The sequence below is a fragment of the Sinorhizobium terangae genome (assembly GCF_029714365.1).
GTDB lineage: Bacteria > Pseudomonadota > Alphaproteobacteria > Rhizobiales > Rhizobiaceae > Sinorhizobium > Sinorhizobium terangae.
Genome location: NZ_CP121659.1, coordinates 2217822 through 2274597, shown reverse-complemented (window position 1 = coordinate 2274597; position 56776 = coordinate 2217822). Strand labels below are relative to the sequence as shown.

The 56776-nt window shown below is 62.7% G+C and carries 55 protein-coding genes and 1 other RNA gene (2 of these 56 only partly in view); 38 read left to right on the top strand and 18 right to left on the bottom strand.

From position 1 onward, the window contains the following. A protein-coding gene (locus QA637_RS10915) for an MFS transporter (RefSeq protein WP_283061437.1) crosses the window boundary here: on the bottom strand, positions 1-998 show its 5' portion. It extends 313 nt beyond the left edge of the window; the window shows 998 of its 1311 coding nt (coding positions 1-998); its start codon is at positions 996-998; the stop codon falls past the left edge of the window. 581 nt (positions 999-1579) lie between these two features. Between QA637_RS10915 and QA637_RS10910 the strand changes: the two genes are divergently transcribed. The 8 genes from QA637_RS10910 (at position 1580) to ligA (ending at position 13100) form a co-directional block, all read left to right on the top strand. Beyond that, entirely contained in the window at positions 1580-2506 is a 927-nt protein-coding gene (locus QA637_RS10910; protein ID WP_153437354.1) for a D-alanine--D-alanine ligase, read from the top strand. Beyond that, a complete protein-coding gene (gene ftsQ / locus QA637_RS10905) occupies positions 2494-3423 on the top strand; it encodes a cell division protein FtsQ (RefSeq protein ID WP_184108543.1) in 930 nt (309 codons plus the stop codon). Before QA637_RS10910 ends, ftsQ begins: the two co-directional genes overlap by 13 nt. Further along, on the top strand, positions 3420-4751 hold the full coding sequence (ftsA, locus tag QA637_RS10900; protein WP_153437353.1) for a cell division protein FtsA: 1332 nt from the start codon (positions 3420-3422) through the stop codon (positions 4749-4751). The genes ftsQ and ftsA overlap by 4 nt, the downstream gene beginning before the upstream one ends. A gap of 102 nt (positions 4752-4853) precedes the next feature. Beyond that, positions 4854-6626 carry a cell division protein FtsZ gene (gene ftsZ, locus QA637_RS10895; protein WP_283061434.1) on the top strand — a complete coding sequence of 591 codons (1773 nt, stop codon included), beginning with the start codon at positions 4854-4856 and terminating at the stop codon, positions 6624-6626. A 355-nt stretch (positions 6627-6981) separates the two neighbouring features. Beyond that, entirely contained in the window at positions 6982-7935 is a 954-nt protein-coding gene (gene lpxC, locus QA637_RS10890) for a UDP-3-O-acyl-N-acetylglucosamine deacetylase (RefSeq protein WP_153437351.1), read from the top strand. A 267-nt stretch (positions 7936-8202) separates the two neighbouring features. Continuing rightward, on the top strand, positions 8203-9069 hold the full coding sequence (locus QA637_RS10885) for an outer membrane protein assembly factor BamD (RefSeq protein ID WP_153437350.1): 867 nt from the start codon (positions 8203-8205) through the stop codon (positions 9067-9069). A gap of 36 nt (positions 9070-9105) precedes the next feature. Further along, positions 9106-10779 carry a DNA repair protein RecN gene (recN, locus tag QA637_RS10880; RefSeq protein WP_153437349.1) on the top strand — a complete coding sequence of 558 codons (1674 nt, stop codon included), beginning with the start codon at positions 9106-9108 and terminating at the stop codon, positions 10777-10779. A 167-nt stretch (positions 10780-10946) separates the two neighbouring features. Continuing rightward, complete coding sequence (ligA, locus tag QA637_RS10875; protein WP_153437348.1) at positions 10947-13100, top strand: NAD-dependent DNA ligase LigA; 2154 nt, start codon at positions 10947-10949, stop codon at positions 13098-13100. A 127-nt stretch (positions 13101-13227) separates the two neighbouring features. On the opposite strand, the gene QA637_RS10870 is transcribed toward ligA, so the two are convergent. After that, positions 13228-13632, bottom strand: a complete 405-nt coding sequence (locus QA637_RS10870; protein ID WP_153437347.1) for a VOC family protein — start codon at positions 13630-13632, stop codon at positions 13228-13230. Between the two features lie 12 nt (positions 13633-13644). Between QA637_RS10870 and QA637_RS10865 the strand changes: the two genes are divergently transcribed. The 7 genes from QA637_RS10865 (at position 13645) to QA637_RS10835 (ending at position 18414) form a co-directional block, all read left to right on the top strand. Continuing rightward, positions 13645-14019: an SDR family NAD(P)-dependent oxidoreductase gene (locus tag QA637_RS10865; protein WP_283061430.1), complete on the top strand. Its 375-nt coding sequence runs from the start codon at positions 13645-13647 to the stop codon at positions 14017-14019. 206 nt (positions 14020-14225) lie between these two features. Further along, positions 14226-14825: an NADPH-dependent F420 reductase gene (locus QA637_RS10860; protein WP_153437346.1), complete on the top strand. Its 600-nt coding sequence runs from the start codon at positions 14226-14228 to the stop codon at positions 14823-14825. A 205-nt stretch (positions 14826-15030) separates the two neighbouring features. After that, entirely contained in the window at positions 15031-15906 is an 876-nt protein-coding gene (panC, locus tag QA637_RS10855; RefSeq protein WP_153437345.1) for a pantoate--beta-alanine ligase, read from the top strand. A gap of 2 nt (positions 15907-15908) precedes the next feature. After that, on the top strand, positions 15909-16730 hold the full coding sequence (panB, locus tag QA637_RS10850; RefSeq protein WP_153437344.1) for a 3-methyl-2-oxobutanoate hydroxymethyltransferase: 822 nt from the start codon (positions 15909-15911) through the stop codon (positions 16728-16730). A gap of 284 nt (positions 16731-17014) precedes the next feature. Further along, positions 17015-17734, top strand: a complete 720-nt coding sequence (locus QA637_RS10845) for an AzlC family ABC transporter permease (protein ID WP_153437343.1) — start codon at positions 17015-17017, stop codon at positions 17732-17734. Between the two features lie 3 nt (positions 17735-17737). Further along, positions 17738-18046 carry an AzlD family protein gene (locus QA637_RS10840; RefSeq protein WP_184108544.1) on the top strand — a complete coding sequence of 103 codons (309 nt, stop codon included), beginning with the start codon at positions 17738-17740 and terminating at the stop codon, positions 18044-18046. Between the two features lie 128 nt (positions 18047-18174). Next, positions 18175-18414: a hypothetical protein gene (locus QA637_RS10835; RefSeq protein WP_153437342.1), complete on the top strand. Its 240-nt coding sequence runs from the start codon at positions 18175-18177 to the stop codon at positions 18412-18414. 448 nt (positions 18415-18862) lie between these two features. Here QA637_RS10835 and QA637_RS10830 read toward each other — a convergent pair whose 3' ends face one another. From QA637_RS10830 to QA637_RS10815, 4 genes are all read right to left on the bottom strand, one after another. Then, the gene (locus QA637_RS10830) at positions 18863-20695 is read right to left on the bottom strand and encodes an aminopeptidase P family protein (RefSeq protein ID WP_153437341.1); all 1833 of its coding nucleotides are present in this window, start codon (positions 20693-20695) and stop codon (positions 18863-18865) included. 695 nt (positions 20696-21390) lie between these two features. Then, positions 21391-22266 carry a 50S ribosomal protein L11 methyltransferase gene (locus QA637_RS10825; RefSeq protein WP_153437340.1) on the bottom strand — a complete coding sequence of 292 codons (876 nt, stop codon included), beginning with the start codon at positions 22264-22266 and terminating at the stop codon, positions 21391-21393. 113 nt (positions 22267-22379) lie between these two features. Next, on the bottom strand, positions 22380-22979 hold the full coding sequence (locus QA637_RS10820) for an SCO family protein (RefSeq protein WP_153437339.1): 600 nt from the start codon (positions 22977-22979) through the stop codon (positions 22380-22382). 124 nt (positions 22980-23103) lie between these two features. Beyond that, positions 23104-23262 carry a hypothetical protein gene (locus QA637_RS10815; protein ID WP_153437338.1) on the bottom strand — a complete coding sequence of 53 codons (159 nt, stop codon included), beginning with the start codon at positions 23260-23262 and terminating at the stop codon, positions 23104-23106. A gap of 243 nt (positions 23263-23505) precedes the next feature. Between QA637_RS10815 and QA637_RS10810 the strand changes: the two genes are divergently transcribed. The 4 genes from QA637_RS10810 to QA637_RS10795 all read left to right on the top strand — a co-directional run bounded on the left by QA637_RS10810 (position 23506) and on the right by QA637_RS10795 (position 27296). Beyond that, positions 23506-25581 (top strand): methyl-accepting chemotaxis protein, encoded by a 2076-nt coding sequence (locus QA637_RS10810; RefSeq protein WP_153437337.1) that lies wholly within the window; start codon positions 23506-23508, stop codon positions 25579-25581. A gap of 2 nt (positions 25582-25583) precedes the next feature. Beyond that, positions 25584-26048 (top strand): chemotaxis protein CheW, encoded by a 465-nt coding sequence (locus QA637_RS10805; protein ID WP_153437336.1) that lies wholly within the window; start codon positions 25584-25586, stop codon positions 26046-26048. 244 nt (positions 26049-26292) lie between these two features. Next, positions 26293-26628 carry a hypothetical protein gene (locus QA637_RS10800; RefSeq protein ID WP_283061422.1) on the top strand — a complete coding sequence of 112 codons (336 nt, stop codon included), beginning with the start codon at positions 26293-26295 and terminating at the stop codon, positions 26626-26628. A gap of 359 nt (positions 26629-26987) precedes the next feature. Beyond that, positions 26988-27296 (top strand): hypothetical protein, encoded by a 309-nt coding sequence (locus QA637_RS10795; RefSeq protein WP_153437334.1) that lies wholly within the window; start codon positions 26988-26990, stop codon positions 27294-27296. A 63-nt stretch (positions 27297-27359) separates the two neighbouring features. On the opposite strand, the gene QA637_RS10790 is transcribed toward QA637_RS10795, so the two are convergent. Together QA637_RS10790 and QA637_RS10785 are read right to left on the bottom strand one after the other, a co-directional pair. Beyond that, positions 27360-27854 carry a CreA family protein gene (locus QA637_RS10790; RefSeq protein WP_153437333.1) on the bottom strand — a complete coding sequence of 165 codons (495 nt, stop codon included), beginning with the start codon at positions 27852-27854 and terminating at the stop codon, positions 27360-27362. A gap of 114 nt (positions 27855-27968) precedes the next feature. Further along, complete coding sequence (locus QA637_RS10785; RefSeq protein ID WP_153437332.1) at positions 27969-29213, bottom strand: GGDEF domain-containing protein; 1245 nt, start codon at positions 29211-29213, stop codon at positions 27969-27971. Between the two features lie 180 nt (positions 29214-29393). Here QA637_RS10785 and QA637_RS10780 point away from each other — a divergent pair, with 180 nt between their 5' ends. Next, positions 29394-30053 (top strand): phosphoribosyltransferase, encoded by a 660-nt coding sequence (locus QA637_RS10780; RefSeq protein WP_153437331.1) that lies wholly within the window; start codon positions 29394-29396, stop codon positions 30051-30053. A 176-nt stretch (positions 30054-30229) separates the two neighbouring features. After that, the gene (locus QA637_RS10775; protein ID WP_153437388.1) at positions 30230-30691 is read left to right on the top strand and encodes a GNAT family N-acetyltransferase; all 462 of its coding nucleotides are present in this window, start codon (positions 30230-30232) and stop codon (positions 30689-30691) included. 37 nt (positions 30692-30728) lie between these two features. Here the strand turns inward: QA637_RS10775 and QA637_RS10770 are convergent, their stop codons facing one another. Both QA637_RS10770 and QA637_RS10765 read right to left on the bottom strand, forming a co-directional pair. Further along, on the bottom strand, positions 30729-33383 hold the full coding sequence (locus QA637_RS10770) for an ATP-dependent helicase (RefSeq protein WP_283061418.1): 2655 nt from the start codon (positions 33381-33383) through the stop codon (positions 30729-30731). Between the two features lie 113 nt (positions 33384-33496). Then, complete coding sequence (locus QA637_RS10765) at positions 33497-33907, bottom strand: carboxymuconolactone decarboxylase family protein (protein ID WP_153437329.1); 411 nt, start codon at positions 33905-33907, stop codon at positions 33497-33499. Positions 33908-34293: 386 nt separating this feature from the next. Here QA637_RS10765 and QA637_RS10760 point away from each other — a divergent pair, with 386 nt between their 5' ends. Both QA637_RS10760 and QA637_RS10755 read left to right on the top strand, forming a co-directional pair. Continuing rightward, entirely contained in the window at positions 34294-35478 is a 1185-nt protein-coding gene (locus QA637_RS10760; RefSeq protein WP_153437328.1) for an efflux RND transporter periplasmic adaptor subunit, read from the top strand. Further along, positions 35475-38618: an efflux RND transporter permease subunit gene (locus QA637_RS10755; protein WP_153437327.1), complete on the top strand. Its 3144-nt coding sequence runs from the start codon at positions 35475-35477 to the stop codon at positions 38616-38618. The genes QA637_RS10760 and QA637_RS10755 overlap by 4 nt, the downstream gene beginning before the upstream one ends. A 138-nt stretch (positions 38619-38756) precedes the next feature. Here the strand turns inward: QA637_RS10755 and QA637_RS10750 are convergent, their stop codons facing one another. Both QA637_RS10750 and QA637_RS10740 read right to left on the bottom strand, forming a co-directional pair. Beyond that, positions 38757-39269 carry an arsenate reductase ArsC gene (locus tag QA637_RS10750; RefSeq protein ID WP_184108545.1) on the bottom strand — a complete coding sequence of 171 codons (513 nt, stop codon included), beginning with the start codon at positions 39267-39269 and terminating at the stop codon, positions 38757-38759. 300 nt (positions 39270-39569) lie between these two features. Beyond that, positions 39570-40004 carry an anthrone oxygenase family protein gene (locus QA637_RS10740; protein WP_153437326.1) on the bottom strand — a complete coding sequence of 145 codons (435 nt, stop codon included), beginning with the start codon at positions 40002-40004 and terminating at the stop codon, positions 39570-39572. Between the two features lie 446 nt (positions 40005-40450). Between QA637_RS10740 and QA637_RS10735 the strand changes: the two genes are divergently transcribed. The 3 genes from QA637_RS10735 to QA637_RS10725 all read left to right on the top strand — a co-directional run bounded on the left by QA637_RS10735 (position 40451) and on the right by QA637_RS10725 (position 46725). After that, complete coding sequence (locus QA637_RS10735) at positions 40451-41857, top strand: FAD-binding oxidoreductase (protein WP_184108562.1); 1407 nt, start codon at positions 40451-40453, stop codon at positions 41855-41857. A gap of 67 nt (positions 41858-41924) precedes the next feature. Then, the gene (locus QA637_RS10730; protein WP_283061387.1) at positions 41925-45659 is read left to right on the top strand and encodes an AsmA family protein; all 3735 of its coding nucleotides are present in this window, start codon (positions 41925-41927) and stop codon (positions 45657-45659) included. Positions 45660-45855: 196 nt separating this feature from the next. Then, on the top strand, positions 45856-46725 hold the full coding sequence (locus QA637_RS10725) for a GGDEF domain-containing protein (protein ID WP_153436443.1): 870 nt from the start codon (positions 45856-45858) through the stop codon (positions 46723-46725). Positions 46726-46828: 103 nt separating this feature from the next. Here QA637_RS10725 and QA637_RS10720 read toward each other — a convergent pair whose 3' ends face one another. The 4 genes from QA637_RS10720 to ssrA form a co-directional block, all read right to left on the bottom strand. Next, entirely contained in the window at positions 46829-47062 is a 234-nt protein-coding gene (locus tag QA637_RS10720; protein ID WP_283061386.1) for a ribbon-helix-helix domain-containing protein, read from the bottom strand. A 100-nt stretch (positions 47063-47162) separates the two neighbouring features. Further along, the gene (locus QA637_RS10715) at positions 47163-47384 is read right to left on the bottom strand and encodes a DUF4169 family protein (RefSeq protein ID WP_153436445.1); all 222 of its coding nucleotides are present in this window, start codon (positions 47382-47384) and stop codon (positions 47163-47165) included. A gap of 16 nt (positions 47385-47400) precedes the next feature. Continuing rightward, positions 47401-47913 carry an SspB family protein gene (locus QA637_RS10710; protein WP_153436506.1) on the bottom strand — a complete coding sequence of 171 codons (513 nt, stop codon included), beginning with the start codon at positions 47911-47913 and terminating at the stop codon, positions 47401-47403. Between the two features lie 163 nt (positions 47914-48076). Continuing rightward, positions 48077-48439: a transfer-messenger RNA gene (gene ssrA / locus QA637_RS10705) on the bottom strand. Positions 48440-48589: 150 nt separating this feature from the next. On the opposite strand from ssrA, the gene QA637_RS10700 reads away from it, so the two are divergent. Next, positions 48590-48898 carry a DUF2853 family protein gene (locus tag QA637_RS10700; RefSeq protein WP_153436446.1) on the top strand — a complete coding sequence of 103 codons (309 nt, stop codon included), beginning with the start codon at positions 48590-48592 and terminating at the stop codon, positions 48896-48898. A 242-nt stretch (positions 48899-49140) separates the two neighbouring features. On the opposite strand, the gene QA637_RS10695 is transcribed toward QA637_RS10700, so the two are convergent. Continuing rightward, on the bottom strand, positions 49141-49593 hold the full coding sequence (locus tag QA637_RS10695) for a DUF2267 domain-containing protein (RefSeq protein WP_153436447.1): 453 nt from the start codon (positions 49591-49593) through the stop codon (positions 49141-49143). A gap of 221 nt (positions 49594-49814) precedes the next feature. Between QA637_RS10695 and QA637_RS10690 the strand changes: the two genes are divergently transcribed. The 3 genes from QA637_RS10690 to QA637_RS10680 are packed head-to-tail and all read left to right on the top strand — an operon-like array spanning position 49815 to position 50580. Further along, the gene (locus tag QA637_RS10690; RefSeq protein WP_153436448.1) at positions 49815-50021 is read left to right on the top strand and encodes a hypothetical protein; all 207 of its coding nucleotides are present in this window, start codon (positions 49815-49817) and stop codon (positions 50019-50021) included. Positions 50022-50032: 11 nt separating this feature from the next. Further along, complete coding sequence (locus QA637_RS10685) at positions 50033-50275, top strand: hypothetical protein (RefSeq protein ID WP_153436449.1); 243 nt, start codon at positions 50033-50035, stop codon at positions 50273-50275. A gap of 47 nt (positions 50276-50322) precedes the next feature. Next, positions 50323-50580, top strand: coding sequence for a hypothetical protein (locus QA637_RS10680; protein WP_153436450.1), 258 nt, complete (start codon positions 50323-50325; stop codon positions 50578-50580). 2 nt (positions 50581-50582) lie between these two features. Here the strand turns inward: QA637_RS10680 and QA637_RS10675 are convergent, their stop codons facing one another. Then, positions 50583-50999, bottom strand: a complete 417-nt coding sequence (locus QA637_RS10675; RefSeq protein WP_153436451.1) for a gamma-glutamylcyclotransferase family protein — start codon at positions 50997-50999, stop codon at positions 50583-50585. A 192-nt stretch (positions 51000-51191) separates the two neighbouring features. On the opposite strand from QA637_RS10675, the gene QA637_RS10670 reads away from it, so the two are divergent. The 8 genes from QA637_RS10670 to QA637_RS10635 all read left to right on the top strand — a co-directional run. Continuing rightward, entirely contained in the window at positions 51192-51986 is a 795-nt protein-coding gene (locus tag QA637_RS10670; RefSeq protein WP_153436452.1) for a thymidylate synthase, read from the top strand. Positions 51987-52066: 80 nt separating this feature from the next. Further along, entirely contained in the window at positions 52067-52672 is a 606-nt protein-coding gene (locus tag QA637_RS10665; RefSeq protein WP_153436453.1) for a glutathione S-transferase, read from the top strand. Continuing rightward, positions 52665-53213, top strand: a complete 549-nt coding sequence (locus tag QA637_RS10660; RefSeq protein WP_153436454.1) for a dihydrofolate reductase — start codon at positions 52665-52667, stop codon at positions 53211-53213. The genes QA637_RS10665 and QA637_RS10660 overlap by 8 nt, the downstream gene beginning before the upstream one ends. A 246-nt stretch (positions 53214-53459) precedes the next feature. Beyond that, positions 53460-54545: an FtsH protease activity modulator HflK gene (hflK, locus tag QA637_RS10655; RefSeq protein WP_153436455.1), complete on the top strand. Its 1086-nt coding sequence runs from the start codon at positions 53460-53462 to the stop codon at positions 54543-54545. Further along, positions 54542-55474 (top strand): protease modulator HflC, encoded by a 933-nt coding sequence (gene hflC / locus QA637_RS10650; protein WP_153436456.1) that lies wholly within the window; start codon positions 54542-54544, stop codon positions 55472-55474. The genes hflK and hflC overlap by 4 nt, the downstream gene beginning before the upstream one ends. 7 nt (positions 55475-55481) lie before the next feature. Next, positions 55482-55667 (top strand): DUF2065 domain-containing protein, encoded by a 186-nt coding sequence (locus QA637_RS10645; RefSeq protein ID WP_153436457.1) that lies wholly within the window; start codon positions 55482-55484, stop codon positions 55665-55667. Between the two features lie 6 nt (positions 55668-55673). Beyond that, complete coding sequence (locus tag QA637_RS10640) at positions 55674-56060, top strand: ACT domain-containing protein (protein ID WP_153436458.1); 387 nt, start codon at positions 55674-55676, stop codon at positions 56058-56060. Positions 56061-56295: 235 nt separating this feature from the next. After that, positions 56296-56776: the 5' end (the start) of a Do family serine endopeptidase gene (locus QA637_RS10635; RefSeq protein WP_153436459.1), read on the top strand. 1022 nt of this gene lie beyond the right edge of the window; 481 of the gene's 1503 nt are visible here — the first part of the coding sequence; the start codon lies at positions 56296-56298; its stop codon lies beyond the right edge, outside the window.

The window sequence follows — 56776 nt, the reverse complement described above, 5'->3', positions numbered from 1 at the left end:
GCGAGACCGAAGATGCCGATGCCGATCGTCGTCAGCACCAGAACCAGCCGTCGGCCAAAGCGATCCGAAAGAATGCCGGAGACCGGAATCATCAGGCCGAAGAAGACGACGCCGACCATCTGGACGATCAGGAACTGCTCGCGCGAAAAACCGAGCTTCGCCGTGCCCCAGGAGAGCGAGAAGACGGTCATCAGATAGAACAGGACGAAGGTCGCGAGGGCCACGAAAGTGCCAAGCACAAGGCTGCGCTTGTGCGAGCGGAAGATGGCTGCGACCGGAACCTGAACGCGCTCATGCTTGTCGATCGCCTTCTGGAATTCCGGTGTCTCGGTGATCTTCAGCCGGACATAGAGGCCGACGATGACGAGCAGGACGCTGGCGATAAAGGGAACCCGCCAGCCCCAGGCGAGGAAGGCTTCTTCGCTCATCACTTCGCCGAGCACGAGGAAGATGCCGGCGGAAAGGATGAAGCCGATTGGCGCACCGAGTTGCGGGAACATCGCATACCAGCTCCGCTTGCCTTCCGGCGCATTCTCGGTCGCCAGCAGCACGGCGCCGCCCCATTCACCGCCAAGCCCCAGGCCCTGGCCGAAGCGGCACAGCGCAAGCAAGAGGGGCGCGGCGATGCCGATCGTGGTATGGGTCGGCAGGAGACCGATCACGACGGTCGAAACGCCCATAGTCATCAGCGCCGCGACCAGCGTTGCCTTGCGGCCGACCTTGTCGCCGAAATGGCCGAAGACCACCGCGCCGAAGGGGCGGGCGAAAAAGGCGATCGAGAAGGTGGCGAAGGATTGCAGCATCGCCGAGGTCGGATCGGCCGAAGGAAAGAAGAGATGCGGGAAGATGATTACCGCCGCGGTCGCATAAACATAGAAGTCGAAGAATTCGATGGTCGTGCCGACGAGGCTCGCAAACAGCACCCGGGCGGGGGAATTCGCTGCCGGCCGAACGAACGCACTATCCTTCGGCGACAGCGAGGTTGTCGCGTCTGTCATTGTGTTATCCTGGTATGAATTGTCGTGCCGTCTTGGGAGGCGGTCGGCGGGTTCTTAGCGCAAGTTGCGATCGGGAGAAAGTCGGAATTCGTAAGAAATGCGAACTAAATTCGCGGCGCGCGCAGCATTATTCCGCTGCTGCATGGCTCACGAGATCTATGCGGTCGGATGCCTCAATTTTCGGCAGCGGGCAGGTCGCGGTGGCATCCCTATCACGGTCTTAATCGTTCTCTGATAAATCGTCTGCGAATGGGAGTGTCCCGCTTAATGGCTGGCGTGGCTATACTCGCGGAGGGCGCCTCGTCGTTCCAGGATTTCCGGCGCAATCATTTTTTCGGCTTCTGCACTCCTTTCTCAACGTGGTCGCGCAAGCCACTGAAGTTGCCCCTAATTACCTCTTTTCGTCAGGCGTTTTTGGGCGGCGAACCTGATGCTTTTCATGAGAAGAGTTAACCAAAGTAAACGGTTCATTAACCATAATGCCGTTCTAGTGGCCCTGTTCGGGCGCCGGTGACTCGGCAACCGGAATCAGCCAGACGCAAGCAAGCATTGTAATAGTGGCGTATTGTTTGGGGGTTTTGATGAGCGGCAGGCATGTTGCTGTCCTGATGGGCGGATTTTCCTCGGAGAGGCCGGTGAGCCTGTCTTCCGGGGCTGCCTGCGCCGATGCTCTCGAAGCCGAAGGCTATCGCGTCACTCGCGTGGACGTCGGTCGCGACGTGGCCGCGGTTCTCGCCGATCTCCGCCCGGATGTCGCTTTCAATGCCCTGCATGGCCCATTCGGCGAAGACGGCACGATCCAGGGAATCCTGGAATATCTGGAGATCCCCTATACTCATTCCGGCGTGCTTGCCTCGGCTCTCGCCATGGACAAGGCGCAGGCCAAGCATGTTGCCAAGGCCTCCGGCATTCCGGTCGCCGAGGCGCTGATCATGGACCGGCGCACATTCGGCAACGAACACCCTATGAAGCCGCCCTATGTGGTCAAGCCGGTGCGCGAAGGCTCGAGCTTCGGCGTCGTGATCGTCAAGGAAGACCAGTCGCATCCGCCGCAGGTGATCACGTCGAGCGAATGGCGCTACGGCGACCGCGTCATGGTCGAGCGCTACATCGCCGGCCGCGAGTTGACCTGCGGTGTCATGGGCGATGTCGCGCTTGGCGTTACCGAGATCATTCCGCAGGGGCACGCCTTCTACGATTATGATTCAAAATACGTAAAAGGTGGTTCAAGCCACGTCATTCCGGCACAGATTTCACCAAATATTTACCAAAAAATACAAACACTCGCTTTGAAGGCGCATCAGGCAATCGGTTGCCGCGGCGTCAGCCGATCCGACTTCCGCTTCGATGATCGCGGTCCCGGCGAAGGCGAGTTGATCTGGCTGGAAATCAACACCCAGCCCGGCATGACCCCGACCTCCCTGGTGCCCGAGATGGCGCAGCATGCGGGCCTTCAGTTTGGTGAGTTTCTCAGGTGGATGGTGGAGGACGCATCGTGTTTGCGTTGAGGGGCAGAAGGGGCAGAAGGGTGCGTCACCCGCTCGGCGTCGCCGCTGAGGCGGATGAGACGTTCGTTCTGCCGCGTCCATTGCGCAAGGTGGTCCGTTTCCTGGTCAGCCTCGGTACCGGGCGCATCCGCTTTCCGGCGCATACCGGCACACTTTCGGCTGCTGCCTTCTTGGCGGCGACGGGCTTCTACGGCATGTCGCTCGGCGGCCACACGCAGAATTTCGCGCAGGCCTCGACAACCGCCGCCGGCTTTGCCATCGAGGACGTGCGGGTTTCCGGCAACGAGCAGACGTCCGAGATCGATATTCTGCAGCAGCTTGGGCTGGATGGCACGACCTCGCTAGTGGCCCTCGACATCGCCGAGGCCCGCAGGCTGATCAGCGAGTTGCCCTGGGTGCAGAACGTCACCGTGCGCAAGGTCTATCCGGGCACGATCGAGGTGAACCTCGAGGAGCGCAAAGCCTTCGGCATCTGGCAGCACGGCTCCGACCTGTCGCTGATCGAGCGTAGCGGTAGCGTCATCGCGCCGCTTCGCGACAACAAGTTCGCGGCCTTGCCGCTGTTCGTCGGCCGCGATGCCGAGACGGCGGCCGCCGGCTTCTATGACGAATTCTCCCGCTGGCCGGAGTTCCGCTCGCGCGTGAAGGCTTTTGTGCGCGTTTCCAGCAGGCGGTGGGACCTGCGCCTCGACAACGGCATTATCGTCAAGCTTCCGGAGGACGACGTCGCGCGGGCGATGAAGGTTCTCTCCGACATGGAGGAGAAGCATCAGCTTCTGGAGCGCGACATCGCCGCCGTCGATCTGAGGCTTGAAGACCGCACCACGGTACAATTGACGCCGGAAGCCGTTGCCCGGCGGGAAGTCGCGTTGAAGGCGAGGGAGAAGATGCTGAAAGCCCAGGAGAAGCGGATATGAGTTTGTTCGGTTCTTCCAATTTGGGTCTTCCGCGCCTGAAGCCGCTGTCTTCCAAGCGGTCTCATGTCGTCTCGGTGCTAGACATCGGCTCGACCAAGATCGTCTGCATGATTGGCCGGCTGACGCCGCGCGCCGAAAGCCAGATCCTGCCCGGTCGCACCCACAATATCGAAATCATCGGCATCGGCCATCAAAAGTCGCGCGGCGTGAAGAACGGCGTCATCGCCGATCTCGACGCGGCGGAAGGTGTCGTTCGTCTTGCGGTCGACGCCGCGGAGCGGATGGCGGGGCTGACGATCGACAGCCTGATCGTCAATGTTTCCGCAGGCCGTCTCCAGAGCGACGTCTACACTGCGACGATCGATCTCGGCGGGCAGGAAGTCGATGCGAGCGATCTCAAGAAGGTTCTCGCCGCTGCCGGCCAGCAGTCGCAGCGCTCCGACCGCGCGATCCTGCATTCGCTGCCGACCGGCTTCTCGCTCGATGGCGAGCGTGGCATCCGCGATCCGCTGGCGATGTTCGGCGACGTCCTCGGCGTGGATATGCACGTGCTGACGGTCGAGCGGGCTGCTCTCAAGAACCTCGAGCTCTGCGTCAACCGCGCCCATCTCTCGGTCGAGGGTATTGTTGCGACGCCTTATGCCAGCGGTCTTGCCGCACTCGTCGACGACGAGGTGGAGCTTGGCTGCGCGGCGATCGACATGGGCGGCGGCACGACGACGATTTCCGTCTTCGCAGAAGGCAAGCTGGTTCACGCCGACGCCGTCAGCCTCGGTGGCCACCATGTCACCACCGATCTTGCGCGCGGGCTTTCGACGCGCATCGAGGATGCCGAGCGGCTGAAGGTCGTGCACGGTTCAGCGCTGCCCAACAGCGCCGACGAGCGCGATATCGTATCTGTCCCGCCGATCGGAGAGGACGATCGCGACCAGCCGACCCATGTGCCGCGCGCACTGGTGTCGCGCATCGTTCGCGCCCGCATTGAGGAGACGCTGGAGCTCATCCGTGATCGCATCCAGCGCTCCGGTTTCAGCCCGATCGTCGGCAAACGCATTGTGCTGACGGGCGGCGCCAGCCAGTTGACCGGCCTGCCGGAAGCCGCGCGGCGCATTCTCGCCCGCAATGTCCGCATCGGCCGCCCGCTCGGCGTGTCCGGCCTGCCGACCGCGGCCAAGGGCCCGGCGTTTTCGACGGCCGTCGGACTGATGATCTATCCCCAGGTAGCCGATCTCGAGACCCATGCTGCCCATGGCGGCATGTTCTCCACCTTCGGCGGCGGCAACAGCCGCATCGCCCGCATGGGGCAGTGGTTGAAAGAGAGTTTCTGAGCTTCGCCGATGCCGCAGGGGCGTCGGACGTAACAGGTGTTTGAGTTTTGAAGGATTTGGCCGGCTCGGCAAGGCGGCCAGAAAACGAGAAGGAACAGTGATATGACCATCAACTTGCAAAAGCCGGATATTACCGAGCTGAAGCCCCGCATCACGGTCTTCGGCGTCGGTGGCGGCGGCGGCAACGCCGTCAATAACATGATCACCGCGGGCCTGCAGGGCGTCGACTTCGTCGTCGCCAACACGGACGCGCAGGCGCTTACCATGACCAAGGCTGAACGGATCATCCAGATGGGTGTTGCGGTTACCGAAGGTCTCGGCGCCGGCTCGCAGCCCGAAGTCGGCCGCGCGGCCGCCGAGGAGTGCATCGACGAGATCATCGATCACCTGAATGGCACGCACATGTGCTTCGTTACCGCCGGCATGGGCGGCGGCACCGGCACGGGTGCGGCTCCGATCGTCGCCCAGGCGGCCCGCAACAAGGGCATCCTGACCGTCGGCGTCGTCACCAAGCCGTTCCACTTCGAAGGCCAGCGCCGCATGCGGCTTGCCGATCAGGGCATTGCCGAACTGCAGAAGTCGGTCGACACGCTGATCGTCATCCCGAACCAGAACCTCTTCCGCATCGCCAATGACAAGACGACCTTCGCGGACGCCTTCGCCATGGCCGACCAGGTCCTCTATTCGGGTGTTGCCTGCATCACCGACCTCATGGTCAAGGAAGGCCTGATCAACCTCGACTTCGCCGACGTCCGCTCGGTGATGCGCGAAATGGGCCGCGCCATGATGGGCACCGGCGAAGCATCGGGCGAAGGCCGCGCAATGGCCGCCGCCGAGGCTGCAATCGCCAACCCGCTGCTCGACGAAACCTCGATGAAGGGTGCGCAGGGCCTGCTCATTTCCATCACCGGCGGTCGCGACCTCACGCTCTTCGAGGTCGACGAGGCTGCAACACGCATCCGCGAGGAAGTGGATCCGGACGCCAACATCATCCTTGGCGCCACCTTCGATGAAGAACTCGAAGGCCTGATCCGCGTTTCCGTTGTTGCAACCGGTATCGATCGCACGGCTGCGGAGGTGGCCGGTCGCACTGCTGACTTTCGTCCGGTAGCGCCGAAGCCGATCGTACGCCCGTCCGCCGCAATCCCGGCCCAGCCGCAGCCGGCCGCCCAGCACCAGCCGCCGGCACCGCAGCCGCAGCCGGTCGCTCAGCCCGTGCCGCAGCAAAACACCGTCGACCAGATCGCGCTTGCAATCCGCGAGGCCGAGATGGAGCGCGAGCTCGATATCGCCACCCGTGCCCAGGTCGCCGCGCCGGTACAGCACGTGCAGGAAGAAGCCTTTCGGCCCCAAAGCAAACTTTTCGCCGGCGCCGCGCCGGTGGAGGCCGCTCCCGTAGTGCGTCAGGCCCCGCCGGTGCAGCGTCCGGTCGAAATGCCGGTGCAGGCACAGGTCCAGCCGCAGGTGCAGCCGCAGCCGGTTCGCCACGAGCCTGCTCCGGTCATGCGCCAGCATGCCGAACCGGTGCGCATGCCGAAGGTCGAGGATTTTCCTCCGGTCGTGAAGGCTGAGATTGATCACCGCGCGCATGCCGCCCCTGCTCACCAGGAAGAGCGCGGGCCGATGGGGCTCCTGAAGCGAATCACCAATTCGCTTTCCCGCCGCGACGATGACGACCACGGTGTGTCGGCCGACATGACGGCGGCAGCGCCGAGCCCTGCGTCCCAGCAGCGCCGCCCGCTTTCGCCGGAAGCGAGCCTTTACGCACCGCGTCGCGGTCAACTTGACGATCACGGCCGCGTCTCGCCGCAGGCGCGCTCGCACGAAGATGATCAGCTCGAAATCCCGGCATTCCTTCGCCGCCAGTCGAACTGATTTTGAAGGACTGTTCCTTCACCTTGCCGAATGCCCGGGCAACCGCCCGGGCATTTTTCGATTTTATTCGTTATTTCAATGGCTTGCAAATTATGTTGCGCGCATGACAATTGCGTAACAATGCGAAACGAACAGTGATTTGGAATGGTGCCTCCAAAATCATATTTTCAGCATCGGAATTGGGGACGCATACGATTCGATCGGGCGCTGTTAGTTCGGAGATTCGAGGTTTCGGCCAATCGGGGCCGTTCCTCGGAACGTCCGACTTGCGCCTTGAGCATCGCTGCTTCCCTCGTGCGTTTGGCCGATGGCTTATCGAGTGCCAGGGCCGCATAGAGTGAAAGTGAAGACGAGAATGGGAATTGAGCTCCTCGGGTTTCAGACGACGATTGCGAACCCGGTAACGCTGAAGGGAATTGGCGTCCATTCCGGCGCGGAAGTGTCGATCACCTTCCATCCGGCGGAGGCCGACGCCGGCATCGTGTTTCAGCGCGTTCTCGCCGGCGGCCGCGTTGCCGAGTTCAGAGCCGTCTCGTCGCAGGTCGGCAACACCGACCTCTGCACGGTTCTCGGCTTCTCGTCGGCAACGTCGATCGCCACGGTCGAACATGTAATGGCAGCGATCTATGCGCTCGGTCTCGATAACCTGCTCGTCGAGGTTCATGGCGCTGAAATGCCGATCATGGACGGCAGCTCCGAGCCATTCATCGACGCGATCGAACAGGTCGGCCTGAGGGCACTGGCCGTCAAGCGCCGCTATATCCGCATCATCAAGCCGGTACGCATCGACTCGGGCGCTTCCTGGTCGGAGTTCACGCCCTATGACGGCATGCGCTTCGAGGTCGAGATCGACTTCGACTGCCCGCTGATTGGCCGCCAGGCCTGGAAGGGCGACATGACGCCTTCCGTCTTCAAGCGGGAACTGTCGCGCGCACGCACCTTCGGCTTCATGCGCGACGTCGAACGGCTGTGGGCCGGCGGCTTTGCGCTTGGTTCGTCGCTCGAAAACTCGGTGGTGATCTCGGACGACAACACGGTGGTCAATGTCGAAGGGCTGCGTTATGCGGACGAGTTCGTGCGCCACAAGACCCTTGATGCCGTCGGCGATCTTTCGCTGGCCGGCGCTCCGTTCATCGGCTGCTATCGCTCCTATCGCGGCGGCCATAAGATGAATGCGAACGCGCTGAAGGCCCTGCTGAGCGACCCCACCGCCTACGAGGTCGTCGAAACGGCAACACCGCGTCAGCGCACCCGCTCGCGCGACATGGTCGCCGTCGCAGCTCCGGGCTTTGCGCCCTGGTCCGCATAACAATAAAAGTCAGTTCTTCTCCAGTCGCCGGCCGAAAGGCCGGCATTTTCATTGTGCGGGGTGATTCTCGGCAGCCCATTTGGGAGCCGAGATATCCTTCCGCGCCAAGTATTGGACGGCTTTTATCCGTGGAAAACGCGCACAGCACTGCATACCGCCACAAATTTGCATGAATTGCTGATCATGACATTGCGATCTTGAGGCAACTTGCTCTAAAACGCGCAGGTCTGGCGGGATGCGGTCCGCCGAATGAAACGGGAATATTCGATGGTTCTTGCAGTTTCGCTCGATATGAGAAAATCAGTGCGCGTTGCCGCGGTCGTTGTTGCGGCTGTGGTTGGCAGCAGCCTGATCACAGCCTGCCAGAACGACCCGGATATCGATATCACCAAGCTCGCGGCGGAAACCGATCCGCCGGAGGTGCTCTACAACCAGGGCCTTGCCAACCTTAACGCCGGCAAGACGACGGAAGCGGCGCGCAAGTTCGAAGCGCTCGACCGCCAGCACCCGTTTTCCGAGTACGCCCGCAAGGCTCTGGTGATGAACGCCTTCGTCGCCTACCGCAACGGCCAGTATCAGGACGCAATCAACGCCACCAGCCGCTATCTGAACCTCTACCCGCAATCGGACGATGCGGCCTATGCGCAATATATTCAGGGTCTCGCCTATACGAAGCAGATTCCGTCGGTAACGCAGGACCAGAAGGCGGCCTCGAAGGCGATTGAGGCGATGCAGACGGTCATCGATAAATATCCGGACTCGGACTATGTCGAGGACGCCCAGGCGAAGATCCGTTTCGCCCGCGACCAGCTCGCCGGCAAGGAAATGCAGGTCGGTCGCTACTATCTCGAGCGCAAGGAATATCTTGCGGCCGTTTCGAGGTTCCGCACGGTAGTCGAGCAGTATCCGAATACGAACCAGGTCGAAGAAGCGCTTGCCCGACTCGTCGAGGCCTATTACGCCATGGGTGTAACGGCGGAAGCGCAGACTGCGGCGGCGGTGCTCGGGCACAATTATCCGGACAGCCAGTGGTATGCCGATTCCTACAAACTGCTGCAGTCGGGCGGACTTGAGCCGCGCGAAAGCGGTACGTCCTGGATTGCGCGCGCAGGCAAGAGGCTCATCGGCGCCTGACCTGCTCGGCGCTCGACAAGGAAGATCTGAAACCGGATGCTCGCGCAGCTCTCGATCCGCGATATCGTCCTGATCGAACGGCTTGACCTCACCTTCGAAGCCGGGCTCTCCGTGCTGACCGGCGAAACCGGCGCGGGCAAATCCATCCTTCTCGACAGCCTGTCGCTGGCGCTCGGCGGCCGCGGCGACGGCTCGCTCGTGCGCCACGGCGAGGACAAGGGACAAGTGACCGCGGTCTTCGATGTCCCGACCGGCCACGCGGCGCGGCTGATGCTCCGCGAAAACGGCATCGACGACGACGGTGATCTGATTTTCCGCCGCGTGCAGTCGACCGATGGCCGTACCAAAGCTTTCGTCAACGACCAGCCGGTCAGCGTGCAACTGATGCGTCAGCTCGGCCAGACGCTCGTCGAAATCCACGGCCAGCATGATGACCGGGCGCTGGTCGACACCGATGCGCACCGCGCGCTGCTCGATGCTTTCGGAGGGACATCGGAGGCGGCGGAAGAGGTTGGTGCGCTTTACCGCGGCTGGCGGGACGCGGAACGCAATCTCAAGAAACACCGCGAGCGCGTCGAGGCGGCGGCGCGCGAAGCCGACTATCTGCGCTCCTCGGTCGAAGAGCTGGAGACACTTTCGCCGCGCGACGGCGAAGAGGAGGAACTGGCCGAAGCCCGCGCGCGGATGATGAAGGCTGAGCGGATCGCCGGCGATATCAGCGAGGCCTCGGAATTTCTCAGCGGCAATACTTCGCCCGTTCCGCTAATCGCCTCGTTGGTCCGGCGGCTCGAGCGCAAGAGCCATGAGGCCCCGGGGCTCCTCGAAGAGACCGTGGAGCTTCTGGATGGAGCGTTGAACCAGCTTTCGGACGCGCAGATGGCGGTGGAGCGGGCGCTGCGCAACACCGAATTCGATCCGAAGGAACTGGAGCGCGCCGAGGAGCGGCTCTTCGCGCTGCGTGCTGCAAGCCGCAAATATTCGGTTCCGGTTACGGAACTGCCGGCGCTTGCTGTCCGCATGATCGCCGACCTCGCCGATCTCGATGCCGGCGAGGAGAAGTTGAAGCAGCTGGAAGTGCAGGTGGGGGAGGCAAGGGCGGCGTTCGATGCCGCGGCCCGGTCGCTGTCGGAGAAGCGCCGCCACACTGCAGACGCGCTTTCGGCGGCAGTGATGGCGGAACTGCCGGCATTGAAGCTCGAACGGGCGCGTTTCATGGTCGAGGTCGCGAGCGATCCGTCGTCACCGACTGCCGACGGCATCGATGTCGTCGAATTCCATGTCCAGACAAACCCCGGCACCCGGCCAGGGCCGATCATGAAAGTCGCCTCCGGTGGCGAGCTATCGCGCTTCCTTTTGGCGCTGAAAGTGGCGCTTGCCGATCGCGGCTCGGCGCCGACACTCGTCTTCGACGAAATCGACACCGGCGTCGGCGGGGCGGTTGCGGATGCCATCGGCCAGCGGCTGAAGCGGCTTTCCAGGAATGTCCAGGTGCTGTCCGTCACCCATGCGCCGCAAGTGGCGGCGCGCGCGGCGACGCATCTTCTGATCTCCAAGGGCCCGTCGGCGGAAAAATCCGAAATGATCGCCACCCGCGTCGCCCGCATGGACGACAGGGCGCGTACGGAAGAAATCGCCCGCATGCTTGCCGGCGCCTCGATCACCGAGGAGGCGAGGGCGGCAGCAGCGCGGTTGCTTGCCGGAAGCGGCTGATCACAGCTGATTTTCCATAGCGCCGATCACGCTACAGCGCCGTATCTCTTGAGAACGCAGAAGATTGCTGTAGCACTTTGAATTGCTGCATCATTCTATCCTTAAAGCGGATTCCGCTTTAAGGAATCATGCAGTAAAAACGACTCCCCAATCCGGAGTCGTCGCCCATGTTGAGTGAAAGAAAACCCGTCGAGCAATTGACTGAAACGGAAGCGGCCGAAGAGCTCGCCTTTCTCGCGGCGGAGCTCGCCCGTCACGACGCGCTTTATCATGGGCAGGATGCACCCGAAATCTCGGATGCCGACTACGACGCGCTGAAGCGGCGGAACGACCTGATCGAGGAGCGGTTCCCCGCGCTCATCCGCGAGGACAGCCCTTCGCGCAAGGTCGGCGCGGCTCCGTCACTCACCTTCCAGCCGGTCGTCCATGCACGGCCGATGCTGTCGCTCGACAACACATTCTCGGACGAAGACGCTCGCGATTTCGTCGCCGGCGTCTATCGCTTCCTCGGGCGGCTTCCGGACCATTCGATCGCCTTTACCGCCGAGCCGAAGATCGACGGGCTTTCGATGTCGCTGCGCTATGAAAACCGGCGGCTTGTGACGGCCGCGACACGCGGCGACGGCACGACCGGCGAAAACGTCACCGCCAATGTCCGCACGATCGGCATGATCCCCAATAGCCTTCCGGCCGACGCCCCAGATGTCGTCGAAGTGCGCGGCGAGATCTATATGGCGAAGTCGGACTTCGCCGCGCTCAATGCCGAAATGGCGGCGCAAGGCAGGCCGCTCTACGTCAACCCGCGCAACACCGCCTCCGGCTCGCTCCGGCAACTCGACGCCAAGGTGACGGCGAGCCGTAAGCTCCGGTTCTTCGCCTATGCCTGGGGCGAGATGTCGGCGATGCCGGCCGATACTCAGCTCGGCATGGTCGAGACGTTCAAGGCCTGGGGCTTTCCGGTCAATCCGCTGATACAGCGTTTCGCTTCTGCGGACGAATTGCTGGAGCACTATCACCACATCGAGCGCGAGCGGCCCGATCTCGACTACGATATCGACGGCGTCGTCTACAAGGTCGACCGGCTCGACCTGCAGGCGCGCCTCGGCTTCCGCTCGCGCTCGCCGCGATGGGCGACGGCGCACAAGTTCCCGGCCGAGCAAGCCTTCACGCGGCTCAAGGGCATCGACATCCAGGTCGGCCGCACTGGCGCGCTGACGCCAGTTGCGCGGCTTGAGCCGATCACCGTCGGCGGCGTGGTGGTAACCAACGCGACCTTGCACAACGAGGACTATATCCGCGGTGTCGGCAATCGCGGCGAGTCGATCCGCGAAGGGCGCGACATCCGCATCGGCGACATGGTCATCGTGCAGCGGGCTGGGGATGTCATCCCTCAAATCGTCGACGTGGTGATGGGCGAACGTGCGGAAGGCGCCGAGCCTTACAAGTTCCCGACCACATGCCCTGTCTGCGGCAGCCACGCGGTGCGCGACATCAACGAGAAATCCGGCAAGCTGGATGCCGTGCGCCGCTGCACCGGCGGCTTCGTGTGCCGGGCGCAGGCGGTCGAGCACCTGAAGCACTTCGTCTCGCGCAATGCCTTCGACATCGAGGGGCTTGGCTCCAAGCAGATCGAATTCTTCTTCGAAAGCGAGGACGAGAAGCTGAGGATCCGCACCGCGCCGGAGATCTTCACGCTGGAGCGCCGCCAGGAGGTCTCGCTCACCAAGCTTGAAAACATCGAGGGTTTTGGAAAGGTCAGCGTCAGAAAGCTTTTCGAGGCGATCAACACGCGCCGCTCGATCGCGCTCCACCGCTTCATTTACGCGCTCGGCATTCGCCACGTGGGCGAAACGACCGCGAAGCTGCTCGCCCGCTCCTATGGCAGCTACGATCACTTTGGCGCGGCGATGGTCGAGGCGGGCAGTTTTGCCGGCGACGCCTGGAACGAGCTCAACAGCATCGACGGCATCGGCGAGGTCGTCGCCCGCGCCATCGTCGAGTTCTACAAGGAGCCGCGCAACGTCGAGGTCGTTTCACGGCTCCTGGAAGAGGTGACGCCGGAAAGCGCGGAGATGCCGGTTACAACCGGCAGTCCGGTTGCGGGCAAGACGGTGGTCTTCACCGGCTCGCTCGAAAAAATGACGCGCGACGAGGCCAAGGCAAAAGCGGAAAGCCTCGGCGCAAAAGTAGCCGGCTCGGTGTCGAAGAAGACCGACATCGTCGTCGCAGGACCGGGTGCCGGCTCGAAGCTCGACAAGGCGCGCGAACTTGGCGTCCAGACCATGGACGAGGACGAGTGGCTGGCGCTGATCGGCGGGTAGGAAGCGCAGCAGCGGCATGCTAGGGCGCGATTTGAGTCTATCGCGACGCGGACGCGTCGGCGTCGCAAAGAGACTCTTGAGCGGCTGGGCATTTCCAGCGCGCCGTTTTCCGCACTGGCTCAGCCAGTCACGCCGCCTGCTCGGCCGACATGTCCATCCACATGAATTCCCAGACATGGCCATCGAGATCCTGGAAGCTGATTCCGTACATCGAGCCGTAGTCGATTGCCGGCTTCCACGGCTTGGCGCCGGCGGCGAGCGCCTTGGCAAGCATGTCGTCGCACTCGGCGCGGCTTGTGGCGGAAAGGGCGGTGATGACTTCCGTGCCCTTGGCCGTGTCGCTGATCTCCCCGGTGATAAAGTTGCGGAATTTAGGCTCGGTCAGCAGCATGGCGAAGATATTGTCGTCGATCACCATGCAGGCGGCCGTGTCGTCCGAGAACTGCTCGTTGAAGGTGAAGCCGAGGGCGGAAAAGAAGGTCCGGGAGGCTTCCAGGTTTTTGACGGGCAGGTTTACAAAAATCATGCGCATGGGACGTTCCTCGTGACGGATAGTTGTTTCTACGAACCAAGGACGAAACGCGGCTTCGCCAGCCGACAGGCGGAGACGAGTTTAAACTGGTGCTCGCGCAGCGGCTTTCAACCGCAGTTCAGCCGATGCTTCCGGCAAACGTTCCGCCGGCCGCTCGCGTTCGACGGTCCGATCGACGAGATCACCGAGGCGGGTTACAATCGCATGATCGCGGTCAATGTCACCGGCGTCTTCGTTGCCACGCAGGAGGCGGTGCGCAACACGAAGGCGGGCGGGCGCGTTATCCATGTCGGCAGCTCGATGTCGCTACGCCGACCGCCTCGCTTTGCAGTTGACCGAGGTGCGGTCGCCGGCTTCACCTGCAGCTGGTGCGCGATCCCGGTCTGAACGTCACCGACATGAACGCCGACGGCGGGCCGGTCTCCACGATCGTCGGCCCGGATCGGCTGCCATGGTAAGTCGGACGAGATCGCGAGCGTCGTTGCCTCTCTGTCGAGCCCCGATGCCGCCTTCATCACGGGCGCCGACATCGTCGCTGGCGGCGGCTTCACCGCCTCAGGTCGCAGCGACTGGCAACTTGAAAGGAAGTCGCCATGTCCATTGGCATCATCGGATCCGGCAACATCGGGGCGGCCGTTGCCAGGGCGCTCGCCCGGGCGGAGATCCCGGCGATCATTTCCAACAGCCGTGGGCCGGAGAGCCTGAAAGCGCTTGCCGGCGAACTCGCCCCTTACATCACCGCAGGAACACGCGAAGAGGCCGCAAGCGCCGATCTCGTGCTGGTCGCGGTCACCTGGTCGAAGCTGCCCAAGGCGCTTTCCGGTCTGCCGGATTGGAACGGCCGGATCGTCATCGACGCAAACAATCCGATCGAAGCGCCGCTCTTCAAGCCCGCCGAGCTCAAGGGTCGGCTCTCGAGTGAGGTCTTCGCCGGCCTCGTCCCGGGTGCGCGCGTCGTCAAGGCCCTCAATCATCTGCAGCCACACCTCGTTTCCGGCGATCCGAAGGCAGAAGGCGGCCGCCGCGTGCTCTTCTTTTCCGGCGATGACGCCGCCGCCAAGGCGGAGGTCGGCGCGCTGATCGACCGGCTGGGCTTCTTCGGCATCGATCTCGGCCCGCTCTCGGTTGGCGGAAAGCTCACGCAGTTTCCCGGCGGTCCGTTGCCCGCGCTGAATCTCGTCAAGTTCGATTGAAATCGGGTAGGCCGCTGATCCGGCCTGCTTTTTGGACCCTGCAATCCGGCTTCACGCACCATTTCCATTTGTCTTTTTGCGCTGCACAAGATAGAGCTTTGCAAGCCAAAATTTGTGCAGTTGCCTTTTTCGCGGGGCTCACAAGGGGCCATATGGCGAAACGGGGCGCGTACGCCCGCGCCCCGGCGGATTGGAGGGTCCGAAGATGAAAACGATCACCACCATCGCCGAACTGCGCGCGGCTCTCGCCGAGCATCGGCGCGCGGGCAAGAGTATCGGTCTGGTCCCCACCATGGGCTATCTTCACGTCGGCCACATGGAACTTGTCCGCCGCGCGCGCGGTGAGAACGACGTGGTCGTCGCCAGCATCTTCGTCAATCCCCTGCAGTTCGGACCGAGCGAAGATCTTGCCAAATACCCGCGCGATCTTGCGCGCGACCAGGCGATGCTTGCCGAGGGCGGCGTCGATTTTCTCTTCGCGCCCGGTGTTTCCGACATGTATCCGCGTCCGATGGAGGCCGTGGTCGACGTGCCGAAGCTCGGCTCGGAGCTCGAGGGTTCGGTCCGGCCAGGCCATTTCGCCGGCGTCGCGACGGTCGTCACCAAGCTCTTCAATATCGTTCAGCCGGACCGCGCCTATTTCGGCGAGAAGGATTTCCAGCAGCTCCAGATCATCCGCCGCATGGTCGAGGATCTGGCGCAGCCCGTCTCGGTGACCGGCGTGCCGACGGTGCGCGAGGCCGATGGGCTCGCCTGCTCGTCGCGCAATGTCTATCTGACCACCGACGAGCGTCGCGCCGCGGCGATTGTGCCCAAGGCGCTGGGCGAGGCCGAACGGCTGATCGCCAGCGGCCTGACCGACCCTGCTGCCGTCGAGAAAGGTGTTCTCGACTTTCTGTCCACAGAACCGCTGGCGCGACCGGAGGTCGTCGCGTTGCGCGATCCGGAAACGCTGGAACCGATCGAGGAAATCGGCGAGAAACCGGTTCTGCTCTTGCTGTTCGTCCGCTTCGGTACCACGAAGCTGCTCGACAACCGTGTGATCGCACCGAAATCCGCCCATTTTGCAAAGGTAGCCTGAGAATGAGCGTACACACCGCGAAGCGGCGGCTGAGCCCCGCCAATATCGAAGCCCTGAAGGGTGAACGCCCGATCGTCAGCCTCACCGCCTATACGACGCCGATCGCGCGCCTGCTTGATCCGCACGTCGATTTCCTGCTCGTCGGCGATTCGCTCGGCATGGTGCTCTATGGCCTCGACACCACAGTCGGCGTCACGCTCGACATGATGATCGCGCATGGCCAGGCGGTGATGCGCGGTTCCGAGCGCTCCTGCATCGTCGTTGATCTTCCCTTTGGCTCTTATCAGGAATCGAAGGAGCAGGCTTTCCGCAGCGCCGCGCGCATCCTGAAGGAAACCGGCTGCAGCGCGGTGAAGCTGGAAGGCGGGGCGGAAATGGCCGAGACGGTCGATTTCCTCGTCAGCCGCGGCATTCCGGTGCTCGGCCATGTCGGCCTGATGCCGCAGCTCGTCAACACCACCGGTGGCTACCGTTCGGTCGGCCGCAACGAGAAGGAAGTGGCGAAGATCCGCCGCGACGCCAAAGCGATCGACGATGCCGGCGCCTTCGCCATCGTCGTCGAAGGCACGGTCGAACCGGTCGCGCGCGAGATTACCGCTACCCTGCGTTCGCCGACCATCGGCATCGGCGCATCCCCCGCCTGCGACGGCCAGATCCTCGTCTCCGACGACATGCTCGGCATCTTCAACGATTTCAAGCCGCGCTTCGTCAAGCATTTCGCCGAGCTCGCTCCAGCGATCTCGAAGGCGGTCGAGGACTATGCCAACGAGGTGAAGGCGCGGACCTTCCCGGCTATCGAGCATACGTTCCAGTTGAAACGCTGATCACTGCACGATCGCAATCTTTGCCCCCTCACCCTAACCTTCTCCCCGCGCGCGGGGAGAAGGTCGCGGTAGCGGGATGAGGGGCAGAAATGCGAGCAAAACGGTATGTCGCCGGATGATCGTGCCCCAGGTGCAGCAGCTGCACCGAGCCTGGCAGTTGCCATTCAACCATCAGAAAATTCAATCACTGTATCAGCGCAATTGAATTGTCGTCGGGTGCGGCAGCCCCTATCTGTCCCCATGCCGGTTCGCGGACATGCCTCCGGTTTCGGCGGAGGATGATCATGAACAGAGACGATTTCCGTGCGGGCCTGCGGACGGGCTTTCCCGTCATGCTTTCCGCGTCGCCCTTCGGCGCGCTCTTCGGTGCGCTTGCGGTCGATAACGGTTTTTCGGTTGCCGATGCGGTGTTCATGAGCGCCACCGTCTATGCGGGCGCCAGCCAGATGGTCGGCATCGAACTCTTCGGCAACAATGTGCAGCCGTGGCTGGTCGTGCTTTCGGTCTTCGCGGTCAATTTCCGTCACGTGCTTTATTCCGCCTCGATCGCAAAGCACATCCGCCACTTCACGCTCGCCCAGAAGCTCATGGCTTTCTTCCTGCTGGTCGATCCGCAATATGCCGAAAGCGAAAGGCGGGCGGAGCGCGGTCTGCCGGTGACCTTTTCCTGGTATCTCGGCTTCGGGCTCGTGATCTATTTCCCGTGGATCCTCAACACGCTGGTCGGCGCACTGTTCGGCCAGTTGATCGGCGATCCGAAGGCGATCGGCCTCGATGTGCTCCTGCCGATCTATTTCCTCGGGCTCGTGCTCGGCTTCCGCACACGCGATCGCTTCCTGCCCGTGGTCGCCACCAGCGCCGTCGCCTCCGTTGCCGCGATGCATTTCGTCGGCTCGCCCTGGCATGTCAGTATCGGCGCGCTTGCGGGCATCCTACTCGCGGCCGTCTTGCCGCCGGAGCATCGCCTGAGGCAAGGGCCGGCGCCCGTGAAAAAGGAGGCCTGAGCCGTGGACGCACAGCACCTCAACCTGATCTACCTGATCGTTGCCGCCGCACTCGCCACCTTCGCGACCCGGTTCGGCGGCTATGTGCTGATCACCCAGTTGAAGCGCATTCCACCGCGGCTCGAAGCGGCGCTGAACGCCGTCCCGGCGGCGGTCCTGACGACGCTGGTTGCACCGGCCTTTGTCTATGGTGGCTTCGATGTCGCGGTGTCGATGCTCGTCGCCTTCGCGATCGGACTGCGCTTCTCGACACTCCGGATGCTGCTTGTCGGCTGGGCCGTGGTGATGGTGATCCGGCACGTGGTTCTGTAGTTCTCTCGTCCTCCCGGCTGCCGGACAGTGCTAGTCGGGCGCCCACCATTGGCGCTGAACCGACACTGGGCTATCATCTTTTGGTTGCCGGAGAGGCATCAGCCCTCCGGCTCTGGAGGAGCGACCCCATGATTATCAGGATTTCAATTGCCCTTCTTTTGGCGCTCGCACCTGTAACGGCCTTCGCCAATCAGTGCCCCACCATGATGGCGGCGATTGACGCCGCCCTGCCGAACGCCTCCCTTTCTGAAGCCGACATGGCCAAGGTCAAGCAGTTGCGCCAGCAGGGCGAACAGTTGCACCAGTCCGGCGATCACGCAGGCTCGGAGGCAGCGCTCGGCGAGGCGAAGAAAATGCTGGGAATCTGAATGGAAGAGCCGGGAATCGCCCCGGCCTTTCAGCTTTGAAAATTCCGCGAACGATCGGTCAGGCCTCGAGGGTGCCGCGTGGCCCGGCCTTTCACGCTTGGCGAATGACGATTTTCAAACCAAGCGTGCAATCCCGTAAAATTTCCGGGTTACGCCGGAGTGGCGCGGGAAATATAACAGTATCGTTGGTAGAGACATCGTACCTCCCAACCGAGGCCCGGCCGCCCCCTGTAGCCCCCAACCTACGCCGCCGGGCCTCCCCGCGTCCTTTACTTGTCACGAAGTTTCGCGACGCCGGTTCGCGAAAAGACTCCTATTTCTGTGGCGATTAGATCGTTTTCACTGTTTGAATGAACTCGCGAAGCGATCTAGCTATTTGATATTACACAATTTATGCCGCCACACGCTTTTCCTGGAATCGCTCTAACTCTTTGAAACAATGCAAGTTCTATCGCGCGATCACGTCGGTGGCGGCTTCCAGCCAGTGGCGTGTGTCGTCGCTGGCGATGAGCGGCATGAGCTTGTCGCGCGTTTCGGCATGATAGGCGTTCAGCCAGCCAAGCTCCTCGTCGGTCAACAGCGAAGGGAGGACGAGGCGCCGGTCGATCGGGCAGTAGGTCAGCGTGTCGAAGCCGAGCATCGGCAGGTCGCCGCCTTCGATCTCCGAGGCTTCCCGGACGACGACGAGGTTTTCGATGCGGATGCCGAAGGCGCCCGGACGATAGTAGCCGGGCTCATTGGAAAGGATCATGCCCGGCAGCAGCTCTTGCGTCGAAAGCCGGGCGATGCGCTGCGGTCCCTCATGCACGGAAAGATAGGAGCCGACGCCATGGCCGGTGCCGTGGGCATAGTCGGCGCCGGCTTTCCAGAGCGCGATGCGGGCGAGGGGATCGAGATCGACACCGCGCGAACCCTTGGGGAAGCGCGCCGTGCTGATCGCGATCATGCCTTTCAGCACCAATGTGAAGAAGCGCTTCTGCTCTTCCGGAACGGCACCGATCGCAACCGTTCGGGTGATATCGGTCGTGCCGTTGATATATTGCGCGCCGGAATCGATCAGGAACATGGTTCCGGGCTCAATTGTCCGGTCCGTGTCCGTCGTCACGCGGTAATGCATGATCGCCGCGTGTGAGCCGGCGCCCGCAATCGTGTCGAAGGAAATGTCCTTCAGCGGATTCTGCATGCGCTCGCCGACGGTCGCGCGCAGGGCCTCCAGCCTTTCCGTTGCGGCGATCTCGGTCACGCTGCCGGGCTCGGTCTGGTCAAGCCAGGCGAGGAATTCGACCATCGCGGCGCCGTCCTGTAGATGCGCGCGCGCCGATCCCTGGATCTCGGCGGCGTTCTTGCGGGCGCGGGGGAGGCGGGCCGGATCGACTGCGCCGACGACCGAGCCGCCTTTCTCGCGGATCAGTTCACCGATGGCGAAGGGCGCAAGGTCCGGATCGATCATGATCGCCGCACCAGTCGTCGCGAGCGCCGCCAGCCGGTCCTCGAAACTCGCCGGAGCGGTGATTTCGGCAAGCTGGGTCAGATAGGCTTCCTGTTCGATGCCGGTCTTGCGCTTATCGAGGAAGATCTCGGCGCGGCCGTCCGCATGGATGATCGCGCGGGCAAGCGGATGCGGCGTGTGCGGCACGTCGCTGCCGCGGATATTGAAGGTCCAGGCGACCGAGGAGGGGTCGGTGAGGACGACAGCGGCCGCCTTGGCTTCAAGGCCGGCAGCGATCGCGGCAATCTTGTCCTTCGCCAGTTGGCCGGCATGCTCGCTCGGCTGGATCGTCACCCGGCCAAGGGGAGCTGCGGGCCGGCCGGTCCAGATTTTGTCGAGCGGGTTGTGATCGAGGAAGACCAGCGCGCCGCCGACCGCCGCGAGCGCCTTCTGCAGCTTGAGGACCTCGGCGCCGGTATGAAGCCACGGGTCGATGCCGAGGCGGAAGCCTTTCGGCGCATGAGCCTCCAGCCAGACATGCGGCGGCTCGCCGATAAGGTCACCCCCCGTGAAGACGCTGCCGTCCACCTGCTCCTTGAGCTGGGTCACATAGCGTCCATCGACGAAGACGATCGCTTCACGCTGCGTGACAAGCGCAACGCCGGCGGAGCCGGTGAAGCCGGTCAACCAGGAAAGGCGCTCGGACGAAGCCGGCACATACTCGCCCTGGAATTCGTCGGCGCGCGGCACGAGGAAGCCGTCAATGCCAAGGGCCGGGAAGACGGCGCGCAGAGCGGCGGTGCGCTCCTTGCCGAACTGAGGCGTGGAGGTGACTTCGAAGGACTGAAACATGGAATATTTCCGGCAATTTGGCGGAGAACCGCGACTGGGATGATCGTCATGTTAGCGGAAAGGTCGCTGCCGAGGAAAGAGGCGATATCCGGCTGTGAACAGGCGCAGGCCGCCGCGGTTACGCACCTGCCAATCAGGGCATTTGCCCAGGCTGCGGACATATGCATCATATGCATGGCACCCATGCTGCAACGCATCTATCTCTATCGGAATAATGGTTTATAAGCGCGCTCAACGAACACGGACGAACATCCGGTGGTTCAAAAAAGCTGCGGTTCTGAGAATAGTTGGTCATTCTGTTCTCCTCCTCCCTCAAGGGTGGCCAATTTCAGAACGGTAGACGCCCGCTCGAGCGCTCCTCCTCCTCAGGCTCGCGGGCATGGTCGGCCTCAAAGCCGCCCAGCAGGCGATGCCTCCGGCATCGCCTTTGTTTCGAAAAGGTCACCCGTCATGATGGACTGGGTGGCCTTTTTCGTTTTCTGCTTACTCGGCGATTTCGCTGGATCAGGGGAGTAGCGTCCGCGCTGCGACCGCCGACACCAACAATTGCCACCAGTGCTCCTTTGATCGGCCCTCACCCTAGCGCTCTCCCCGTTCTGACGGGGAGAGCGGATTGGGAGCGTGCGGCGTCGTCCCATCCCCCTGCTTGCGAGGAGAAGGTGCCGGTAGGCGGATAACGGGCAGGTGACAACCCGCTATTTCGTCAGATGGATGGTGACCCAGCCGTTGCGCCAGATGGTGCGCACGTGTTTGAGGCGCTGGCCGTTATAGGCGGCAAGCACCTTCCAGCGCTGTTCGGCGAGAATGCCGGACAGAATGACCGAGCCGCCGGCGGCGAGATTGGCGACAAGCTGCGGCGCCATCTTCATCAACGGCCGCGCCAGGATGTTGGCGATGATCAGGTCGAAGGGGCCATTGGTGCTGAACGCCGTCGAGTGGAAACTGGGGGCGGTGGCAAAGGTCATGCCAGTGACGACGCCGTTGCGGCGGGCGTTTTCGCTCGCGACGCGGGTCGCGATCGGATCGATGTCGGTGGCAAGCACCGGCACATGCAGGAGTTTCCAGGCCGCGATCGCAAGCACGCCGCTACCTGTGCCGAGGTCGAGGACATTGCGGACCGGTCGCGTATGCGCAACGGAGGCAAGCACTTCTAGGCACCCGGCGGTTGTGCCATGATGGCCCGTGCCGAAGGCCTGGCCGGCGTCGATCTCGATCGCTATCTCGCCGGTCCTGACCTTGTCTCGATCATGAGAGCCGTGGACGACGAAGCGTCCGGCGCGCACGGGGGCGAGCCCTTCCAGCGATTTGGCGATCCAGTCGATATCGGGCAAAACTTCGCGTTCGATCGGCAGATGGGAGAAACCCGCGGCGAGCGCGTCGGCAAGCCGCACCCTGACGCTCTCCTCCTCGTCCGCCATCATGTAGACCGAGGCTTCCCAGACGTCGCGCTTCTCGTCGATCTCCATCGTCGCGATGGCATAGTCGTCGTCCTCGAAGATCGTGCTCATGACATCGAGCACGGCCGCGACCTGTTTCTCGGTGCTGGTGACGAAAAGTCTTATCTCGCTCAACGATCTGTCCTTCGGATGTGGTCGGCCTCGCGGCTATCATGGATCCGGTAGAAACGCAAAGCGCCGGCGGGGAGCCGGCGCTTTGCGGGAATGGGAGATGATGAAGTAGCCGCTCAACTCTTGGTCAGGTTCTCGAGCTTCTGAACGGCGGTGTCCGGGTTCTCGCCATAGGCAATCGTGCCGCTGAAGTGCCCGTTGGCGTCGAGAAGGAACACCGAGGCCGTGTGGTCCATGGTGTAGTCGCCGTTCGGGTTCTTTTCGTCGACCGGCACCTTCTTGTAGTAGACGCGGTAGCCCTTGACCATTTCAAGGACCTTGTCCGGCGGTCCGGAAATGCCGGTGATGCGCTTGGAGACGTTGGAGACGTACTGGCCAAGAACGTCCGGGGTGTCGCGCTCCGGGTCGACGGTGATGAAATAGGCCTGCAGCTTGCTGCCGTCGGGGTCAACCTTTTCAAGCCAGCCGTCCAGCTCGAAAAGCGTGGTCGGGCAGACTTCCGGGCAATGGGTGAAGCCGAAGAAAAGCGCGGTCGGCTTGCCGGTGAACGCCCGTTCGGTGATCGGCTTGCCGTCCTGTGCGACAAGCGTGAAGGGCACGCCGAAGGGACCGGAGGACGCCTGCTGCCGCGATTGCGTCATGTCGTAGGTGAGCCAGCCGAGGATCGCCACCATGACGAGGATGGCCGCCCAAAGGACGATGCGTATGGTTTTCATCGTTGCTACCGGTTTGCTGAGCCTTCGTAAGGGCGTTCAATGAACGTGGCGTTGTGATACCGCGTCACCACCACCGGCGCAAAGGGAGAATTGCCGCAGGCGGTGCATGCGGCAAGCCAGGGCGTCAGAAGCACCAGGAAATGCCGGCTTGAGCGAGCGACAGGAAGATGTCGGCGCCATGCGCGATCCAGCCTTGGAAAGCCAGGAGTGCGACGAGTGCGAACACGCCCGCAAAAAGGGTGAGGACGAGGGGCGAGAGCGATTTCTTCGTGTCCGTGCGCATACCCCGGATCATAGCACTCGAAGGCGACAAAGAAAGGGGAGCACAGGCGGTTGATCCGCAGAGCTGGTAGCCATGTTTTAGCGAATGGTTAAGGTCTGTTTGCCAGTGTCGCCGAAAGCGGAGAAGTGCACCACTTCGATATGACATGAGGTCATCCGGTTTGATCGAGCCCGGCCTTCCGCATCGATCGTAACGGAGGACCTCGCCTGCCGCGGCGGGTCCATTGCCATGGACTGCCAGTCAATGAACACCTCTCCATCCGTCGGACGCACCCTCTCGATCAGCCAGCGACTGGCGACTCTTGCAGCCGCCGCCTTCCTCGGCTTTGGTTCGGTGCTCACCGTTGGTTTGTACCAGGAGCGGCGATCGGAACAGACGCTTGAAAAGGCGGTCGCCGCCCAGCGCGGCATGAGGACGGTCGAGGAAATGCGACTTGCCGGCCTTGAGCTGGTGCTCGCGGCGATGGACACGATCGTCGATCGTGACGAAGGCAAGATTCTGCCCGAGCGCGCGGCCCAAATCAAAGCTTCGCTCGCAACGCTCGACGCCAGGAAAGCCGATGTCGAGGCGCTGGCGCGTCTCCTCGGCAGACCGGAAGTTCTCTCCAACTTCGATGCCGATCTTGCCCAATTGCGCAAGGCGGTTGAGGTGGATCTGAAGGCGCTGGTGGAGACTGGAGCGCAAGCGGACGAATTCGCCCGCATCGACGATGCGATCGATGGCGGCGGGGAGCGTCTTGGCGCCGCACTCGCTGAGCTGAGCGAAGCCGCCGCTGGCCTTGCGTCCGCGCGCATCGCCGAGACACAAGCCGCATCAGCGAACGCACTCGTATTGCAGGGAGCCGCAGGGCTGCTGGCGATGGCGACCTTGCTGGCGCTGATCTGGTTCCACGGCAATGCATTGCGCCGGGGCATCCTCGGCTTGCGCGACAGCATGCAGCGGATCCATTCGGGCGATCTGACCTCCAGCCTGGCAGGGCTCGCGCGCGGCGACGAAATCGGCGAGATGGCCCGGTCCGTGGAGCTCTTCCGGGCTTCGGCGATCGAAAAACGTTCGCTGGAGCAGAACGCGATGGCGAGCCGCAGGGAAATCGAGGAGGAGCGCCAGCGTCAGGAAGCCGAGCGCGACCAGGCTGTCGCCCGCATCAAAACCGCGGTCGATGCGCTCGGGCGGGCCCTTAACCAGCTTGCCGAGGGCAATCTTGCAGTCGCAATCCGCGAACCTTTCGTAGGTGACCTCGATGTGCTGCGCCGTGATTTCAACAACACCGTCGAACGGCTGGGCCACGTTCTTGCAAGCGTCAAGGAGAATGCCGTTTCGATCGAAACAAACGGTCGGCAGATGCGCAGCGCCGCCGACGATCTGGCTCGGCGGACGGAACGGCAGGCGGCGTCGCTCGAACAGACCTCGGCCGCTCTGGAGGAAATCACTGTGACGGTGAAGACCGCGACCGAGCGCGCCGAAGAAGCAAGCCGCATGGTCGACGAGACGCGCACCAACGCGGAAGAATCCGGACGCATCGTCGGCGAAGCGATCTCTGCGATGGCGCGCATCGAGGGCGCCTCCAACGAAATCGGCAAGATCATCAATGTCATCGACGAGATCGCCTTCCAGACGAACCTTCTGGCGCTCAATGCCGGTGTCGAGGCTGCGCGGGCAGGGGAAGCGGGCAAGGGCTTTGCCGTCGTTGCCCAGGAGGTTCGCGAACTCGCCCAGCGGGCGGCCGGCGCGGCGAAGGACATAAAGGCGCTTGTCACACGATCCGGCAACGAGGTCGGCACGGGCGTAAAGCTGGTGCAGGCGACCGGCGAGGCGCTCGGCCGCATCGGCGCCGACGTCGCGCGCATCAACGAACATATGAGCTCGATCGTGATGGCGGCGCGCGAGCAGTCGACCGGGCTCAACGAAATCAGCACCGCTGTCGGCCAGCTCGATCAGATGACGCAGCAGAACGCTGCGATGGTCGAGCAGACCAACGCTTCGAGCCACACGCTCGCGCAGGACGCCGAGAAGCTCAGTGAGCTCGTCGGCCAATTCCGCCACGGGCAGGTGAGTGAGGCAGCATTCCGGAAGGCAGCGCCCGCTCCGGCGCAGCCCTCCGTCAAGATCGGCGCCCCGGCCAAGAGTCCAGTCCGGGCCAGCGCCGCGGCCCCCGCAGGGCCGGTGCCCCTGCGCAAACCGTCCGCCGCGCAGGCATCCGCTCGTCCAGCTCCATCACCCGCCAAGGCCCTGATGGGCAAGCTGGCGGGCGCTTTCGGCAACAAGCCGGGCTCCGTACCTTCCGTTACGGCCTCCGGCGATAACTGGGAAGAATTCTGACCATGAGCAACGCTATCAAACAGTCCGGCGCCTATCTCGAAATCGTCTCCTTCCACCTCGGAGACCAGGAGTTCTGCATCGACATCATGGCGATCCGCGAAATTCGCGGCTGGGCGCCGGTTACCCCGATGCCGCATACGCCGCCTTACGTCCTTGGCCTCATCAACCTGCGCGGCGCCGTGATCCCGGTGATCGACATGGCCTGCCGCCTCGGCATGAAGATGACCGAGCCGTCCGAGCGCTCGGCAATCATCGTCACCGACATCAATGGCAAGCTTGTCGGGCTTCTGGTCGAGCAAGTCTCCGACATGATGACGATCCGCAGCGAAGACCTGCAGCCGCCACCGGAGATCATTCCGGAGGCGCAGCGGGCCTTCTGCCGCGGCATCGTGGCGCTCGAAAAGTCGATGGTCTGCTTCCTCAATCTCGATACAGTCATCGCCGACGAGCTGGCACAGGCGGCATAGCCTGAGCGCAGGCTCAGATCTTCCAGGCAAAAGGCCCGCTTCGGCGGGCCTTTTTATATGCCGGCGATGCAAGTTTGTCCCGGTTTCCACCGGCGCTTCAAAGTCAGACGGCGCTGAGGCAGTCGCACTCCAGGAACACGGGCGCGGCGAAGGAGTTATACCCTAACAGCATGGTAAACAGCCTATGCTGAAAAACCACAGCATCCCTCGGGAGGCGGGGTGCTACCGACACAGGAGCAATGCCATGAGAGTTTCCATGAGAACATCCTTGGCCGCATTCGTCCTCTCGTCTGCCCTTGCAGGCGTCGCGGGTTCGGCCCTTGCCGACAGCTACTATCAGGGCATCGATCCGCATAATCCTCCTGGGACTCAAAACAGAGGAACGGTGTTAGTACCGATGCAACGACGCCCATATTACGTCGATGAAATGCCGACAGGCAGCATCTACGTCGATCCCATGGCGACGGGCAGCGTCAGTGGAGCCCCGGGGCGCGTGCGTGAGCAGTATCGGAATGAGTACCAGGGTGGCGGTCAGGGCGACTACTACCAGGGTATCATGCCCCCGGCACCGGTTCCCTGAGTGACAGCATAGTCTGGATCTTACCGATATATTACCGGCACTAGACAGCGCGCGATCGGCGATTTTTCGTCCTCCGGCGTCATGAGTGCGTGGCCTCAATGAGGCGAGCACCACCGGTATATGCGCATTGGCGATTGCAGATCCCGATCGCCGGTGCGTGGGAGTGGTTCGTTCTCGATCGTCACCCAGTAGGGCCGCGAACGCGGCGTCAAGTTACAGCTGCGTAATGTTCCATCACGGTTGCATGAGTCATTCGTGACAAAACGTCACCGCTTGCAATGAACAACTGCTCTCCAAAGGTGTTATGCTTTCAGTATCCGTTGGAGGCCGGATGCAAAATGAACATAGGAGCTAATGTCATGAAAGTTTCGCTGAAAACATCAGTTGTTGCATTTGCCCTGTCCTCCGTACTCGGCGGCGCAGCGCCAGCCTTGGCGGACTCCTACTATCCGGGCATCGACCCGAACAATCCTCCGGGCACGCAGAACCAGGTACGGGCCACGGCTATGCCGCAGAACCGGCCGGCTGCGGTTGACGAGATGCCAACGGGCAGCATCGACCGCAACGGTCGGATCATCTATCCGAATAGCGGCGGATCCACCCTTCAGCCACGCTATCAGACCGGGGAAGGCGACTATTACCGCGGTATCGTTCCCCCAACACCGTGACATTCGGATAGTGTGAACAATTCTCAAGGCGGGATGGGACAACCGCCTTGAGCTCTGACAACACTATTGCGGGCGCCCTTTCTCCCAGGTAACCGTCTGGCCGAAGAGCGGCACGGTCGTAATCGACATCTTGGCCGATCCATCGGTCAGCTGTCGCGAATGCGCAAGGTAAATCAGCGTGTCATTGGCCTTGTCGTAAATGCGGGTCACCAGAAGATCTTTCCAGATCAGCGACAGGCCGGAGCGGAAAACCTCTTCCCCTTCCTTCGACAGATCGATGTCGCCGATGGTGATCGGCCCCGTCTGCCTGCAGGCAATCGAATTGTTGGAGGGGTCCTCGAACCAGTTGCCGTTCTTCAGGCGGTCGATCACACTGCGATCGAAATAGGTCACGTGGCAGGTGACGCCGTTGACCTTGGGGTCGCGGACGGCATCGATCTTGATGTCGTTGCCGAGCCAGTCGACGCCCACTTGGCCGACCGTTTCGGCGCGCACGGGGAGGGACGCTGCACAGGCGGCCAGACCGGCAAGGAGCAGGATGCGGATGGGGCGGAACATGAAATTCACTCCGATGGATCGCAGCGTTGAGATAGGTAGCGGGCGCGGCAATGCAAGGCGCCGGCCTGTAGCTGCTTTGTCGCGGCAGGCCGCGGTGCGTTCACAGCTTGAACCTCAAGACCGATACTGACGTGTCGCCTGCCGCGGAGTCGCCTTTTCCGGCTGCGGACGACTATCGGACTGGCGCAGCTGCGCCGCTGCCGCCGCGAGCGCCCGAGCACTGGCGTCGATCTGGCGCTGCCTTGCGATCGTGCAGCGATCGCGGCCGTCCGCCTTGGAATCATAGAGCGCCAGGTCGGCGCGGATCATCACGTCGGTAATCGTGTCGCCTGGCGCTGCGGCCGCGATGCCGATGCTGACGGTCAGCCGGATGCGTTGATGGACGCGGGTGACGGGCGTTTCACGCACGGTCCGGCAGATTGCCTCGGCAAGCGCTGTCGCCTGCTCCTCGGTGTGGTCCGGCAGGATCAGGCCGAATTCCTCGCCGCCGATACGGCCAAAGGCACCGCGTCCGTCAAGAAAGGCGGATACGGTCTCTGCGAAATGCTTGAGCGCAATGTCGCCGCAGGCGTGGCCGTAATGGTCATTGATTTGCTTGAAATAGTCGAGGTCGAGGAGCAGGAAGGCAAGCGGCCGGCGCCGGGCCGCGCAGTCCGCGAAAATCCGTTCTCCCGCCTCGATCAGCGCCCCGCGCGACAAGGCGCCGGTCAGTCCGTCGCGGGCGATCGTCGTCCTCAAACCAGCGATGATGCGGCTCTGGACGCTGAGGATAACAGCGAGGAACAGGAGCGGCAGAAAAGCCACCCGCATTGCGGCAAGCGCGAACTCGGAGGCGACAGAAGCAGGAGCCGCGGCTGACTGATGCAGGGGGGTCAGCGCATGGAAGAGCGCGGCGCAGCCGACTGCGACCGAAATGACGATGACCACGTGGCACGCAAGCCGTGCCTTCGGCCAGCGATCGACGACGGCGAGGCCGGCGACCAGAAGAAGGGCAGAGGCAAGACCGACCACAAGCAGCAAGGCGCCGACTCTGTCGTCACCGTTCAATGATACGACCAGGCCGACAATGCCGGCGGCGAGCACCAATGCCGGCAACAGGAAAGCGGGAGCGGGTAGCGCAAGGAGACCACGGAACCCCAGAAGGATGAAGAGGCACGCGGAGATCAGCGCGCCGTAGCCGACGACGACGGGAAGAATGGCCGAGACCATACCCGCAAGGATCATCAAGGCGATTGCGATCGCCGCAAGCGCGCAGCCGAGGCAAAAAGACTGCATGCCGGCCGCCGACTGCCGTAGCGACAAGAGGATCGGCAGCATCATCAAAAGCGCCAAAAGCGATATGGCAGGGAGAAAGCTCATTTCGAAACGGCCTGTCGTGCTAAAATAGAAAGGCGGCTTGCGTTCCAGCCAATATGCGAAGTCAATTGGTACCCGTGGCGCATTAACGAAAGCCGGAAAAATTGGATGCAATTTTAGCGATTGGTTGACCGCGTAACGGTTGTGCATGCCAATGCGCGGAGACCGGCGGGAGCGGATGCGATGCCGGGTGAAAGCCTACCTTTTGCGGACAGGGTCGATGCAGGCCGAAAGCTGGCGCGCGCGATCGAGCGCGAGGATTTCGCCGATCCCGTGGTGATGGCGCTGCCGCGCGGCGGCGTGCCCGTGGCATTCGAGGTCGCCGCCCATCTCGGCGCGCCGCTCGAACTCCTGATCGTCCGCAAGATCGGCGCGCCCGGGCATGCCGAATTCGGGCTCGGTGCACTCGTCGACGGCGAAGTGCCGCAGCTTGTATTGAACGACGAAGCGATGCGCCTCGTGCATCCGCCCGAGGCCTATATCGAGGCCGAGACCGAGCGCCAGCGGCTCGAACTGACACGGCGCCGGGCGCTTTATGTGGGCGACCGACCGCGCGTTTCACCGAAGGGGCGCAATGTCATCGTCGTCGATGACGGCATTGCTACCGGCGGCACGGCCAAAGCGGCGATCCAGGCACTGCGGAAGGCAGGTGCGGCAGCGCTGATGCTCGCCGTTCCGGTCGCGCCGCCGAGCGCTGTTAGCAGCTTGCGCCGGGAGGTGGACCGGATCGTTTGCCTATCGAGCCCCAGCCCGTTCCATGCGGTCAGCATCTACTACGACGATTTTGAGCAGACGACGGATGCAGAGGTGGTCGCGCTTATGAAGGAGGCGAGGGGGCGGTGAGCCATTGGCGATCGCGACGACATTCCGCTTTCATGAAGTATTGATTTATCGAGCGCCTGCCTCATGTCCTTGAACCATCGTCGAGCGATGAACTGGTGCGCGACAGCCGCATGGACCGGATTGATGTCAGGGTTTATCCTCTCGCGCTCTGCAAGGCCTTCCTGGTGGGTTCGAAAATGACCGAAGACCTCTCGATCCGACCCGTCGTGCGCAGTGACTACGATCGATGGCTGCCGCTCTGGGAAGGCTATAACGCCTTCTACGGCCGCGCGGGGGCAACCGCGCTCACGCCCGACATCACGCTCATGACCTGGTCACGCTTCTTCGATGCCTATGAACCGATGCATGCGCTGGTTGCCGAAAGCAAAGGCCGGCTGATCGGGCTCACGCATTACATCTTCCATCGCAGCACGATCTCGATCCAGCCAAATTGCTATCTCCAGGACCTCTTCATCAACGAAGCCGCGCGCGGCAAGGGCGTCGGCCAGGCGCTGATCAACGGCGTCTTCGAAGCGGCACGACGGGCAGGCTCGCCGCGTGTGTACTGGCTGACGCACGAAAGCAACATCAAGGCGATGCGGCTCTACGACAAGCTGGCGCAGAAGTCTGGCTTTGTGATGTACAAGATGATGATTTGAGCGCGGGGCGGTGGCGTCGACCCAGCGTTCGGCCTGATCACACCCGCTCCACAAACCCCTCGAGCACGCGCTTCTGTCCGGCCCGATCGAAATTGATCGTCAGCTTGTTGCCCTCGATCGCGGCGATGTTGCCATTGCCGAATTTCAAGTGGAAGACGCGGTCGCCGATGTTGAAGCGGGAGGGTTCCGAGGTCGTCGACTTGGCGACCAGTTCGCCCTCGATCATGCGGGTGCGCGGGCCGGACTCGCCGTAGCCGATGCGCTCGACGGCGTGGCCGGAGCGGGTGCCCCAATTGTCGCGGGTCGCCTCCGAGCGGTGCTGCTGGGCGCGCTTCCAGCCGGGGGTCTGGTAGGAGTTTTCGAAGGGATCGGCCTTGTCGAAACGCGACTGGCCATAGCCGCCGCGACCGTAGCCACCATAGGAGACATCCTGCTCGGCCACTTCCACATGGTCGATCGGCAGTTCGTCCAGGAAGCGCGAGGGCATCGTCGATTGCCATAGGCCGTGGATGCGGCGGTTCGAGACGAACCAGATATGGCAGCGGCGCTTGGCGCGGGTGATGCCGACATAGGCGAGGCGGCGTTCTTCCTCGAGACCGGCGCGGCCGCCCTCGTCGAGCGCGCGTTGGTGGGGGAAGAGGCCTTCCTCCCAGCCCGGCAGGAACACCGTGTCGAATTCCAGGCCCTTGGCCGAATGCAGCGTCATGATCGAGACGGCATCCATATCCTCGTTCTGCTCGGCGTCCATGACGAGCGCGACATGTTCCAGGAACCCGCGCATCGACTCGAAGGCCTCCATCGAGCGGATGAGTTCCTTCAGGTTTTCGAGCCGCCCCGGGGCTTCCGCCGATTTGTCGGCCTGCCACATGGCGGTGTAGCCGCTCTCATCGAGAATCTGCTCGGCAAGCTCCGTATGCGGCGTCGTTTCGAGCAGCGTCTGCCAGCGGCGGAAATCGGTGACGACGTCGAAGAGGGCTTTGCGCGCCTTCGGCTTCAACTCGTCGGTCTCGATGATCTCGGTCGCAGCGGCGAGCATGGGGATGTCGCGCGCGCGGGCATAGTCGTGCAGGGTGCGCACCGTGGTGTCGCCTAAGCCCCGCTTCGGCGTGTTGACGATGCGCTCGAAGGCGAGGTCGTCGGCCGGCTGGCAGACAAGGCGGAAATAGGCCATGGCGTCGCGGATTTCGAGCCGCTCGTAGAAGCGCGGGCCGCCGATGACGCGGTAGTTGAGCCCGAGTGTGACGAAGCGGTCTTCGAATTCGCGCATCTGGAACGAGGCGCGCACCAGGATCGCGATGTCGTTCAGATTGTGCTTCTGCCGCTGTAGCTGCTCGATCTCCTCGCCGATGGCGCGGGCTTCCTCTTCCGAATCCCAGGCGGCATGGACGTGCACCTTCTCATCGTCCGGATTGGTGCGTTCGGTGAAGAGAGTCTTGCCGAGGCGGCCTTCGTTGTGGGCGATCAAGTGCGCGGCGGCGCCGAGAATATGTTCGGTCGAGCGGTAGTTGCGCTCCAGCTTGATGACCTTGGCGCCGGGGAAATCCTTTTCGAAGCGCAGAATGTTGTCCACCTCCGCGCCGCGCCAGCCGTAGATCGACTGATCGTCGTCGCCGACGCAGCAGATGTTGACGGTGGGTTTCCTGTCGCCGGCTCCCTGCGATTTCCCCTCCCCAACCCCTCCCCACAAGGGGGAGGGGCTATCCTGCCGCGCCGCCGCGTTCCGGTCATCGAGGTTCGACGCTTGCTCCTCGCTCGACTGCGATGGGGAGCGGGAGTCAGCGGCACGCACCTGCCCCTCCCCCTTGTGGGGAGGGGTTGGGGAGGGGTTTCGTTGCGACCAGCTTTTTCCCTGCGGCCGCTGCGCCAAGAGCCGCAGCCACATATATTGCGCGGTGTTGGTGTCCTGGTACTCGTCGACCAGGATGTAGCGGAACTTGTCGTGATATTCCCGGAGCACATCCGGATTGGCGCGGAACATGCGGATCGGGTGCAGGAGCAGATCGCCGAAATCGCAGGCGTTGAGCGTCAAGAGCCGGTTCTGGTAGGCGGCGTAGAGTTCGCGGCCCTTGCCGTTGGCGAAGGCGCGGGCGTCGCCCTCCGGAATTTGCGAAGGATCGAGGCCCTTGTTCTTCCAGGTGTCGATCATGCCGGCGAATTGCTTGGCCGGCCAGCGCTTGTCATCGAGCCCTTCGGCCTGGATGAGCTGCTTGATCAGCCGCACGACATCGTCGGTGTCGAGGATGGTGAAATCCGACCTCAAGCCGACGAGCTCCGCATGGCGGCGGAGCAGCTTGACGCCGATCGAATGGAAGGTGCCGAGCCAGGGCATGCCTTCGACCGCATGGCCGACAAGCACGCCGATGCGCTCCTTCATCTCGCGCGCGGCCTTGTTGGTGAAGGTGACCGCGAGGATCTGCGAGGGGAAAGCGCGGCCGGTCGAAAGGATATGGGCGATGCGGGTCGTCAGAACGCGGGTCTTGCCGGTGCCGGCACCGGCGAGGACGAGCACAGGTCCTTCGAGCGTCTCGACAGCTTCCGTCTGCTCGGGATTGAGGCCGGAGAGATAATCCGGGCGCTTGGCGTTGTCGCGGGCGGCCATGGCGCGCGCAGCGATACCGTTGGCGGCGGGCGCGGGTTTGCGCGGTGCCGGCTCCTCGTCGAAGAAGGGAATGTCGTCAAAACCTTTGCTCATGCGGCCCAATGTAGTGATTCGGGACCGAAAGGCCAGAAATGATGTTCTTCTTTTATTCCGGATTCTTCAAGCGCGAAGACAAGCCTGTGGAAAGATAGGCTATTTCGAAGCCATCAATTTTCGCCTGTCGCATCGAAAGCCGGATCGACAGGGACCTGCAGCGCGGTCGCCAATTGATTGGTCTTGGCGGCGAGCGAGATGACGCGCAGAAGGTCGGCATGCTGCGCCTCTGTCATGCCCTTGGCCTTGGCCGATGCCGTGTGGGAGTGGATGCAATAGCCGCAGCCGTTGCTGACGGAAACGGCGATATAGAGCATTTCCTTGACTAGTGGGTCGAGGGCGGAGGGCGTCGCCATGACCGCCTTCACCTCCGCCCAAGTCCGCTCCAGGAGGTCCGCGTCGAAGGCGAGCCAGAGCCACATATTGTTGATGAAGTCCGATTTCCGGGTGGCACGGATGTCATCGAAAACCGCCTTGACACGCGGGTCGGCTTCGGGATCGGGCGGCGGGACGACAGTACTCATGCTTTCTCCTTGCCAACCGCAGCAGCGTAGAAAAAGCCGCGCCGCGACAGCATACGCTGCCTTACGGCTTCCATGACGCAGGCGTCGCACATCGTCCTTCTCCACAACATGAGTTGAACATCGAAACCGATCGGAAATGGTCCCCGAGGCAAGCAGAATAGCCCAGCCGTCGAGGCTGTAAACACTGGTTGTCCAGCAAAACACTGCGCAATCGACGCACGGCGATCGGCGCCATCATGCCGCCAACAAATTCGCTTTTATTACAATTGCGTAATGATGGCATTCCGAGATTGCTCGAAGGCACGCAAATAATGATACTCGGGGCAAATCGGAACGCTCCGCCGGCACGGGCCGCGCTGGAGCGTGCTTTTCATTTGGAGATGTGAATGCGGGTTTGGAAGCAACTGGCGGTCAGCGCCGTTGTGCTCGTGGTGGGGGCAGTCGCCTGGGTACGTTTTGCGCCCGGCGCGGGGGAAACGCTGGCGGCGATCGGCGTTTCGCATCCGTTGATCGACGCACTGTCGAAGTCTGACGGTGGCGAAGGCGAAGGCGGGCGGCGCAACGGCGGACGCGGGCAGGGCGGCTTCGGCGACGCGACATTGGTTGTCGTCAGGCCGTCGGCGAGCGCGATCGTCAACGACAGGCTCAACGCCATCGGTAACGGCGAGGCGATCCACTCCGTCTCGGTAACACCGACGGCGACCGGCAATCTCACCGAAATATTGGTAAAATCCGGCGACAGGATCGCCGAGGGTCAGGTGATTGCCCGGCTCGACAGCGACGACCAAAAGGTTGCGGCGCAACAGGCGAAGCTGACGCGCGACAGTGCCGAGGAAAAGCTCGAGCGCTATCGCAATCTCAGCACGGCAAGGGCTGTGACGGCAGTCGAGGTTCGCGACGCGGAAATCGCGCTGCAGGCGGCGGAGTTGGCGCTGAAGACGGCAGAACTGGATCTCAAGCGCCGCGACATTGTCGCACCCTCGAAAGGTGTGGTCGGTATCATCACCGTCAATGTCGGTGACTACGTCACGACCTCGACGCCGATCGCGGTGGTGGACGACCGTTCGCAAATTCTTGTCGATTTCTGGGTGCCGGAACGCTTCGCCAGCAAGATTTTCGTTGATCAGCCGGTGACGGCAAATGCGATCGCGCAACCCGGGCGGCAGCTCGAAGGCGTCATCCACGCCATCGACAACCGTCTCGATCAGGCGAGTCGGACGCTCCGCGTCCGCGCGCGGCTTGAAAATCCCGACGACATGCTGCGGGCGGGCATGTCCTTCTCGGTCACCATGGCCTTCGATGGCGACCGTTATCCGACGGTCGATCCGCTGGCGATCCAGTGGAGTTCGGACGGATCCTATATCTGGCGTGTCAAAGGCGACCGCAGCGAGCGGGTGCCGGTCAAGATCATCCAGCGCAATCCGGACAAAGTGCTTGTCGATGCCGCTCTTGCCGAGGGCGACCGTGTCGTGACCGAGGGCGTGCAGCGCCTGCGCGACGGCGGCGCAGTGCGCGTTGCCGGCGAAAGCCGGCCCGAGCCCGAGCAGAAGGTCGCGGGAGATGCGCAATGAACATCGGGTTCGGGGGGCATCACGGCAAGGGCGGAGACCAAGGGGGAAAGAGCGGCTTTACCGCGCTCTTCATCCGCCGGCCGATCTTCGCGCTGGTGATCAACACGCTGATCGTCGTTGCGGGCCTCGCCGCCTGGAACGGGATCGAAATGCGCGAACTGCCGCAGGTCGACCAGCCGGTCGTCTCCGTGACGACATGGTTCGAAGGCGCTTCGCCGGAAACGATCGACCGCGAGGTGACCTCGGTCGTCGAAGGCGCGGTGTCGCGCGTCCAGGGCCTTAAAAGCATTTCGTCGAGCTCTTCCTTCGGGCGTAGCCGCGTGACGCTCGAATTCTCCGACACGACCGATATCGGCCAGGCCGCCAATGACATCCGCGATGCGCTCGGCCGCGTTGCCGGCCAGCTTCCAGACGATGCCGACGAGCCGATCATCGTCAAGGCGGACGCGGACAGCCAGCCCATCATCCGGCTGGCGCTCACCTCCGACACGATGACCATGGAAGACATGACGCTGCTTGTCGAGAACGAGATCAGCGACCGGCTTGCGGCTGTTGAGGGCGTCGCCGATGTAACCGTCTACGGCGACCAGGAGAAGATCTTCCGCATCGACCTGGACCAGGCGAAGCTCGCCGGGCGTGGGGTCACGGTGGCCAATCTTCGCGAAGCGCTCTCCAACGCGTCTTACGACGTGCCCGCGGGCTCGCTGACCAGCGCCAGCCAGGATATTTCTGTTCGGGCGACGGCGGACCTCCAGACGCCCGAGCAGTTCGAAAACCTCATCATCGGCGACAATGTGCGGCTGCGCGACGTCGCGACGGTGACGCTCGGCCCGGACACGGGCACGTCGGCGCTGCGCTCCAATGGTCGGCAGGGCATTGGTCTCGGCATCGTCCGCCAGGCCCAGTCGAACACGGTCAATATCTCCGAGGGCGTGCACAAGGTGGTGGATACGATCTCCGCGGAGATCCTGCCTGAGGGAACGGAACTCAAGATCACCAGCGACGATGCCGTCTTCATCAACGGCGCGATCCACGAAGTGGAGATAGCGCTCCTCGTCGCCGTATTCATCGTCACCTTCGTCATATATCTCTTCCTGCTCGACTGGCGGGCGACGCTGATCCCGGCGATCTCGATGCCGATCGCGCTGATCGGCACGCTCGCGGCAATTTATCTTGCCGGTTTCTCGATCAACATCCTGACGCTGCTCGCGATCGTGCTTGCAACCGGCCTCGTCGTCGACGACGCGATCGTGGTGCTCGAAAACATCGTGCGCCGCCGGGCGGAGGGGCTCGGACCGCGGGCCGCCGCCGTCCATGGCACGCTCGAAGTCTTCTTCGCGGTGCTGGCGACAACCGCCACGCTTGCGGCGGTCTTCGTGCCGCTCTCGTTCCTCCCCGGGCAGACCGGTGGACTCTTCCGCGAGTTCGGCTTTGTGCTCGCCTTCTCGATCCTGCTCTCGTCCTTCGTCTCGCTCACGCTTTGCCCGATGCTCGCCTCGCGTCTGCTGACGACCGATGCGCATGCTCATCAGGGCGTGATGAGTCGGCTCGGGGCGCGGGCCGCGGCGTTCTATCGGGTGACGCTTCGTGCGTGCCTCAATGCGCCGCTCATCGTCTTCGTCGTCGCCGCCTTCTTCACCGCGGCAGGTGCCGCCGGTTTCCTGACGCTGAAGTCCGAGCTGACCCCCAACGAGGACCGTTCGCAAGTCATGCTCAGGATCAACGCGCCGCAGGGCGTCTCGCTCGAATATACGCAGGCGCAGATGCGTCGCATCGAGGAAGGCCTTGAGCCGTTGGTCAAATCGGGCGAGATCGCCAATGTCTTTTCAATCTCGGGGCAGGGCGGCACGGCCAATAGCGGCTTCATGGTGCTGACACTTGCCCCGTGGGAAGAACGAGAGCGCACGCAGCAGCAGATCGTCGCCGACATCAATAAGGTGACCGCGAAAGTTCCGTCCGTCCGCTCCTTTGCCATCCAGTCCAACAGTCTTGGCATTCGCGGTGCCGGTAGCGGCCTTCAGGTGGCCCTGGTCGGCAACGACTACACGAAGCTCGGCGACGCGGCGGCGAAACTCGTCCGCGAGATCGAAGACACCGGCCGTTTCGAGAACGTGCGGCTCAACTATGAGGCCAACCAGGCGCAACTCTCGATCACCATCGATCGCGAGCGCGCGTCCGACCTCGGCGTGGATATCAGCGGCCTCTCCTGGGCGCTGCAGGCGATGCTCGACGGCAGCAGCGTCGTCGATATCTTCGTCGAGGGCGATGCCTATCCCGTCAAGCTGCTTTCCTCGACGACCCCGCTCAACGACCCGACGGATCTGCAGAACATCTTCGTCAAGGCCCGCGACGGCCGGATCGTGCCGATGTCGAGCATCGCGACGATCGAGGAAAAGGCCGTGGCGCCGCAGCTGGCGCGCGAGTCGCAGCTTCGCGCCGTTTCGCTTTCGGCGGGCCTCAAGTCCGACCTCGCGCTCGGTGAGGCGCTGTCGATGGTGGAGGAGATGGCGGAGCCGCTGTTGCCGCCGGGCTCGCGGGTGATGCCGCTCGCGGAAGCGGCAACGCTCAACGAGAATGCCAATGGCCTTTTCATCACCTTCGGCTTCGCGATCGTCATCATCTTCCTGGTGCTGGCAGCACAGTTCGAGAGCTTCGTCAGCGGCCTCATCATCATGTCGACCGTGCCTCTCGGGCTTGCCTGTGCCGTCTTCGCGATGATCCTGACGGGCAATACGCTGAACATCTATAGCCAGATCGGTCTGGTCATGCTGGTCGGCATCATGGCAAAGAACGGTATCCTGATCGTCGAGTTCGCCAATCAGTTGCGTGATCGCGGCCAGGATGTGCGCAGCGCCATCGAGAGTGCGGCCAATATCCGCCTGAGACCCGTGATGATGACGATGATCGCGACCGTCGTCGGCGCTGTCCCATTGGTTCTGGCGAGCGGGGCAGGGGCCGAGGCGCGTGTCGCGCTCGGCTGGGTTCTGGTCGGCGGGCTGGGCCTTGCGGTGATCGTGACACTCTACCTCACTCCGGTCGCCTATCTCGTCATTGCGCGCTTCACGAAGCCGCATGCCGACGAGGAGCGCAAGCTGCACGAGGAGATGGACGCGGCCTCAGCGATGGTGGAGATGCGCTAAGCGGGATGAGGAAAAGTGCGCGCGGTTTTCCGCCCGCATCCCGCATCCATCAGAATGGAATCGATTCTTTGCACGTCTTCAAGAGACGCGCGGCGCTTTAGGCGGACGTGAAAACCGGAAGGTCGAATGCCATCACTATCACTCCGCGTCCGGCCTATCGCGGCCGATCTCGTCGAGGCGCTGTTGCAAGGCGAGCTTGTCGAGAGAGGGCATAGGCAAGTTGATGAAGATCGATATCCGGTTATTCAGCATCCGGTAAGCCTCTGCAAAGGCAAAGTGTTTTTCGGGCTCGCTGCCTTCGGCCGCGGCCGGGTCCGGCACGCCCCAATGCGCAGACAGCGGTTGCCCCGGCCAGACAGGGCAAGCCTCGTTGGCGGCATCGTCGCAGACGGTGAAGACGAAATCCATCTTCGGCGCGTCAGGAGTTGCAAACTCGTCCCAGCTTTTGGAGCGCGCGAATGAGGTATCGTAGTTGAGGCTCTCCAGGACCTCCAGTGTGAGAGGATGAACCTTCCCCCTGGGCTGCGATCCGGCCGAAAACGCCTTGAACTTGCCCTGACCGAGCCGATCGAGGATCGCCTCGGCGAGGATCGAGCGCGCGGAATTGGCTGTGCAAAGAAAGAGAACGTTGAATGGCCTGTGGTCGTTCACGATTAATCCTCCTCAACGATTGCAGGTCACGGCATCAATGACCGGGCGGCAAAGTTTGGGACTACCGTTGGAGCGGTGCTTCACGAGATAGGCGAGCAGATCCCTGAAGCCAGTCATATCAGCGACGCATCGCACGACCCGTTCGTCGCGTGTTGATTGTGCCAAGCCCGCGTGGCGATTTCGCCGGTCCGCACGCCCTCCGGTCCGGCGCGCACCAGAAGGCGAAAAGCTTCGAGCCGCGGATCTTGGTCAAGGGCCGAAGGGGCTCCTTAGGTGCTTATCGTGACGATGTGATGACGCCTACAACCCGCGCAGTGCGGCGATCAGATAGATCGCCGTCGCAATTGCGCCGAGCGCGCTTCGGCCGGCATGGAGCTTGCCCCAGCGCGTGAGCAGCGCACGGGTCTCGTCGCCGGCCTCTTCCGGGCGTGCCGCCTCTAGGCGGCGGTTGACGGGCATGACGACGAGCAGGGTATAGGGCCAGTTCAGGATGATGACCGCAGCCCCGAGGCCCCAGAGCGAACTGCCGGTCTGCCACCATGCCGCGGCGCCAAGGAGCCCGGAAACAACGGCGAGGGAAGCCTGCATCTCGAAGCCTCGCCGGTAGGCCGGACGCCACTCGGTGAGCGCCGAGCGGTCATCAAGGACGAGCCGTGCCGGTTGCTCGGCCACGTTGATATAAATCGCGGCGCCGAAGAAGACGGACGCCGTAATGAGGGCGAGCAATCCAAACATTCAACCTTCTCCAGAATAATGGGTGATGGACGGCGGTACGGTGATCATAGCACCGCTTGCTACCAGACGTGGAAGGAACGCTGTCGACCGGCGAAGAGGCCGCCAGTCGCGCACTTGTGACAAGCCGGTATCACCATCCGTGATTTCGCGCCGTGCGGAGCTTCGAGCTTGCGTGAACTTCTGGACAAATTGATTCCGATTTGCACAGTAGCGCCTTGAAATGTCAGCGCTTCCGATCTGACTTCGGGCGTCTCGTCGCGACGTGGCATCACTGAAAGACGAGTGCGCGTACGGGCTTGGGGCGCACCACGCCAGGGTGGAGGCAGCCGCCGCGCAATTCCTTAATTCCGCGTGGAATTGGGGATAAAATCGAGCGGCGATTCAGAATGTTAGAGTGCCTTGCGCGACCGGCCGGAACGCGAGGGCTGCAGGGAAAGGGCGTTTTCGTGGCGTTGAAGGCAATCAAAGCGGGAACGAGAAACGACAGCGGTATCGTTGCGGCAAAGGAACTTCTTGCCGCGCGATTCGGCGAGCGCTTCCAGGCGGGCGAGGCGGTCCGGGCCCAGCACACGCACACGACGACCTATATTCCTGCGCAATTGCCGGATGCCGTGGTCTTTCCCGAAAGCGGCGCCGAAGTGCGCGAGATCGTCAAGATCGCCAGCGCGCACCGCGTGCCGCTGATCCCTTTCGGCACCGGATCGTCGCTGGAAGGGCACGTCAACGCGCCGCATGGCGGGATATCGGTCGACATGATGCGCATGAACCGCGTTCTCGCCGTCAATGCCGAGGATCTCGATTGCACGGTCGAACCCGGCATCACACGCGAGGACCTGAACACTTATCTGCGCGATACCGGTCTTTTCTTTCCGATCGACCCGGGGGCGAACGCCTCGATCGGCGGCATGGCGTCGACGCGTGCCTCCGGCACCAACGCGGTGCGCTACGGCACGATGAAGGAAAACGTGCTGGCGGTGACGGCGGTCGCTGCCGACGGTCGCGAGATTTCGACCGGCCACCGGGCGCGCAAGTCCTCGGCAGGCTACGACCTGACGCGGCTCTTCGTTGGCGCGGAAGGCACGCTCGGTATCGTCACGTCGATCACGCTGCGCCTGCAAGGCATACCGGAGGTGATCTCCGGTGGCGTCTGCCCTTTCCCGACCATTGCCGATGCCTGCAACGCGGTGATCCTGACGATCCAATCGGGCATTCCGGTAGCGCGCATCGAACTGCTCGACGCGCTGCAGATGAAGGCGTGCAATGCCTATTCGAACCTCAACTATGAGGAGACGCCGACGCTTTTCGTCGAGTTTCATGGCAGCGCCGAGAGCGTCGAGTTGCAATCGCGCCAGTTCGCCGAAATAGCGTCGGAATTGGGGTCTACTGGTTTTATCTGGACGACCAATCCGGAAGAGCGCTCGCGACTCTGGAAGGCGCGGCACAACGCCTATTGGGCACAGAAGGGGCTGGTGCCCGGCGCCGCGATCCTTTCGACGGATGTCTGCGTGCCGATCTCGCGGCTTGCCGATTGCGTCGCGGCGACGCAAGAGGACAGCGCGGCACACGGGCTGGTCGCCCCGATCGTCGGCCATGCGGGCGACGGCAACTTTCACGTCGGGCTGCTTTTCGACGACAAGGATCCAGCCGATGTTGCGCGGGCGGAGGCCTTCGTGGAGCGGCTGAACGCGCGGGCTCTGTCGATGGACGGCACCTGCACGGGCGAACATGGAATCGGGCAGGGCAAGATGCCGTTTCTCAAGGCGGAGCTCGGCGACGCCTTGGATCTGATGCGGCAGATCAAGCGGGCGCTTGATCCAGACAATATCTTCAATCCGGGCAAGATCTTTGCCTGACAGCGCGGGGATCGGCCGCTCAAGGATGCGAGCAGGGCGCGAATGAGACAGACGGGAAAGTGACGCGGTGCTGGCGCGAATTCTGGTTACCATCGGTGGGCTTGTTGTCGTCGCGCTCTTTGCGGCGTTGATCGCGCCATTGTTCATCGACTGGACCAACTTCCGCAAGGATTTCGAGCGCGAGGCAAGCCGCATCATGGGCAAGCCGGTGGTCGTCCATGGCAGTGTCGACGCCCGCATCCTCCCGTTCCCGACCGTGACCCTCAATGACGTGCGCGTCGGTTCTACTGAGAGCGACCAGCCGATCGTCCAGGTCGCGCAATTCTCGATGAGCGCCGAGCTTGCGCCGTTCCTGAGCGGCGAGGCGCTGATCTTCGATATGCGGCTCGATCGACCGAAAGCGAGGATTCGTCTCCTGCCGGATGGCACGCTCGACTGGGCGCGTGGGTCGCAGGCATCGATTCCTGCAAGTACGGTCGTTCTCGAAAAGGTCGAGGTTGTCGACGGTGAGATCGAGTTCGTCGACGAGCAGACGGGACGGACGCGCCGTGTCACAGACCTTTCCGCCGACCTGTCGGCGCGCACTCTTGCCGGTCCATGGAAGGTCGAGGGGCGCGCGGCACTCGACGGTGAAGCCGGCAGCTTCGCCTTTTCCAGCAACGCGGTGGACGAGGAAGGGGCGCTGAGCCTCAGGGCGCGGCTGACACCGGACAAGCGACCGTTCGGCGTCGAGCTCGACGGCGATCTCAAGGTTGTCGACTTCAGGCCGGTCTATGGCGGGCGGTTCACGCTGACGGAAAACCGGCCGGCGGACGAAGCCAAGCAAAGTGGCGCTCTGCGCATCAACGGCGAATTCCAGCTCACCAACGAGAGCATCCGTGTCCCGGAATACCGCTTCGAGGCCGGCCCGCCGGACGATCCCTATGTCGTCACCGGGGAGGCGACCCTCGACACCGGCAAGGACCAGAAATTCCTGCTGATTGCCGATGGCCAGCAGATCGACGTCAGCCGCATCGGCAATTCCGGCCGAAGCGGCAAGACCGGCCGCGACCCCGCAATTTCGCTGCGCCAGCGGATCGAGGCGATGCTGGCGATCGCCGCCGACATACCCATCCCGCAGGTGCCGGGACGCGCCAGCCTAAAGCTGCCGGCGATCGTGATCGGCGACACGACGGTTCGGGACGTGCGGCTCGATGTCAGGCCCGACGGCGCCGGCTGGATCGTTGAGAATGCCGTGGCGCTGCTACCCGGCCGAACGCAAATGGAGGCCAGCGGGCGGCTGAACCTCAAGGAGCAGCGTGCCTTCCGGGGCGACATCCTGGTCGCCTCTAACCAGCCTTCGGGATTGGCGAACTGGCTGGCCGGGTCCGTGGACCCGGCGATCCGCAAGCTGAAGACGGCCGGATTTGCCGCGACTGTCAACCTGACGGACACGTTGCAGCAGTTCGAGAGCCTTGAGGTGGCGGCGGGTCCTGCGACGCTTCGGGGGCGGATCGAACGCCAGTCCTTCGCGGAGCAGCAGCCGAGCCTGTCGCTGCAGCTCAAGGGCAACCGCATCGACCTGGAGGCGCTGCAGGCATTGGCCGGTCTCGTCGCCGGCGATGCCTCGACCGGGACGCTGCTGCAGCATGCGATCGCCGCCGATCTTTCCGCCGATGCATTTTCCGCTTTCGGTGAGGAGGCGCGTGATGTGCAGGCGGTGCTGACGCTCAAGAACGGCCAATTGCAGGCCGAGCGGGTAGCGATCGGCTCGCTTTCGGGCGCCCAGCTTGCCCTCTCCGGCCGGATGAGCGGCGGCCTCGACCAGCCGGTGCTTTCGGCGAAGATGAAGCTCGCCGCCAAGGATCTGACGCCCGTCCTCGAAATGATCGGCCGACATACAGTCGCCCATCCGGCGCTGCAACGGCTCATCAAGGCCGGCCCCTACTATTCCGACGCTGCCTTGGACGTGACGCTGACGGCCGGCAGCAACGAAGGCAGTGCACCAGTTACCTTCGGGGTGATCGGCACCGCCAATGGCAGCAAGATTGCCGCAAGCTACCAGGCGCCCGATGTCGCCCAGGCGCTCACCGGCAAGGGCATGCTGCTGGAGGCGACGCTCGAAAATCCGCAGACGGTCGTCCTCGTCGGACAGGCGGGCTTCGATCCGCTGCCGTTCGACGCGGATCCCAACGGCATCCTGGCAGTCAAGCTGCAGAGCACGGAAGGTTCCAAGGCGAACGGCACGCTGACCTTCACCACCGAGAAAACGTCGCTCGCCGCCAAGGGTGACGTCGATCTTGCCCGGGACCACTATCTTGAAGGGCAGGCGAAGCTGACGCTGCAGACGCAAGATCTGGAGCCGTTTCTGCTTCTCCAGGGAATCGGGCTGCCGCAGATGGGCAGCGGACTACCGGTGACGCTGTCGACCGACATCACAACCGATGCCGAAAAAGTCGCGCTCTCGGCGATCGAAGGCAAGGTCGACCAGAATGTCTTTTCCGGCGCTCTCGCGATCGACCGCAAGACCGCCGGCAAGGCCGTCGGCGAGTTGGCGCTCGACACGCTCGACCTCGGCTGGCTCGGCGAGGGGATCCTCGGGCAATTCGAGGACGCGTCGATCGGCGGATTATCGATGGCGCCGGTCGCGCAGCCGGCCTGGACAGGATTCGACGTCGCGTTGAACGTCACGGCGAAGCGCTTCTGGCCGGGTGTCTACGGTCCTGTTACCGGCTTCGCCGGCAAACTCGAATGGAAGGGCGACGAGCTTGCGCTGAGTGACGCCACCGGTGATTGGCTCGGGGGCAAGCTCGAGGGGCGGCTGCAGGTCGGCAATGCCAACGGCTCGGGCTTCCTGCGCTCGCGCTTCGATCTCAAGGGCGGCGATCTTGCGGCTGCCGGGTGGGCACGCGAAGGCGGTCCGGTGGCGACCGGCCGGTTCGATCTGGCTTTAGCGATGGAGGCTTCAGGCGCGACGCCCCGGGCGATGGCACATTCGGCGAGCGGATCGGGAACGGCGATCTTCAACGGCGTCACGCTCAACGGCATCAACACGGCGGCGCTGTCGCCGCTGATGGCGGCCGCTGATGCCATGAAGACGGAGATTTCGCCGGACGCGATCCGCAAGGCAGCAGAACAAGTGCTCTTTACCGGTCAGTCGGTCGTCGGTGCAATCAAGGTGCCTTTCAGCGTTGCCGGCGGCACCGCCAGGGCGCAGAGCGTTACAGCCGGCGATGGCAATGCCGCGTTCACCGGCGAAGCGGCGTTCGACCTTGCCGAACAACACATGAATGGCGTGATCGACCTGACGTTCCGGCCGGGCGAAGAGGCGCTTGCTGGTGCGGAGCCGCGCGTACGCCTCGGCTTTGGCGGACCCCTGCACGCACCGGATGTATCGGTGGACGTCACTGACCTTTCGAATTTCCTGTCGCTGAGGGCCTTCGAGCGCGAGCGGCGGCGTGTGGAAACGCTGCAGTCGAATGTGCTTGAGAAGCAGCGGCTTCGCCGCGAAGTGGCGCTTTACAAGGCGCGCGCGGCCGAACGCGAGGTTGCGCGCCTGAGGGCAATCGCCGAGGAACGCCACCGCCAGGCCGCGGCCGCAGAGGCGGCGCGGATGAAAGCTGAGGCGGAGGCGCGCGCGGCGGCCGAACGGCGCGCCGCCGAGGAACTGCGCCTGCGCTTGCGGCAACTCCCGCCGCGGAGTCCCGCAGCACCGCCCCCGCCCCCGCAAAATGTCCATCCACTGTCCGGCGGCAACGCGGCCGGTGAAAACGCCGGCCCGACGCTGAACTTCGACATGCTGCCAGACATCACTGTGCAATAAGCGGGATGAGGAAAAGTGCTAAGCGGTTTTCCGCCCGCATCCCGCGACAAACAGGCAAGTTGGGATGAGGAAAAGTGCGAGGCGGTTTTCCTCCGGCTCGGCGCCGAAACAGTCAAAACCCCTAGAATTTTACTGGTCCATTTGAAGTCGCATTAGCATCCCTCAGGCACAATGCGCCTACAATTGGGGTTGCGAAATGAAATCGCTTGGGCCGGGGCTAGATCGCCGCGCAGTCATCTGGATCGGGAACTGTACCCTCGGTGGCACCGCCGGCTGCACGGCGATCGCGATGCTCATCACCTATTGTTGCACGGCCCACTTCGGCGCGGAGGTCTTGGCCACCACACTCAGCCTCGCCTTCTACATTCCCGTGCTTCTTGGTGTGCCGCTCTTTGCCTTGATCGGCGTCAAGATACAGCAACTGGCACTGACCAACCGGCTGCTTATCCAGGCGAGCCGCTATGACGGGCTGACGGGCTGTCTGAACCGGGGCGCTTTCACGGCCGATGTCATCGATTTCTTCGCGAAACAGAACCTCGCGCCATTTCCGTGTACATCGGCGCTGCTGATCCTCGATGCCGATCATTTCAAGAAGATCAACGATTGCCACGGGCACCTTGCCGGAGATGCGGCGCTCGTCGCGATCGCGGCGGTACTGCGCGATGCGGTAGGCGAAGCGGGTGTGGTGGGGCGGCTCGGTGGTGAAGAATTCGCTGCTTTCGTGCGGTCGACCGATGCGACTGCGACCGGTGCACTGGCGGAGCGCATCCGCCTCGAAGTCGCCGAGGATCGGGGGCGGGAAGGCGGCCGTGCGGATGCGGTTACCGTCAGCATCGGAATTGCCCTCTTCACCTATCCGGCAGTGTACGAGGACATTTTCAGGATCGCCGACGACCAGCTCTATCTCGCCAAGGGAGCGGGGCGGAACTGCGTTTCGATGATGGAGCACTCGCCCCGCGACATACGCGCCATGGCCGAGCAATTGCGCCGCGGTTTCGCGGTACTCCAGGCAGATGGGGTCGACACGATAATCGACAGCCAGGCATCGCGGTTGGCAGGACGCTGACTTCCAGGCGTGGACCGCCGCTTCATCGAAACAACATTCACCAACTCAGCACGATGCGGCGATTGTTGTGCGTTTTTACAAGAGGCACGGCGCGGTTGCGACCTCAGGGCGTTTCGGTTGCGCTGGCGTGTGATTTTACCCAGGCGAGAACGTAGACGCGCAGCGCCGAGGAGAGGTTTCCGTCAGGGTTGCGCCCGTCGTCGACTTCGGCGATCAGCCGGGCGAGCGGCATGGCACGGCTTTGCGCGATAGATTTCAGTTCCTGCCAGAACGGCTCTTCGAGCGTGATACTCGTTCGATGGCCGTGCAGAGTGGCAGAGTGCTTGACGATCGTCATCGCTCACAAGCCGATTCAAGGCGTTGGCAGTCCGATTCCGGAACCTGGCGCAAATCTTGGTGGCGGAATCGTTTTTCGGGATTGCAGACGACGCGGCTTGTCACGCCTTCTCCCCGTCTGGGGCACCGTCCGCTGAGTGTGCGGGCGTTGCCAGCCGGCCCTGGTCAAGCGTCTTGGAAGCTTTCTCGTTCAGGGCGCGGGTAAGCGACTTCTCCGCCTTGGTGCGGCCGAAGGAGATGCGGTTCTGCTCGGCCTGCCTTTCTTTTTCCGTGCGGGCCTGCTTCTTGCGGAACTGGCGCAGGTTGACGACGTCGCCGGCCATCACGCCTCCATATCGTTCAGTTCTTCTTGCGGAACGCGTCGAGCGAGACGACCGAGCCACCGCCATTTTTCGGTTCGCCCGATTTTTCCGCGCTCTTTTCGGCAGGTTCGTCGCCATCTTCGCCGGCCGGGTAAGCGGTGATCTCTGCCGAATCCTCTTCCTCCTCGCTGGCGGCAACGTCGAACTCCAGCTCGAAATTGACCGACGGGTCGTAGAAGCCCCGGACGGCGTTGAAGGGGATCACCAGTTTCTCCGGCGTGTCGGAGAAGGAAAGGCCGATCTCGAAAGCCGCCTCGGTGACCTTCAGGTCCCAGAACTGATGCTGCACGACGATTGTCATCTGCTCGGGGTACTTCGCCTTCAGGTGCTGCGAGATGCGCACGCCGGGGGCGCCGGTCAGAAACGTGATGAAGAAGTGGTGATCGCCGGGCAAATGACCCGTGGCTGCGACTTCGGCCAGCACCTTGCGAATGACGCCTCGAAGCGCGTCCTGCGCCAGAATGTCGTAGCGTATGTGGTCCTGGCCCATATGATCCCCGTCTTCCTTCGAACTCAACTGCTGCATGTTAAAGCGCCGCAGCGACCTTGCGCGCCAAAGCGGCGTGCAGCGCTCTACGGACACTCCTTTGCCCCGTCCGCTTATGACGAGTCAATTATCAAGCATCTATAGACCATTTCGCGACAGGGGAGAAGGTGAAGGCTTCTGTTGCCAGGTGCCTTCGGACCCCGCCTTACGGTGCTACCCGGAAGGGCTTGATTTGAAGTGCCGCACCGCCGTTAGGCAGCGAGACGTGCTTCAGCATAGTTGTCGTTTGCAACTATAAGTTTAGCCCGATAACGGTGGTACAATGCCGAGCAAAAAGTCGATCTTTACGCCCTTGTCGATCCTATTTCGCCCCCATCAAAAGCCGGTCCGCATTTCCAGGCCGGTTTTTGGTGGAGGCGCCGGGTACCGCCCCCGGGTCCAATGGGTTTATTTCATCGCCCGTTTATTGCCATAGCCGCCCGAAGACGGCACACGTGATATAGGTGTTTCCGCCGCCCAAGAAAAGGGGCGGTCAAGCGAAATGTGACGGATATATTATCCAGTGTGCCGCGCGCACGGAAACGCCTTGACTTACCCGATGAGCGTGAAAAACTCCTGCGGCTGCACGCGTTTCGCGAGGAGGGCGGCAGCATGGGAGCAAGTGCAAAGTGGAGGCATCATGACTGACTATCTCGCAGACGTGCAGAAATACGACAGCGGCGCCGACGAAGCAGTTGTCAACAAGATCGTGCGCCATCTCGGCATCGCCCTTCGCAACAAGGACTCCGCCCTCGTTTCGGCCTCCGACCCGAAGGAACTCGAGCGCGTCAAGGAAAAGTGGTGCGAGAAGAAGCTCGGCGTCGGCGGCGCGGATGCGGATGCAGCAATCGCAGCCACGGCCAAGGCGATGGCGGACGACCGCTCGAAGTCGCGCGTGACGTTCTACTATCTGGTAGCCAAGAACCTCGGCAAGCTCCAGGCGCTCTGATCCACCGCAGATCTCCCGGATTCGGGAAGGCACGGCTTTCAGACCCGCAAAGATCGCCGTCACTCAGCGACCCCGGCCGTGCAGTCCGGGATCACTCCTGCATGTTTCCTTGAATCGCATCCGAGGCCAAAAACATGCAGCAATTTAAAGTGCTGCTGCGTCCGTAGCGTGTCTGACAAGATGCGCGGCGGTGTAGTGTGCTGCCGCATGCGGGTCGAAGGGCGGAGACAGTCCGGACGGTGTTATGTGTCTTCCTTGGTGCCGACGCTGTCGGGCCACAAGGCGCGGATTTCCTTCGATAAGGTATCGCGCACCTTTGCCGATTGGCCGAGGTCGACATGCCGTGCAAGAACCTGAAACACCGATTTGGTGGCTTCAGCAGGATTGACCGGGCGGCCGGGTTTCATTCCGTCCGCGACGCACTCGAGAAAGTCGTCGAGCGACCGCGTCGCCTTTTCGGGGCGATGGTTGGGACGGTATTGGTCGTAATAGGCGCCCCGCACGAGCAGAGGCAGTTCCGCGCCAAGGTGCGCGGCCACCTCGGGAGGAAGCTTGTCGCGCAGCGTCCGCAGCACAACACTCAATATGTGCCACGCCACTTTCCGGTCCGGGCCGTGATGCTCCATGATTTCGCCGAGCCAGATATTGGTGGTTTGCAGGGTCTTGTCGAAAACATCGAGGCCTGTCGCACTCATGGTCACACCTCTCTTGTCGGTCGAACTTCAATATCGATCTCAAAAGGACTAACCCCAGGCGGCTGCATTTGTTTCGTCGTCCGCCGAGAAAAGCGCGACCGACGTACTCCTATGCGGTCGACCTCGGAACAATCGCGAGCGCGCCGGGTTAGCCAAGGGAGATGCCCGGGCGCCGACCAAGGTGTACCTGGGCGCGGCCAGCAGAAATGGAAGGAAGTCCGATGACATCTTCCAAGCACCCGAAGACACGGCACCCCAACGACAAGGATCTCAAGCAGGACCCCGGCATCGGCCGGAGCAAGGGCATCCGGGGACCGTCCGATTATGAGATGCTGAAGCGCGGCAACACCATAGAAGGCGACGTCGCGAACGACACGACCACGCAGGGCGGGGCGAACCCGCGCCAGCGCGGTCGGACGAACAAATAGGAGGAAAGCCAATGGTCGGCAGGAAGACGCATGAACAGCAACAGCGCGTGCTTCAGCGCCGCGAGGATACGTCCAACGCGAGCAAGGATTTCGATGCCGAGGCGGAACTACACCGCTCCAAGGCGCTGAGAAAAGCCTATCGAAAAGGTGACAGCCTTGACACCGAGCATAGCGATGCGCGCGAGGAAGACGACCGCAGCATGACACGCGGAAAGAACCAGGAAAGCAGGCACCACCAGAGTTCAAAGAGCTGAAGCGAAAACCCTTCACGGCCATCCCAGATAATGAAAGGAGACGGACCATGGCTCACGCCAGTCGCAAGCATGTCGGAAAGCCGGACAAAGGCAAGGGCTCAGGCAGCGGCGCACAGACTGAAGTAAAAGGTGGTGTTCTTGGTGAGAACGACGTTCTTTCCAATCGGGACAAGGCGCAGCATTCCGATACGCGCGGTCTCGATGAAAGAGCGGTGAGAAACGAACAATACCAGGATCACGCCGCAAACCGGCGTCCGGCGAAAGAGCGTGCCGAGTCGGACGATCAGGGACGCGGGAGGAAATAGCCTCAGCGCCGCCACGGCGGGACGAAACGCCTGTCGCTGTAGGAAGCGAGATATTCGGTGTGGGCAGGGGAAGCCAAAAACCTGGCTTTGAAGTAGGTAAATGCGTCGCAGCTCGGCCCAAATCTCTCAGGCATAATGCGAATTTGCTTTCGAAAATTGCCCGTCCGGCCTACCGCCTCCAACCGGTCAATCCGGGCGAGCATGTCGGGATCGACCTCATAAAGCTCGCCCCTAACACGGTGACCCTCGCCTGGTTCGTCCAGCATCATTGGAGCGAACCATGGTCCGGCAATCAGCATCGGATATTTCCGTGCTGTCCGATAAAACCCGACAAAATGTGCCCGAGCGAGGCCTCGTCCGTGTAGGGGAAAGCCTCTCTTCAACGTGCCGAAGACGAAGACGAGTGTGGTTTCGGACATGACGCGGTTGAACCTCGCCAGGGCTTGTTGTTCGAGAACGCTGACAGCGCCTGCCGCGTTCCTTGAGCACGATGGCTTAGCGCTACAGGCGCTGTCGCGGCATCAAATTGCGGGAAAACGTGCACCAGCCATTGGTTCGCCGGTGGCTTCGTCCTATTTTGGGCGAAGCGAACGAATCGTCGGCGAAAAAGCATGCGGCAATATCTCGATCTCCTCGAACATGTGATTACAACGGGAACCGACCGCGGCGACCGGACGGGAACGGGTACGCGTTCGGTTTTCGGTTACCAGATGCGCTTCGACCTGTCGCAGGGCTTCCCGGTGCTGACCACCAAGAAGCTGCACCTGCGCTCGATCATCCATGAACTGCTGTGGTTCCTCAAAGGCGAGACGAATATCGCCTACCTCAAGGAAAACGGCGTCAGCATCTGGGACGAGTGGGCCGACGAGAGCGGCGAACTGGGGCCGGTCTATGGTTATCAGTGGCGCTCCTGGCCGACACCCGAAGGTGGCCACATCGACCAGATCGCAGCACTCATCGAGGGCCTGAAGACCAATCCGAATTCCCGCCGCCATATCGTTTCGGCCTGGAATCCGGCGCTGGTCGACGAGATGGCGCTGCCGCCCTGCCATTGCCTGTTCCAGTTCTACGTGGCGGACGGCAAGCTCTCCTGCCAGCTTTACCAGCGCTCGGCCGACATCTTCCTCGGCGTGCCGTTCAATATCGCCTCCTATGCGCTGCTGACTTTGATGGTTGCGCAGGTGACGGGGCTGAAGCCCGGCGATTTCGTCCACACGCTCGGTGACGCCCACATCTATCACAACCACTTCGAACAGGCGCGGCTGCAACTGACGCGAACGCCGAAGAAGCTGCCGGAAATGCGCATCAATCCGGCGGTGAAGGATATATTTTCCTTTAAATTCGAAGACTTTACGCTCGTCGGCTACGAAGCTGATTCACATATCAAAGCGCCGGTCGCGGTCTAGGTTGGTAGCTTCCTTCCGCGTTCTTGGGACCCGCGCGGCCGGGAAAAAGCGCCGCGAGCCGGCGTAACAGGGAGGGTTCGATGCTGACACTCATCCATGCGCCACTGTCGCGCTCGTCGCGCATCATCTGGCTGCTCGAGGAAATCGGGGCCGAATACGAGATCCGCTACGTCAACATCCGCCGCTGGGACGGCTCGGGCGGTCCGGACGAGAATAATCCACATCCGCACAAGCAGGTGCCGGCACTTCTGCACAACGGCGCGGTGATCTGGGAGTCGGCCGCCGTCGTGCAATATTTGACCGACCTTTACCCGAACGCCAGCCTTGGCCGGCCGCCGGGCCATCCCGACCGCGGCGCTTATCTTTCCTGGCTCGCCTATTATGCCGGCGTCATCGAGCCGACGGCGCTTGCCCATATTTCCGGCGTGACCGTCAACAATCCGGCGCTGGCAAGGCTCTACAGTGAAATGTGCACCCATGTGATCGGAGTCCTCAGTCGCCAGACCTTTCTGCTCGGCGAGACCATGAGCGCGGCCGATCTGTTGCTGGCGAGCGCGCTGCAATGGATGCGCAAGATCCTGCCCGAAAGCGAGGTGATCGACCGCTACATTCGCGTCACGACCGACCGGGCGGCCCTGCAGCGAGCGCGCGAGATCGACAGCAAGCCGAGTGGTTTCCATGACTGAAGCAAAGACTGAAACGAGCGCTGAACCGAAGATCGTGATCGTCGTCGCGGTTGCGGCCAACGGGGTGATCGGCCGCGAGGGCGGCCTGCCGTGGCGACTCTCGACCGATCTCAAGCGCTTCAAGGCGCTGACGATCGGCAAGCCGGTCGTGATGGGACGGAAGACATGGACCTCGCTCGGGCGCCCACTGCCGGGGCGACCGAACATCGTCATCAGCCGGAATCGCGATTTCGAGGCGCAGGGTGCCGAGGTCGCCCCCTCGCTAGTGGCGGCGCTCGCGTTGGCGCGCAGCCACGCGGCGGCGATCGGCGCAAACGAGATCTGCATTATCGGCGGCGGGGAGATCTACCGCCAGTCGATCGGCATCGCGGACGTGCTGCACGTGACGGAGGTGCAGGCGGAGGTCGACGGCGACACCCGCTTCCCGGCGATCGATCCGGCGGTCTTCGAGAAAGTGTTCGAGGAAGAGCTGCCGCGCGGCGAGAAGGACAGCCATGCGATGCATTTCGTGACCTGGCGCCGGCGGGAGACACCGGAATGATTTTCCGCCCGCATTCCGCGTGAGGCAAAGAAACCGAGATGAGAAAAATGCGAGGCCTTTTTGGCGCGCATGCAGCGCTCACCTGTTCGTGTAGCGCGTCTCTCAACTATTTTAACCCATTTACGGTGAAGTCGGCCGTATCGCGTTGAAAGCAATGCATGTGATACCTATAACGGTTTCACATCGTGACCGCGTGCTCGTGCCTGCGGGCGGTCGGCGAGAGAGTTTTCTTGAAGAGAGGTTTTGATGCCCTGGAGCAATCAGAATGGCGGCGGCGGCCCATGGGGCGGCGGCGGCAATCAAGGGCCGTGGGGCCAGGGGCCCAATCGGCCACGAGGCGGGAGAGGCGGCCCGCCAGATCTCGAAGAGATCATCCGGCGCGGTCAGGACCAATTGAAGAATGTGGTCCCAGGGGGCTTCAACGGCGGCGTCTTCGTTATCGTCGGCCTTTTGATCGTTGGCTTCATCCTGCTCAACTCGATCTACACGGTCCAGCCGGACGAACGCGGCGTCGAGATGCGCTTCGGCAGGCCGAAAGAAGAAATTTCGATGCCGGGCCTGCACTACCACTTCTGGCCCCTCGAAACCGTCGAGTTCGTCAAGGTCACGGAACAGCAGCAGAATATCGGCGGACGCGCCAGTGGTCAGTCCAATGCCGGGCTGATGCTCTCCGGCGACCAGAACATCGTCAATGTGCAGTTCTCCGTGCTCTTCTCGGTGACCGACCCGAAGGCCTACCTCTTCAACGTCGAGAACCCGTCCGACACGCTGCAGCAGGTTGCCGAAAGCGCCATGCGCGAGGTCGTTGGCCGGCGTCCGGCGCAAGACATTTTCCGCGACAACCGCCAGGCAATCGCCGCCGACGTGAAGAACACGATTCAGGCGACGATGGACAGCTACGGCGCCGGCGTTTCGGTGAACACCGTCGCGATCGAGGATGCCGCGCCTCCGCGTGAAGTCGCCGACGCCTTCGATGAGGTGCAGCGCGCCGAACAGGACGAAGATCGTTTCGTCGAGGAAGCCAACCAGTACGCCAACCAGGTGCTCGGCAAGGCGCGCGGTCAGGGCGCGCAGATCCGCGAAGAGGCGGCCGCATACAAGGACCGCGTCGTCAAGGAGGCGCAGGGTGAGGCACAGCGCTTCATCTCGGTCCATGACGCCTATTCGAAGGCTCCGGACGTCACGCGCCGGCGGCTTTATCTCGAAACCATGCAGGATGTTTTCCGAAAGTCGAAGAAGGTCATTCTCGACGAGAAGAACGGGCAGGGCGTGCTGCCCTATCTGCCGCTCAATGAAATCGGCAGACCCGCGCAGTCGGGAGGTACCCAATGATAAACAATCGCAGTTCGATCATCCTGATCATCGTCGCGGCAGTGCTCGTCGTGATCTACTCGTCGGTCTTCGTGGTCAACGAGCGCCAACAGGCGATCGTCGTACGCTTCGGCGAGATCCGGGCCGTCAAGTCCGAGCCCGGCCTTTATTTCAAGCTTCCGTTTGCCTTCATGGATGCCGATCGCGTGCAATTTGTCGAGGACCAGGCGCTTCGCTTCGATCTCGACAACATCCGCGTGCAGGTCTCCGGCGGCAAGTTCTACGAGGTGGATGCGTTCGTGGTTTACAGGATCGCCGACGCCCGGCGTTTCCGCGAGACCGTTTCGGGCGACCGGGAGTCGGCCGAGGCGCGGCTTAGGACCCGTCTCGACGCGTCGCTGCGCCGTGTCTACGGCCTGAGGGGGTTCGAGGCGGCCCTATCGGATGAACGCGCGTCGATGATGCGCGAGGTGCGCACGGACCTCAAGACGGACGCAGAATCGCTCGGCCTCAACATCGAGGACGTACGCATCCGCCGGACAGACTTGACGCAGGAGGTTTCGCAGCAAACCTTCGAGAGGATGAAGGCGGAACGTCTGGCCGAGGCCGAGCTGATCCGCGCACGCGGTAACGAGGAAGGCCAGCGCCGCCGCGCGATCGCCGATCGCCAGGTGGTCGAGATCGTGGCGGAAGCCCAGCGTGATTCGGAAATCCTGCGAGGCGAGGGCGAAGCCGAGCGGGCCGGGATCTTTGCCGACGCCTTCACGCGTGATCCCGGCTTCTTCGACTTCTACCGCTCGATGACGGCCTATTCCCAGTCCATCGGGAACCCGGATACAACCGTGGTGCTCTCGCCGCATTCGGAATTCTTCCGCTATTTCAACAGTGCGGATGGTGCGGCGCTGCCACAGCCGCCGGCCGCGCCAGCGGCGCCTGCGACACCAGATTGAGCGGATGATGTCCGATTTCCTGATTGGGTTTGGTTTCTTCCTGATCATCGAGGGGCTGGTGTACGCACTGGCCCCTTTGGTTTTGGTGGAATTGGCGAAGCGTTTGCCGTATGTCCCGGAACATCAGCTCCGACTGGCTGGACTCTTCTCGGTGGCGGCTGGCGTCGGACTTGTATGGTTGGTTCGAGGATAATGCGAAATGCCACATAAACTGCTGATCCGGCTGGTCGATGCCGAATATGCCATTACCCGTCTGAATGTCGGGTCCGCGATACCGGAGTGGCTGCCGGGGCCGGGTTTCTGGACGGTGTCCAGCTCTCGCGAGGAAATGACACTGGTCTGTCGCGCCGCCCGCGTGCCGTCGAGCGTGCAGAGCTCGCTTGGATGGCGCTGCTTCCGCATCGAGCAGCATTTCAGCTTCGACGTACCGGGCGTGCTGTCTTCCGTGCTGCGGCCGCTTTCCGCGGCCGGCGTCGGCGTATTCGCCAATTCGACCTTCAGCACCGACTATGTCTTCGTCGCGGGCTCCAACCTTGAAAAGGCGGTGCAGGCGTTGAAGGAACACGGGCACGAGATCACCGGCTGAACGCGCGAAGGTGGCGCTGGCCGCAGGTGTCGGCCCTCTGCCTTCGTGGGGCGGATCAGGAAATCGTGTTTGGACGCTCCGGAATTCCGCCGTATCTTCAATGGAAGATCGCTTGTGTGCGAAGCCGCGGCAGCGGCGTATCGTGCAGGTGAAGGGAATCGATCACGCGGTGGTCCCGGTTTGCCAAATGCGGGACCGGTGCGTGGTCAAAGAGGAATAATAGGAGCCTAGTGACTTGTCGACACGACCCCAACTCTTCCGCGGCCTGGTGCTTGCGGCCGCGACGGCACTGCTTCTGAACAACACGGCGCTCGCCGAGACGGCAACGTCGCAACCGGCGGCCGGACCGCCATCCGTTGCCGACCTTGCCGAGGGACTGCTCGATGCGGTGGTCAACATTTCCATTTCGCAGAACGTCAAAAGCGATGATGATGACGCCCCGATGCCGCAAGTGCCGGAAGGCTCGCCGCATCAGGAGTTCTTCGATGAGTTCTTCAAGGGTCAGGGCGGCGAGGGTAACCGGCCGCGAACGGTCAACTCGCTCGGCTCCGGTTTCGTTATCGATTCGACCGGCTTCATCGTTACCAACAACCATGTCATCCAGGACGCCGACGACATCGAGATCAACTTCTCGGACGGGTCCAAGTTGAAGGCGAAGTTGGTTGGCATGGACACCAAGACCGATCTGGCGGTGCTGAAGGTCGAGCCGAAAAAAC

Coding starts and splice junctions, on each gene's coding strand:
- QA637_RS10910 (WP_153437354.1), top strand. CDS start 1,580: ATGAGCGGCAGGCATGTTGCTGTCCTGATGGGCGGATTTTCCTCGGAG.
- ftsA (WP_153437353.1), top strand. CDS start 3,420: ATGAGTTTGTTCGGTTCTTCCAATTTGGGTCTTCCGCGCCTGAAGCCG.
- ftsZ (WP_283061434.1), top strand. CDS start 4,854: ATGACCATCAACTTGCAAAAGCCGGATATTACCGAGCTGAAGCCCCGC.
- lpxC (WP_153437351.1), top strand. CDS start 6,982: ATGGGAATTGAGCTCCTCGGGTTTCAGACGACGATTGCGAACCCGGTA.
- QA637_RS10885 (WP_153437350.1), top strand. CDS start 8,203: ATGGTTCTTGCAGTTTCGCTCGATATGAGAAAATCAGTGCGCGTTGCC.
- recN (WP_153437349.1), top strand. CDS start 9,106: ATGCTCGCGCAGCTCTCGATCCGCGATATCGTCCTGATCGAACGGCTT.
- ligA (WP_153437348.1), top strand. CDS start 10,947: ATGTTGAGTGAAAGAAAACCCGTCGAGCAATTGACTGAAACGGAAGCG.
- QA637_RS10870 (WP_153437347.1), bottom strand. CDS start 13,632: ATGCGCATGATTTTTGTAAACCTGCCCGTCAAAAACCTGGAAGCCTCC.
- QA637_RS10860 (WP_153437346.1), top strand. CDS start 14,226: ATGTCCATTGGCATCATCGGATCCGGCAACATCGGGGCGGCCGTTGCC.
- panC (WP_153437345.1), top strand. CDS start 15,031: ATGAAAACGATCACCACCATCGCCGAACTGCGCGCGGCTCTCGCCGAG.
- panB (WP_153437344.1), top strand. CDS start 15,909: ATGAGCGTACACACCGCGAAGCGGCGGCTGAGCCCCGCCAATATCGAA.
- QA637_RS10845 (WP_153437343.1), top strand. CDS start 17,015: ATGAACAGAGACGATTTCCGTGCGGGCCTGCGGACGGGCTTTCCCGTC.
- QA637_RS10835 (WP_153437342.1), top strand. CDS start 18,175: ATGATTATCAGGATTTCAATTGCCCTTCTTTTGGCGCTCGCACCTGTA.
- QA637_RS10830 (WP_153437341.1), bottom strand. CDS start 20,695: ATGTTTCAGTCCTTCGAAGTCACCTCCACGCCTCAGTTCGGCAAGGAG.
- QA637_RS10820 (WP_153437339.1), bottom strand. CDS start 22,979: ATGAAAACCATACGCATCGTCCTTTGGGCGGCCATCCTCGTCATGGTG.
- QA637_RS10815 (WP_153437338.1), bottom strand. CDS start 23,262: ATGCGCACGGACACGAAGAAATCGCTCTCGCCCCTCGTCCTCACCCTT.
- QA637_RS10810 (WP_153437337.1), top strand. CDS start 23,506: ATGAACACCTCTCCATCCGTCGGACGCACCCTCTCGATCAGCCAGCGA.
- QA637_RS10805 (WP_153437336.1), top strand. CDS start 25,584: ATGAGCAACGCTATCAAACAGTCCGGCGCCTATCTCGAAATCGTCTCC.
- QA637_RS10800 (WP_283061422.1), top strand. CDS start 26,293: ATGAGAGTTTCCATGAGAACATCCTTGGCCGCATTCGTCCTCTCGTCT.
- QA637_RS10795 (WP_153437334.1), top strand. CDS start 26,988: ATGAAAGTTTCGCTGAAAACATCAGTTGTTGCATTTGCCCTGTCCTCC.
- QA637_RS10790 (WP_153437333.1), bottom strand. CDS start 27,854: ATGTTCCGCCCCATCCGCATCCTGCTCCTTGCCGGTCTGGCCGCCTGT.
- QA637_RS10785 (WP_153437332.1), bottom strand. CDS start 29,213: ATGAGCTTTCTCCCTGCCATATCGCTTTTGGCGCTTTTGATGATGCTG.
- QA637_RS10780 (WP_153437331.1), top strand. CDS start 29,394: ATGCCGGGTGAAAGCCTACCTTTTGCGGACAGGGTCGATGCAGGCCGA.
- QA637_RS10775 (WP_153437388.1), top strand. CDS start 30,230: ATGACCGAAGACCTCTCGATCCGACCCGTCGTGCGCAGTGACTACGAT.
- QA637_RS10770 (WP_283061418.1), bottom strand. CDS start 33,383: ATGAGCAAAGGTTTTGACGACATTCCCTTCTTCGACGAGGAGCCGGCA.
- QA637_RS10765 (WP_153437329.1), bottom strand. CDS start 33,907: ATGAGTACTGTCGTCCCGCCGCCCGATCCCGAAGCCGACCCGCGTGTC.
- QA637_RS10760 (WP_153437328.1), top strand. CDS start 34,294: ATGCGGGTTTGGAAGCAACTGGCGGTCAGCGCCGTTGTGCTCGTGGTG.
- QA637_RS10755 (WP_153437327.1), top strand. CDS start 35,475: ATGAACATCGGGTTCGGGGGGCATCACGGCAAGGGCGGAGACCAAGGG.
- QA637_RS10740 (WP_153437326.1), bottom strand. CDS start 40,004: ATGTTTGGATTGCTCGCCCTCATTACGGCGTCCGTCTTCTTCGGCGCC.
- QA637_RS10725 (WP_153436443.1), top strand. CDS start 45,856: ATGAAATCGCTTGGGCCGGGGCTAGATCGCCGCGCAGTCATCTGGATC.
- QA637_RS10720 (WP_283061386.1), bottom strand. CDS start 47,062: ATGACGATCGTCAAGCACTCTGCCACTCTGCACGGCCATCGAACGAGT.
- QA637_RS10715 (WP_153436445.1), bottom strand. CDS start 47,384: ATGGCCGGCGACGTCGTCAACCTGCGCCAGTTCCGCAAGAAGCAGGCC.
- QA637_RS10710 (WP_153436506.1), bottom strand. CDS start 47,913: ATGGGCCAGGACCACATACGCTACGACATTCTGGCGCAGGACGCGCTT.
- QA637_RS10700 (WP_153436446.1), top strand. CDS start 48,590: ATGACTGACTATCTCGCAGACGTGCAGAAATACGACAGCGGCGCCGAC.
- QA637_RS10695 (WP_153436447.1), bottom strand. CDS start 49,593: ATGAGTGCGACAGGCCTCGATGTTTTCGACAAGACCCTGCAAACCACC.
- QA637_RS10690 (WP_153436448.1), top strand. CDS start 49,815: ATGACATCTTCCAAGCACCCGAAGACACGGCACCCCAACGACAAGGAT.
- QA637_RS10685 (WP_153436449.1), top strand. CDS start 50,033: ATGGTCGGCAGGAAGACGCATGAACAGCAACAGCGCGTGCTTCAGCGC.
- QA637_RS10680 (WP_153436450.1), top strand. CDS start 50,323: ATGGCTCACGCCAGTCGCAAGCATGTCGGAAAGCCGGACAAAGGCAAG.
- QA637_RS10675 (WP_153436451.1), bottom strand. CDS start 50,999: ATGTCCGAAACCACACTCGTCTTCGTCTTCGGCACGTTGAAGAGAGGC.
- QA637_RS10670 (WP_153436452.1), top strand. CDS start 51,192: ATGCGGCAATATCTCGATCTCCTCGAACATGTGATTACAACGGGAACC.
- QA637_RS10665 (WP_153436453.1), top strand. CDS start 52,067: ATGCTGACACTCATCCATGCGCCACTGTCGCGCTCGTCGCGCATCATC.
- QA637_RS10660 (WP_153436454.1), top strand. CDS start 52,665: ATGACTGAAGCAAAGACTGAAACGAGCGCTGAACCGAAGATCGTGATC.
- hflK (WP_153436455.1), top strand. CDS start 53,460: ATGCCCTGGAGCAATCAGAATGGCGGCGGCGGCCCATGGGGCGGCGGC.
- hflC (WP_153436456.1), top strand. CDS start 54,542: ATGATAAACAATCGCAGTTCGATCATCCTGATCATCGTCGCGGCAGTG.
- QA637_RS10645 (WP_153436457.1), top strand. CDS start 55,482: ATGTCCGATTTCCTGATTGGGTTTGGTTTCTTCCTGATCATCGAGGGG.
- QA637_RS10640 (WP_153436458.1), top strand. CDS start 55,674: ATGCCACATAAACTGCTGATCCGGCTGGTCGATGCCGAATATGCCATT.